At 62.5% G+C, this 57,671-nt stretch carries 44 protein-coding genes and 1 tRNA gene (2 of these 45 running past the window's edge); 24 read left to right on the forward strand and 21 right to left on the reverse strand.

Going from position 1 to position 57,671, the window contains the following annotated elements:
* Positions 1 to 790: the 3' end of a hypothetical protein gene (locus ABGT79_RS02255; protein ID WP_346664822.1), read on the forward strand. Its footprint begins 1,331 nt before the window's first position; the window shows 790 of its 2,121 coding nt (coding positions 1,332–2,121); the start codon falls outside the window, past its left edge; it ends in the stop codon at positions 788 to 790.
* Positions 783 to 4,199 (forward strand): helicase-related protein, encoded by a 3,417-nt coding sequence (locus ABGT79_RS02260; protein WP_346664823.1) that lies wholly within the window; start codon positions 783 to 785, stop codon positions 4,197 to 4,199. The genes ABGT79_RS02255 and ABGT79_RS02260 overlap by 8 nt, the downstream gene beginning before the upstream one ends.
* A 933-nt stretch (positions 4,200 to 5,132) precedes the next feature.
* Here ABGT79_RS02260 and ABGT79_RS02265 read toward each other — a convergent pair.
* On the reverse strand, positions 5,133 to 6,605 hold the full coding sequence (locus ABGT79_RS02265; RefSeq protein ID WP_294486298.1) for a DnaA ATPase domain-containing protein: 1,473 nt from the start codon (positions 6,603 to 6,605) through the stop codon (positions 5,133 to 5,135).
* Positions 6,606 to 6,855: 250 nt separating this feature from the next.
* Positions 6,856 to 6,981 (reverse strand): hypothetical protein, encoded by a 126-nt coding sequence (locus tag ABGT79_RS02270; protein WP_346664824.1) that lies wholly within the window; start codon positions 6,979 to 6,981, stop codon positions 6,856 to 6,858.
* Between the two features lie 1,328 nt (positions 6,982 to 8,309).
* Here ABGT79_RS02270 and ABGT79_RS02275 point away from each other — a divergent pair.
* Genes ABGT79_RS02275 through ABGT79_RS02295 form a run of 5 tightly spaced genes read left to right on the forward strand, consistent with a single transcriptional unit; the run spans position 8,310 to position 11,554 of the window.
* Complete coding sequence (locus ABGT79_RS02275; protein WP_346664825.1) at positions 8,310 to 8,987, forward strand: DUF134 domain-containing protein; 678 nt, start codon at positions 8,310 to 8,312, stop codon at positions 8,985 to 8,987.
* A 10-nt stretch (positions 8,988 to 8,997) separates the two neighbouring features.
* Positions 8,998 to 9,897 carry a 4Fe-4S binding protein gene (locus tag ABGT79_RS02280; protein WP_346664826.1) on the forward strand — a complete coding sequence of 300 codons (900 nt, stop codon included), beginning with the start codon at positions 8,998 to 9,000 and terminating at the stop codon, positions 9,895 to 9,897.
* Positions 9,890 to 10,762, forward strand: coding sequence for an ATP-binding protein (locus ABGT79_RS02285; RefSeq protein WP_346664827.1), 873 nt, complete (start codon positions 9,890 to 9,892; stop codon positions 10,760 to 10,762). Before ABGT79_RS02280 ends, ABGT79_RS02285 begins: the two co-directional genes overlap by 8 nt.
* Positions 10,763 to 10,796: 34 nt before the next feature.
* The gene (locus ABGT79_RS02290; protein ID WP_346664828.1) at positions 10,797 to 11,177 is read left to right on the forward strand and encodes a NifB/NifX family molybdenum-iron cluster-binding protein; all 381 of its coding nucleotides are present in this window, start codon (positions 10,797 to 10,799) and stop codon (positions 11,175 to 11,177) included.
* Positions 11,178 to 11,188: 11 nt separating this feature from the next.
* The gene (locus ABGT79_RS02295) at positions 11,189 to 11,554 is read left to right on the forward strand and encodes a hypothetical protein (protein ID WP_346664829.1); all 366 of its coding nucleotides are present in this window, start codon (positions 11,189 to 11,191) and stop codon (positions 11,552 to 11,554) included.
* 100 nt (positions 11,555 to 11,654) lie between these two features.
* Here ABGT79_RS02295 and ABGT79_RS02300 read toward each other — a convergent pair whose 3' ends face one another.
* Positions 11,655 to 11,867 carry a hypothetical protein gene (locus ABGT79_RS02300; protein ID WP_346664830.1) on the reverse strand — a complete coding sequence of 71 codons (213 nt, stop codon included), beginning with the start codon at positions 11,865 to 11,867 and terminating at the stop codon, positions 11,655 to 11,657.
* An 842-nt stretch (positions 11,868 to 12,709) separates the two neighbouring features.
* On the opposite strand from ABGT79_RS02300, the gene ABGT79_RS02305 reads away from it, so the two are divergent.
* The 5 genes from ABGT79_RS02305 (at position 12,710) to ABGT79_RS02325 (ending at position 18,408) form a co-directional block, all read left to right on the forward strand.
* Complete coding sequence (locus tag ABGT79_RS02305; RefSeq protein WP_294485178.1) at positions 12,710 to 12,943, forward strand: FeoA family protein; 234 nt, start codon at positions 12,710 to 12,712, stop codon at positions 12,941 to 12,943.
* An 8-nt stretch (positions 12,944 to 12,951) separates the two neighbouring features.
* Positions 12,952 to 15,267, forward strand: a complete 2,316-nt coding sequence (feoB, locus tag ABGT79_RS02310; protein WP_346664831.1) for a ferrous iron transport protein B — start codon at positions 12,952 to 12,954, stop codon at positions 15,265 to 15,267.
* A 544-nt stretch (positions 15,268 to 15,811) separates the two neighbouring features.
* Positions 15,812 to 17,056, forward strand: coding sequence for an MFS transporter (locus tag ABGT79_RS02315; protein WP_346664832.1), 1,245 nt, complete (start codon positions 15,812 to 15,814; stop codon positions 17,054 to 17,056).
* Between the two features lie 45 nt (positions 17,057 to 17,101).
* Entirely contained in the window at positions 17,102 to 18,079 is a 978-nt protein-coding gene (locus ABGT79_RS02320) for an AEC family transporter (RefSeq protein ID WP_346664833.1), read from the forward strand.
* A 119-nt stretch (positions 18,080 to 18,198) separates the two neighbouring features.
* Positions 18,199 to 18,408 (forward strand): serine acetyltransferase, encoded by a 210-nt coding sequence (locus tag ABGT79_RS02325; RefSeq protein ID WP_294485185.1) that lies wholly within the window; start codon positions 18,199 to 18,201, stop codon positions 18,406 to 18,408.
* Between the two features lie 215 nt (positions 18,409 to 18,623).
* Here ABGT79_RS02325 and ABGT79_RS02330 read toward each other — a convergent pair whose 3' ends face one another.
* Entirely contained in the window at positions 18,624 to 18,977 is a 354-nt protein-coding gene (locus tag ABGT79_RS02330) for a hypothetical protein (RefSeq protein ID WP_346664834.1), read from the reverse strand.
* Between ABGT79_RS02330 and ABGT79_RS02335 the strand changes: the two genes are divergently transcribed.
* Together ABGT79_RS02335 and ABGT79_RS02340 are read left to right on the forward strand one after the other, a co-directional pair.
* Positions 18,970 to 20,310: a radical SAM protein gene (locus ABGT79_RS02335; protein ID WP_346664835.1), complete on the forward strand. Its 1,341-nt coding sequence runs from the start codon at positions 18,970 to 18,972 to the stop codon at positions 20,308 to 20,310. The genes ABGT79_RS02330 and ABGT79_RS02335 overlap by 8 nt on opposite strands.
* A gap of 111 nt (positions 20,311 to 20,421) precedes the next feature.
* Complete coding sequence (locus ABGT79_RS02340) at positions 20,422 to 23,769, forward strand: autotransporter outer membrane beta-barrel domain-containing protein (protein WP_346664836.1); 3,348 nt, start codon at positions 20,422 to 20,424, stop codon at positions 23,767 to 23,769.
* A 664-nt stretch (positions 23,770 to 24,433) separates the two neighbouring features.
* On the opposite strand, the gene miaA is transcribed toward ABGT79_RS02340, so the two are convergent.
* The 6 genes from miaA to ABGT79_RS02370 all read right to left on the reverse strand — a co-directional run bounded on the left by miaA (position 24,434) and on the right by ABGT79_RS02370 (position 30,181).
* Positions 24,434 to 25,369, reverse strand: a complete 936-nt coding sequence (gene miaA / locus ABGT79_RS02345; RefSeq protein WP_346664837.1) for a tRNA (adenosine(37)-N6)-dimethylallyltransferase MiaA — start codon at positions 25,367 to 25,369, stop codon at positions 24,434 to 24,436.
* Complete coding sequence (gene coaD / locus ABGT79_RS02350) at positions 25,366 to 25,941, reverse strand: pantetheine-phosphate adenylyltransferase (protein WP_346664838.1); 576 nt, start codon at positions 25,939 to 25,941, stop codon at positions 25,366 to 25,368. Before coaD ends, miaA begins: the two co-directional genes overlap by 4 nt.
* Positions 25,923 to 26,483 (reverse strand): 16S rRNA (guanine(966)-N(2))-methyltransferase RsmD, encoded by a 561-nt coding sequence (rsmD, locus tag ABGT79_RS02355; protein WP_346664839.1) that lies wholly within the window; start codon positions 26,481 to 26,483, stop codon positions 25,923 to 25,925. The genes coaD and rsmD overlap by 19 nt, the downstream gene beginning before the upstream one ends.
* 184 nt (positions 26,484 to 26,667) lie before the next feature.
* Positions 26,668 to 28,281: an MBL fold metallo-hydrolase gene (locus ABGT79_RS02360; protein ID WP_346664840.1), complete on the reverse strand. Its 1,614-nt coding sequence runs from the start codon at positions 28,279 to 28,281 to the stop codon at positions 26,668 to 26,670.
* Between the two features lie 433 nt (positions 28,282 to 28,714).
* A complete protein-coding gene (locus ABGT79_RS02365; protein ID WP_346664841.1) occupies positions 28,715 to 29,563 on the reverse strand; it encodes a hypothetical protein in 849 nt (282 codons plus the stop codon).
* A gap of 15 nt (positions 29,564 to 29,578) precedes the next feature.
* Positions 29,579 to 30,181 carry an SLC13 family permease gene (locus tag ABGT79_RS02370; RefSeq protein ID WP_346664842.1) on the reverse strand — a complete coding sequence of 201 codons (603 nt, stop codon included), beginning with the start codon at positions 30,179 to 30,181 and terminating at the stop codon, positions 29,579 to 29,581.
* Between the two features lie 389 nt (positions 30,182 to 30,570).
* Between ABGT79_RS02370 and ABGT79_RS02375 the strand changes: the two genes are divergently transcribed.
* From ABGT79_RS02375 to ABGT79_RS02410, 8 genes are all read left to right on the forward strand, one after another.
* Complete coding sequence (locus ABGT79_RS02375) at positions 30,571 to 31,230, forward strand: TIGR00730 family Rossman fold protein (protein ID WP_346664843.1); 660 nt, start codon at positions 30,571 to 30,573, stop codon at positions 31,228 to 31,230.
* A 3-nt stretch (positions 31,231 to 31,233) separates the two neighbouring features.
* On the forward strand, positions 31,234 to 31,767 hold the full coding sequence (locus tag ABGT79_RS02380) for a nucleoside deaminase (RefSeq protein ID WP_346664844.1): 534 nt from the start codon (positions 31,234 to 31,236) through the stop codon (positions 31,765 to 31,767).
* Positions 31,768 to 31,935: 168 nt separating this feature from the next.
* Positions 31,936 to 32,232, forward strand: coding sequence for a hypothetical protein (locus ABGT79_RS02385; protein ID WP_346664845.1), 297 nt, complete (start codon positions 31,936 to 31,938; stop codon positions 32,230 to 32,232).
* Positions 32,233 to 32,283: 51 nt separating this feature from the next.
* Complete coding sequence (locus tag ABGT79_RS02390; protein ID WP_346664846.1) at positions 32,284 to 33,087, forward strand: class I SAM-dependent methyltransferase; 804 nt, start codon at positions 32,284 to 32,286, stop codon at positions 33,085 to 33,087.
* 769 nt (positions 33,088 to 33,856) lie between these two features.
* On the forward strand, positions 33,857 to 34,435 hold the full coding sequence (locus tag ABGT79_RS02395) for a hypothetical protein (protein ID WP_346664847.1): 579 nt from the start codon (positions 33,857 to 33,859) through the stop codon (positions 34,433 to 34,435).
* On the forward strand, positions 34,435 to 35,094 hold the full coding sequence (locus ABGT79_RS02400; protein ID WP_346664848.1) for an HAD family phosphatase: 660 nt from the start codon (positions 34,435 to 34,437) through the stop codon (positions 35,092 to 35,094). The genes ABGT79_RS02395 and ABGT79_RS02400 overlap by 1 nt, the downstream gene beginning before the upstream one ends.
* The gene (gene nudC / locus ABGT79_RS02405) at positions 35,091 to 35,984 is read left to right on the forward strand and encodes an NAD(+) diphosphatase (RefSeq protein ID WP_346664849.1); all 894 of its coding nucleotides are present in this window, start codon (positions 35,091 to 35,093) and stop codon (positions 35,982 to 35,984) included. The genes ABGT79_RS02400 and nudC overlap by 4 nt, the downstream gene beginning before the upstream one ends.
* Before the next feature lie 449 nt (positions 35,985 to 36,433).
* Positions 36,434 to 36,509, forward strand: a tRNA-Phe gene (locus tag ABGT79_RS02410).
* A gap of 702 nt (positions 36,510 to 37,211) precedes the next feature.
* Here ABGT79_RS02410 and ABGT79_RS02415 read toward each other — a convergent pair.
* From ABGT79_RS02415 to ABGT79_RS02465, 11 genes are all read right to left on the reverse strand, one after another.
* Positions 37,212 to 37,700, reverse strand: coding sequence for a hypothetical protein (locus ABGT79_RS02415; RefSeq protein ID WP_346664850.1), 489 nt, complete (start codon positions 37,698 to 37,700; stop codon positions 37,212 to 37,214).
* 3 nt (positions 37,701 to 37,703) lie between these two features.
* Positions 37,704 to 39,551, reverse strand: a complete 1,848-nt coding sequence (locus ABGT79_RS02420; RefSeq protein WP_346664851.1) for an SUMF1/EgtB/PvdO family nonheme iron enzyme — start codon at positions 39,549 to 39,551, stop codon at positions 37,704 to 37,706.
* A gap of 18 nt (positions 39,552 to 39,569) precedes the next feature.
* Positions 39,570 to 40,796 (reverse strand): FtsX-like permease family protein, encoded by a 1,227-nt coding sequence (locus tag ABGT79_RS02425; RefSeq protein WP_346664852.1) that lies wholly within the window; start codon positions 40,794 to 40,796, stop codon positions 39,570 to 39,572.
* Positions 40,796 to 41,527: an ATP-binding cassette domain-containing protein gene (locus ABGT79_RS02430; RefSeq protein ID WP_346664853.1), complete on the reverse strand. Its 732-nt coding sequence runs from the start codon at positions 41,525 to 41,527 to the stop codon at positions 40,796 to 40,798. The genes ABGT79_RS02425 and ABGT79_RS02430 overlap by 1 nt, the downstream gene beginning before the upstream one ends.
* Positions 41,527 to 43,518: a vWA domain-containing protein gene (locus ABGT79_RS02435; RefSeq protein WP_294485236.1), complete on the reverse strand. Its 1,992-nt coding sequence runs from the start codon at positions 43,516 to 43,518 to the stop codon at positions 41,527 to 41,529. The genes ABGT79_RS02430 and ABGT79_RS02435 overlap by 1 nt, the downstream gene beginning before the upstream one ends.
* A gap of 7 nt (positions 43,519 to 43,525) precedes the next feature.
* Positions 43,526 to 44,866: a hypothetical protein gene (locus ABGT79_RS02440; RefSeq protein WP_346664854.1), complete on the reverse strand. Its 1,341-nt coding sequence runs from the start codon at positions 44,864 to 44,866 to the stop codon at positions 43,526 to 43,528.
* Between the two features lie 23 nt (positions 44,867 to 44,889).
* Positions 44,890 to 47,571 (reverse strand): virulence factor SrfC family protein, encoded by a 2,682-nt coding sequence (locus ABGT79_RS02445; protein ID WP_346664855.1) that lies wholly within the window; start codon positions 47,569 to 47,571, stop codon positions 44,890 to 44,892.
* Between the two features lie 39 nt (positions 47,572 to 47,610).
* Positions 47,611 to 50,883, reverse strand: coding sequence for a virulence factor SrfB (locus ABGT79_RS02450; protein WP_346664856.1), 3,273 nt, complete (start codon positions 50,881 to 50,883; stop codon positions 47,611 to 47,613).
* A 15-nt stretch (positions 50,884 to 50,898) separates the two neighbouring features.
* Complete coding sequence (locus ABGT79_RS02455; RefSeq protein ID WP_346664857.1) at positions 50,899 to 53,109, reverse strand: hypothetical protein; 2,211 nt, start codon at positions 53,107 to 53,109, stop codon at positions 50,899 to 50,901.
* A complete protein-coding gene (locus tag ABGT79_RS02460) occupies positions 53,106 to 54,227 on the reverse strand; it encodes a hypothetical protein (protein ID WP_346664858.1) in 1,122 nt (373 codons plus the stop codon). The genes ABGT79_RS02455 and ABGT79_RS02460 overlap by 4 nt, the downstream gene beginning before the upstream one ends.
* A 125-nt stretch (positions 54,228 to 54,352) precedes the next feature.
* Positions 54,353 to 55,171, reverse strand: coding sequence for a YMGG-like glycine zipper-containing protein (locus ABGT79_RS02465; protein ID WP_294485249.1), 819 nt, complete (start codon positions 55,169 to 55,171; stop codon positions 54,353 to 54,355).
* Between the two features lie 1,288 nt (positions 55,172 to 56,459).
* On the opposite strand from ABGT79_RS02465, the gene ABGT79_RS02470 reads away from it, so the two are divergent.
* Both ABGT79_RS02470 and ABGT79_RS02475 read left to right on the forward strand, forming a co-directional pair.
* On the forward strand, positions 56,460 to 56,828 hold the full coding sequence (locus ABGT79_RS02470) for a helix-turn-helix domain-containing protein (RefSeq protein ID WP_346664859.1): 369 nt from the start codon (positions 56,460 to 56,462) through the stop codon (positions 56,826 to 56,828).
* Positions 56,829 to 56,897: 69 nt separating this feature from the next.
* Positions 56,898 to 57,671, forward strand: the 5' portion of a protein-coding gene (locus ABGT79_RS02475; protein ID WP_346664860.1) for a permease. Its footprint extends 312 nt past the window's final position; the window shows 774 of its 1,086 coding nt (coding positions 1–774); it begins with the start codon at positions 56,898 to 56,900; its stop codon lies off the right edge, out of view.

A 57,671-nucleotide genomic window follows, 5' to 3' on the forward strand; every position in this document is an offset into this window, starting at 1 on the left:
TTTCCGCCTGCACTTTGCCGAACCTGCCGCGGGCCGTCTGGAACACTACGCCGTGCGCTGGGGCGAAGGCGGCCCCGCGCTTCGCTTCGACGCCTCGGGCGCGGGCGAGTCCATGCAGGACGGCCTCTGGCAGCGGCGTCTTGCCTCAGGCCGCGCGCTGGAATTTCAGCACCTTGCCTCGGGCCGCGTGTTTTTCTTCCCCTTCCTCTATGCAGACGCCGTTCTCCGGAGCGATGCGGAATCGCTGCTCGGCATAAGCAGTCTCGACTGGCTGCTCATGCATCAGAGCGCCGAAGAACGCGACGCTGCCGAACCGTGCTTCGCCGCGGCGGCGGAAACGCTGGTCGCACCTGTCGAAATCGAGCGCGACGCCAATCCCGTCATCGCCATGCAGCACTATCTGCGGCTCTTCGGCGGCGCGGAGCGTCTGCTCAGGGACAGAATGGACGTCGTCGCCCGCAGTCGGCATCCTGACGAGAGCCTGAAATTTCTCATTCTGGGCGAACTTTCCGCCTTCGCTCGCCTGCTGCTGCGCGAGTACGCCCGCAGCGGCCGCAACGGCGACGAAGCCTGTCTTTTCAAGCTGGGCGAACTGCGGGCCTCGGCCGCGGCGCTGCGCGAAGCCGCCCGGCGTCTTCACTGTCCCCACGCCCGCGCGCCGCTTGCCGTCGATGCGCTGTTTCATCCCCTGCTCGGCGAGCTCGACGCCGTTCTCTCCGCCGTCGAGCATCCCTCGCCCCTGCTCAGGGACTACCTCGACTTCATCCTTCGCGAGCCCGGCCATGACTGATCTTTCTCCCCTGTTCCGCCCCGCCCCCTCCCCGGATCTCGCAGACAGCTGGCTTCGGCAGCAGCGCGAAGCCCGCGCCGTGCTCCGCCGCTTCGAGCGCGGATTTTCCACCGTGCTGCTTGCCGACGAGGTGGGCATGGGCAAAACCTACGTGGCTCTTGCCGTCATGGCGGGCGTGGCGGCCAAAGGCGGCAAAACGCTGCTCATCGTGCCGGGCAACGCGGTGCTTCTGCAAAAGTGGCTTGAAGAAATAAAAACCTTCAACGCCAGCTATCTCGCCGGGGATCTTCGGCTGCGGCCCCTGCTTGTGCTCGACCGCTTCGAGCTGCTGTTCGGGCTGCACGAATTTCCGCAGCGGCGCATCCGGCGCGTGAACCCGCCCGTGCTGACCTGCTTTCTGCGCGTGTTTCAGGACTGGTACAACGCCAAAGTCCGCCGGGCCAACGCATGGAAAAAGAAATGGCTTGCCGACGACCTTGCCGCGCCGGACAGCCTCGCCTTTCAGACCTTCTGCGCCGAGTTCTCAAAAACGCGCATCCACGCCTTTCTCGACGCGTGGCGCAGCCGTCGCCGCAGAGACTTCACCAAACTCTGCGCAAAAAACGGCCTGCTCGACGCTGCCGCCGCCGAAGCCAGGCAGCAGCCGGACGCGCCCTTTGCCGGTCGGGCCGCGCTCCGGGCCTATGGCATGCTGAGCGCGCTTTTCCGCGAGTTCTGCGCTCAGCAGGACAAGATCTCGCCCAACGTGTTCGTCATGACCATGAGCGCGCTGCGCGCAACGTCGCATCGTCAGGGGAACGGCGCGCAGCTGCTGAAAAAGTATCTGCTGGGCAGAATGCTGTACCATAAACGCGAAGCCGGAGCCGGGCATCTGCGGTCGCTCGCCGACGCCCTCGGCTGGACCCGACCTCAGGACGACGAGGGCGAACTCCGACAGCTCGGCAAAGCGGATCTGCTGGGGCTTCGCAGCGTGTTTGACGCGCAGCTGAAGGAGCAGCGTCTGACGGAGCTCTTTTTCCGCACCCCGCGAGGCGGCGATCTTGCCGCGCTGGAAAGAAAGGCTCAGAACGTCATCGACAGCGTGTTCCGGAAGCGGCTGCACGCGCTTTCCCTCGCGGTGATCGACGAAGTACACAACTGGAAAAGCGGCCGCGCCAACGGCGCAAAGCAGTTTCGCGCGTATGCCGAGGTCTTTTCTCATCGGCTCGTCATGTCGGCCACGCCGTTTCAGCTTCATGAACAGGAGCTGCTCACCCTCTTTGAAACCGTTGCCGGACCTGAGGGCGTTTCTGATCCGTCCCTCGAACTTGTGCGCAGCGCCCTTGCTCCGGACGGCCCGGCTCAGCGCTGCCTGCGCCTCAGCCGCGAATTTTCCGAAGCCTGGAAGGCGCTCTCTCCCGGCGACATGCAGAGCATCGCCGACCTGTGCGGACAAGGACAAGGCGACGCGCTGAAACACGGCCTCACCGCGCTGCAAAACAACGCCCCCCGCGCCGCGCTGCGGAATTTCTGCCTTGCGGCCCTGCGCTACCGCTCGGCCCTCGACGATCTGGAAACGACGCTGCGTCCGGTCATGATGCGCCACGTGCGGGACCGGCGCGTGCGCGCCTTCCACTGCGGCCGTGATTTTCGCGTGTGCGGCCTGCTAGGCGGCAGGCATCACGGACTGTACGCCGTGCCCGGCCTTGACGCAGGCAGCGCGCTCATGAACTTCATCGGCATGCGGGCGCAGCAGCTTCTTTCGCGCGGCCTCGGCGCAAGGGAGCACGTTCACCTGCTCGGCGGCATCAATTCCAGCATCTGCGCCTTTGAGGAAAGCTGGAAGCAGCGCCCTGCCGGCGACGACAACGCCCGGCGATATCTCGACTTTTTTCTGAGTCAGCTGCGGCGTCGTCCGCATCCCAAAGTGATCGCCACGGCCGAACGCGCGCTGAACAACCAGCGCGCAGGCCGCAAAACACTCATTTTCTGCGACCGCCTCGCCACTCAGGAAGAACTGTGCTGTCACCTGCGCCGGACCCTCAAGCGACGTTCGTCCCGGAATCTGTCGGAACTTCTGCGGCGCGACTTTCTTGCCGCGGATTACTATCTTTCCCGCTCCCTCGCCGCAGGTCTGTCTCTGCCCCTGCCGGACGCCGACGAGCTGCGCCGCGTGAAGGATCGGCTCTGGGACATCCAGAAAAGCCTTCCGGCTCTTCGCATGCGCGCGCTCGCCCGCCTGTCGGATCTGTGCCTCACCGAAGCACTGCTGCAACGCGCCGGAGAAGCCGGGGCCGCGCTTCAGCCCTATGCGCGTCTTCTCTGCCATCAGGACGCCCTTGCCTTCTATCTCTCCGGCCGGAGCGCCCGCGCTGCCGCTTTCTCCGACTCGCCGGGCACTCCCGACGCCGACAATCCCGACCTTCTTGACGCGCCCGATGCCGCGCCCGGCGAAGAAGCCCTTCCCCCGAGCCTGAGCGACCGGGAAACTGCCGCGGACGACCTCATCCACGGCATTCTGTACGGAATCAACATCTGGCACGCGCAAAGCAACGACGCCCCGCAGCTGCACGCCGCCCTGCTGCGCCTGCTCGCGCAGGAAGCCCGCGCCCCGCGCGACTCCGAAGCCGAAGAGGCGCGGGACGAGTTCGCCCTGGCCGACCTGCTTCTTCTCGTGCCGCAAGGCCTGCGCAAACTGCTGCTGAACCGCGCCCTGCTCCCGCAGGACGAACAACCCGAAACGCGCTCGCCGGGCGAAGCGCTGACAAGACTCCTGGCCGCCGATACGAGCCCTTCCGGGCCGTGGCAGAGAACGCGGCGATTTCTCGAACTTCTCTGCCGCGAAGAGGGCAGCATACGGCCCGGTCTGGAAGCCTCGCGCCGCCGCAGCCTCTGGAACGGACTCAATCTGCGCCAGACCGACATTGCCGTTCACATCAACGGCGGAACCGACAAGAAACGCCGTACGGCCGTGTGCGCCGCCTTCAATTCGCCCTGCCTGCCGGATATTCTCATCTGCACCTTCATCGGCTCCGAAGGCATCGACCTGCACCGGGAATGCGCCGACATCGTGCATCACGACCTGCCGTGGAACCCCGCCCTCCTGGAACAGCGCACAGGCCGCATCGACAGAATAGGCTCCCTCGCCTCGCGCCTCGGCAACGGCCGGGGCACCCTCGCCGCAGGCATCCCCTTCCTCGCCAACGACTACGACGAATTCCAGTACGCCGTGCTGCTCAATCGCGCCCAAAAACAGGAAATACTCCTCGGCAAACCTGAACTTGCCCCCGCCCCCCTGCCCCCGGACACAGTCTCCCCTCTCCTTCCTCTCCCCTCCCCCATGCTCGAATTTCTGCACGTCAATCTCTCCGTAGAAGAGGAAGAGAAGGACGGGGAGAGAGCGTGCGGGGGAAGGAAGGGAACCTTTTGAAAAAGTTTCCCTTCCTTCCCCCGCGCCCCCATCCTTCCTTTCAAAACTTTTTAATGGGATGAGCGCAGAAAGTCCGCAGGGCTCATCGGCAAAGGCTGGAGGCTGAGGTTGAGCTCTGGGGCAAGGGCATGCCGCAAATTATGATGCGGAAAAAACACAGCGTTCGCCGGGCACGGAGCAGGAACGGTCGTCTGAGGGCAGCATCGGTCGGCAAAGGCCGACGCCGAAAAGACACAATGTCGGTCGGAGAACTTCGGCAAAAGCTTGATGCCCTCAAATTTTGGGGAAACTCAATTTCTTGGGGAACGCAGTGAAGCCGCAGAGACGGAGGCGGTCAGGTTCTGAGGCAGAATCGCCCGGCATGTTCCAGAGTCAAATCCCGGCGCAACGTCCGCCGTGAAGCTCTGACGCCGAGATATGGTGTCGCCGATTCCGCACCGTGTTCTGACGCGGCGTCACTCGTTTCTTCCGATGCGAAAATCTGGAGAAAGGATACTTTTCCGTTATCTTCGGCGCAAAGAACATGCAGAACCCGGCGGCAAATTCCGACGCAAAATCATTCGTCCCATTCCGGCACAGCGCAACCACGGCTTCCCCCCAACTCCGGGGCAGCAACGGCAGTCAAGTTCCGCCGCGGAAAAAAACGCGGAATCGGTCGCAACGATTGAGGGCAGCATCGTTCGCTACTTCCGCCCCGATGAACCGGTGGAGAGTCTGACCTCATGAATGTTTTGGAACCAGAGAAGCGCCGATGCCGCCGTCAGGGGCTGACAGAAGTCCAACGCCAAGAGGATGTCCCCTCCGAGTGTTGCTTACTCCGCCTCGTCCGCACTCTTCGTCGACGCCATGCCGGCGCCGGCATGGGCCTGTCGCACTTCGACGAAAATCGGGCAAAAAAAAGCCCCGCTCGGGGCAGGGCAAGGATGAAAAGCTCTAGGCCAGCATGGCCGAACGTTCAATCATGGAAACCGTGTGCTCAATCTGGCCGCCGAGAGAAGAATGACGGCTCATTTCGCGCTCCACGGCGGTGATTCCCTTGATGACCGTGGAATGCTTGCGGTTGAAACGCTCGCCTATCTGCTCCAGCGTGAGATCGGTGTGCTTGCGCAGCAGGAAAAACGCCGTGTTGCGCGCCAGAACAAGATTCTGACGGCGAGACTTGGAACTCAGCTGCGCGGGCGTCAGATCGAAACTGCGGCAGATGAGCTCCACCACGTCTTCCAGACTCAGGCTGGGACTCGTGCGCGCCACGTTGCGGATGACGTCGATGGCCATCTCTTCCGTGACCGTGTGCCCCGTGAACTGCGACTGAAGCATGAGATTGTGCAGGCAGCTCTCCAGCAGACGCACGTCGCCGGTGATGCGGTCGGCCAGAAGATCGGCCACAGCCGAAGGCAGCACCATGCACTGACGGCGCGCCTTTTCCTGAAGAATGTGCAGACGCGTGTCGCGGTTCGGCCGCTCCATGCTCGCCACAAAGCCCGAACAGAACCGGGACACCAGCTGCGAATCCACGCCCGCAAGATCGCGCGGAGCAAACGAACTCGTGAGCACCACGCGGCCGCCGTGATCCTGAAGATTCTTAATCGTGGAAAGCAGTTCTTCCTGCGTGCGATCCTTGCCGCGCAGAAAATGCACGTCTTCCAGAAGCAGCATGTCCAGCTGACGGAAACGTTCCTTGAACTGATCGATGGTCTTGTACTTCATGGCCTGCACGAACTGCGAGGTGAATTCCTCGGCCGTGAGATACTCCATGCGCACCTGACGCTTGTCGGCTTCCAGACTGAGCGCGCGTCCCACCGCCTGCGTGAGATGCGTCTTGCCGAGCCCCGCTCCCGCACACAGAAACACCATGTCCACCGGAGCGCTCGCTTCCAGAATGTTGCTCGCCGCCGCATAGGCTATCTGATTGCACGGACCGACCACAAAATCTTCAAAGGAGTGCTTCCACCCCTTCATCATGGCCGGATTGAAGGTGCGCACCCGAGGCAGCGGCATGGGCAGATCAAGCTGCTTGTCGGCCATGAGCACGGTCGGCGCCGTGGACGGAATGGAAGCCGCCAGCTGCTCAAGACTCGTCGGACGCGGCAACTCCGCCTTCTTGCGCGACGAAGACGCCCGCACCGTCACCTTCACGCGGCTGCCGAGCTGCGAAGACGCCACTTCCGCAATGGCCTGAGAAAACTGATCGCGCACCTGAGCCGCCATAAAATCATTCATGGCGGTCAGGCGAACTTCCCATTCGCAGGCTCCGACAGGTTCAATAAGAAGCCCCTGGCCGCCGGAACGGTCAGTGCGCGACAATTTGACCACATCACCCTTGAGAGGCTCAAGAAAAACCTTGAACTTCCCCTCGGGGAGTCTGCTGCGAAGTTCGTTAAGTATAGAAGACCAGATTTCTTTCATAACAGAGAATCTTTACAGAAGGGCAAAGGAAAATACCATCGGCATGAATCAAAAATCCGCACTATGCCGCAAGTGCGTTTTCCACAACGTCTCGAACTAATAAATCATTATCATAGTTGAAAAAATTTTCAACTCCTCCATTATTGGGCTTTTTATATTAATCCCTTGATAACACTTGAAATTTCTCCGATAACAAAAAAATTCCACAAAGTTTTCCACTTTTTCTTCCACAACTTGCCTTTCATTTTTCTCAAATTTTCTCAATTTTTCTCCATTTTTCATGTTTTTCCTTTGTTTCTCCCCGCCCTCCGAGCTCCCCTGCTCCGCAAAGAAAATCACCCCGCTCATTCTTTTTTTGTTCTTCTTTTTCCCCCACGCCCGCAGCCGCCCATAAAAAATTTCTCAACTCCCCTCACTTCCTGACTTTTTTCTCAAAGTCACAAATTGTCGACATTGGATATCCCCATCCCTGCCTCGCCGAATGCGGCCGTCACGCCCCAAACGCCGCCGCTTCGCACCCCGACAGCCAATATCGCACCCCCAAAAATCCCGGATAATCCCGCCCTGCACAAATCACCAAAACACAGGAAAGACAGAGGAGAGAAAGGCAGAAAAGGCAAAAAGGCAGAAAAGACATCGGGGGAGATAATCTCCCCCGAACCCCCATAATTTGCGGGGCGAACCCTGTCGGGTCCGTCCCGCAGCTTTTTGGGGGAACGGCGAAGCCTCCTCCGTCGTCTTCCTATCGGGCTCCACATCGTCTGTCTGCTTTTCCCCAAGCGTTAAGAGAACACTTTTCGGTTTACTTTCGTGACACTTGGTGTCATCCCCCAAAAATCTGGAAATCCCTTCCTTACTCACGACTGTCCGGCGAAGGCCGGACAGGAGTCGGCCACCGCAGGTGAGTCCGTGAGGACACACCTGCACTGAGTACGCAGCCCGAACAGCGTCCGCCAAGCCCCCCCCCTCGCAGTCCCAGTCTTTCCAAACTTCCGCCTCCCGAAGAACACACAGGCCCGTTTGGGCAAGACATGCTGTACGAACTGCCTTGCTTGCACGACGGCGGCTGCGCTTAACGCCGGAACTGAATTCCGGCTGCGCGCCTGCCGTCGGCCGTGCTCCTGACGTCGCCCGGGGCCCCCAGAGCGTCGAAAAACGGCCTTCCGACTGCACTCCCCCCCCTCCCCCTTGGCCTCGGGCATAATCTTCCCGTTCATCCTGTCCTGCCGAACCGGCGAAGCCGGGAGGCAGAAACAGGGGGGTGCGGGGGGAATTATTTCTGACCTTGCAGGCCTCCCGAAGAACACACAGGCCCGTTTGCGCAAGACACGCTGTACGAACTGCCTTGCTTGCACGACGGCGGCTGCGCTTAACGCCGGAACTGAATTCCGGCTGCGCGCCTGCCGTCGGCCGTGCTCCTGACGTCGCCCGGGGCCCCAGAGCGTCGAAAAACGGCCTTCCGACTGCACTCCCCCCCTCCCCCTTGGCCTCGGGCATAATCTTCCCGTTCATCCTGTCCTGCCGAACCGGCGAAGCCGGGAGGCAGAAACAGGGGGGTGCGGGGGGAATTATTTCCCCCGCATGCCTTTCCTGTCTTAAAGAATTTCGGCAGAAAACGGCGGGGAGGGGTTGACGCGGGGATTTTTCTGGTTATGCTCATTTGTGCAAAATAAACATTGATTTTCAGGTTCGGAAGGAAGGAAGATGCCGCGTCCCAGACAATGTCGATATGTAAGTTCTGCGCCGTCGGTGACGTATTTCAAGCCGCGCGGGATACCGCTGCGCGAGCTTCAGGAAGCGTGTTTGAGCGTGGACGAGCTGGAGGCGTTGCGTCTGGCGGATGCGGAGGGGCTCACGGCGCAGGAAGCGTCGCAGCACATGCGGGTATCGCGTCACACGTTCGGGCGAACGCTGGCGTCGGCGCGGCGCACGGTAGCGCTGGCGCTCACGCAGGGGATGGCGTTGCGCATTGAAGGCGGCACGTACGCCGTGGCTTCCGATTTCTGTTCCGGGCACAAGGAGCACACCATGCAGAAGATTGCAGTTTCGAGTGAAGGACCCGCGCTTGACGACATGGTAGATCCGCGTTTCGGCCGGGCCGGCGGATTTGTCGTTGTCACGCTTCCGGAGAAGAGCGTGGAATACATCGACAACGGAGCCTCGCAGACCATGAGCATGGGCGCGGGCATAGAGACGGCCGAGCGCATGGCGCGCGCTGGCGTGGACGTGGTCATCAGCGGTTATGTGGGGCCAAAGGCCTTTGAAGCGCTGAAGGCGGCGGGCATCAAAATTTGTCAGGACGTGGAAAACGTGAGCGTGCGCGAGGCGGTGGAACGCTTTGAAAGCGGCTCCCTTCCCTTTGCCGAAGCCTCGAACAAGTAGCGGAGGAATCATGCGGGTAGTCATTGCCAGCGGCAAGGGCGGCGCGGGAAAGACCTGCGTGACGGCCTCGCTTGCCGACGTGTGGCGCGGGCCGCTCGTGGCCGTGGACACCGACGCCGAGGCGCCGAATCTGCATCTTTTTCTTCCGCCGCGGATTACGGAAACGACGACGGCATACCTCGACGTGCCGAACATGGATCCGGAAAAGTGCATTCACTGCGAGAAGTGCCGGAACATCTGCACGTACAAGGCCATTGCGTCGTTTGCAGGGCGGATCACTCTTTTTCCCGACATGTGCCACGGCTGCGGCGGATGCTTTGCCGTATGTCCTTCGGGCGCGCTCATTCACGGAAAGCGCGAGCTCGGCGTGCTTGAGAGCGGCGACGTGCTGAACGGTTCGGTAAGATATCTTGCGGGCCGCACGCGCATCGGGGAATCCATGACGCCGCCGCTGCTGCGTCAGGAGCTGCGCCGGCTCTCCGCCATGCTCGACGAATGTTCCGCCGACGCCCTCATCGATTCCCCTCCCGGGGTGAGCTGTCCGGCCGTGACCGTGGCCCGCGAGGCCGACGTGATTCTGCTGGTGGCGGATCCCACGCCGTTCGGCTTTCACGATTTCAAGCTGGCGCATCAGGCGTTTCTGCCCATGGAGCTGCCCGTGGCGGCGGTGATCAACCGTGCCGGGGCGGAAGGCAACGCCGAGGGCGACGAAGCCGTGCGCGCCTACTGCCGCGAACACGACGTGCCCGTGCTTGCCGAGCTTCCCTTTGAACGCGAAGCCGCCGAACAGTACGCGTCGGGTCGTCTTCTGGCGGAACTCTCTCCCGCCTGGCGCAAACGCTTTGAACATTTGAGGGACGCGCTTATCGAATTCGGCGCGAAGCGGGCCCGGGAGGCGCATCATGCGTGAAATCGTCGTCATCAGCGGCAAGGGCGGCACGGGAAAAACCACCGTGAGCGCAGCATTTGCGCATCTGGCCGAAAACAAGGTGATATGCGATCTGGACGTCGATGCTCCCGATCTGCATATTCTGCTTGATCCCAGCCCGCGGGAAACTCACGCCTTCGTCTCCGGCCACAAGGCCGTCATCCGGCGCGACGCCTGCCTTGCCTGCGGCAAATGCGCCGGTCTGTGCGCCTTCGACGCCATTGCCCTGCGCAAGGACGGCTATGCCGTCGATCCGCTGCGCTGCGAAGGCTGCGGCGTGTGTGCGCACCTGTGCCCGGCCGAGGCCATTGATCTGGAAGAGCCCCACTGCGGCGACTGGTACAAAAGCGACACCCGTTTCGGCCCCATGGTTCACGCGCTGCTCTTCCCCGGTCAGGAGAACTCCGGCAAGCTCGTGAGCCTGCTCAAGGCCGAAGCCCGCGCCCTCGCCCGCGAACAGAACCTCGATACCATTCTCTGCGACGGCTCGCCCGGCGTGGGCTGCCCTGTCATATCCTCGCTGTCGGGCGCAAGTCTGACCGTGGGCGTGGTGGAACCCACGCCTTCCGGACGTCACGACTTTCTGCGCGTGGCGGATCTGTGCCGTCATTTCCGCGTGCCGGTGGCCGTGATCATCAACAAGGCGGATCTCAATCCGGAAGAGGCCGACGCCATCGCCAGAGAATGCGAACAGCGCGGCGACGTCCTTCTCGGACGCCTCCCCTTCGATCCCGTGGTCACGCGGGCCATGGTGGCCCGCAAGGCGCTCACGGAATTCGACAATCCTGTGGGAAACAGACTGAAGGACATGTGGTCGGCCCTTCAGAAGCTGAACGTGCGCCGCTGAAAGGCGCCTCTACGACCGTTTTCAGGAGTCTTACATGAGCACTGTTGTTGCCGTTCCTTCCGCCATGCCCGGCGGCCTCGACGCCCAGATGGGCATGCACTTCGGCCATTGCGACATCTACACCATCGTGGAAATCGAGGACAACAAGATCAAGTCCGTCTCCACGCTGGAAAACGTGCCCCATCAGCAGGGCGGCTGCCTCGCTCCCGTGCAGCACCTCGCCTCGCACAACGTCAACGTGCTGCTCGCGGGCGGCATGGGCATGCGTCCGCTCATGGGCTTCCAGCAGGTGGGCGTGCAGGTGTTCTTTGCCGGCAATCAGCTCACCGTGGGCAGCGCCGTCAACGCCTACATCGCCGGACAGCTCCAGCCCTTCAGCCTTGAATTCACCTGCGGCGGCGGTCACGCCCACTGATGCCCTGCACCATGGATATCCTCGTCGTCTCGCCCCGCGCCGAACTCTGGCAGAGCCTCCGGCCGCAGTTTGAAAAACACGACGCCGTCCTGAGCCTCGCCTGCAACATGGACGACGCCCTCAACTCCTTGAACCGGCGCCGGCCCGCCCTCGTCGTGCTCGACATCAACGCCGACAACGCCGCCCTGCGCCACGCCGTGTTCCAGGTGCTCTCCGTCAACGCCATGATCCATACCGCCGCCGTCACCAGCATGACCCCCGAATCCTTCCACGACGCCATGGAAGGCCTCGGCATGCTCGCCGGCCTCCCCTCCACCCCCACCCCCGCCGACATCGACGCCCTCATGGACGCCCTCGCCAAAGTGGAAGCAAAGTAGGGAGAGGGAGAGAGAGAAGAGATGGCGGGGGAAGGGGGACACCCTTTTGAAAAAGGGCTGTTCCCCTTCCCCCGCGCCCCCATCCCCCTTCCTAAAACTTTTATTTTTTGGGGGACGGGCGCGGAAGGAACGTGCGGCAAGGAATGCGCCGCGGCGCGTGGATGTTCTGGATTTCCTTCATCCGCTTTCCCTTGACGCAGGTCTTTGCGTTCCGTGCGCCGCCCTCTCGTACCCGTACCTGCCCGGTCAGGATTTTTTTGCTCTGCCCGCCGAAATTTCGGCTTCGGAAATTTCCCCGCTCGTCGGCTTCCACCGAGCTCCGGCGTTTTCCCGCACTGCTCCGCGGTTTTGCGCATTCCCCCACCGACAGGCAGAGGAAGAAAGAGAGGTGGTAAAGTTTGCGGGGAAAGAGGGACACCCTTTTGAAAAAGGGCTGTCCCCCTTCCCCCGCGCCCCCATTCCCCTTCCTAAAACTTTTATTTTTTGGGGGACGGGCGCGGAAGGAACGTGCGGCAAGGAATGCGCCGCGGCGCGTGGATGTTCTGGATTTCCTTCATCCGCTTTTCCTTGACGCAGGTCTTTGCGTTCCGTGCGCCGCCCTCTTTCGTTTCGATGGTTTCTCTTTGGCCGCGATCCCCGCAGGCTGTCCGACGCATCCGCGTCCCATAGTATCCCCGCCCGCGAGCGGGAAGCTTCCCAAGGTGCGGCTTTCCCTCGTCGCCTTTTTCCCTTCATTGTTGCCCTCCTGTGCCTCCGTCGCCGGTTCATTCCCGGCCTCTCCCCCTCTCGACTCCCGTCGCCGTTCCGCCTCCGTCCACGCCGGTGTCTCATCCCTCCGCTTCGCCCCCTCTCTTTTTCTTTCGCCTCCTCCCCCCCCGAAATTTTCGCCGCCCCGCTTTTCCGCCTCCCGGCTTTGTCCCCTGCCGCAGCGTTTTTTCGCCCGGAACCCCGTCTGCTGTGATTTTAAGTTGACAATGGTTTTCAATTTCACTATCTCTGTTCCATCCGCCATGAGAAAAAACTCTCAGGCGCTCCGGCAGATAGCCGCCCCTCCGGCGGACTCTCCATTTACGGCCTTTTTGATTTCGGATTTCCACAATCATTTTTTTTGAACTTTTATTGAAAAAAGAATTTCATTTTATTCAGGAGGACGCCATGTCACAGATGAATCTCCGTCAGCTCGCCCCGGGGCAGAAGGCGAGCATAGTCAAGATCACCGCTCACGGAGAACTCGGACGCCGCATCCGCGACATGGGACTCGTGCCCGGCATGTCCGTGCAGGTGGTGGGCAAGGCTCCCCTGCGCGATCCTGTGGCGCTGCGCATTGAAGGTTCCACCATCGCCCTGCGCAACAGCGAGGCCGACTTCGTTTCCGTGGAGGTCAAATGAGCTGTCCCATGTGTGAAAAGAAAGGCGTTCCCGGCGCATCCGCCCTTACCGAAGAAGAAAAGAAGAACGGCGTGCGCATTGCGCTGGCGGGCAATCCCAACTGCGGCAAGACCACGGCCTTCAACGCCTGGACGGGCGCGCATCAGCACGTGGGCAACTATCCCGGCGTGACCGTGGAGAAGAAGGAAGGCTGGACCCGCTGCGGCGAGCAAAAAGTGCTGCTGGTCGATCTGCCGGGCGCGTATTCGCTCACGCCCTATTCCATGGAAGAGCGCGTGGTGCGCGACGTGCTCGCCCCCGAAAACGCCGCCGAACGCCCCCGCGCGGTGATCGACGTCATCGACTCCGCCACGCTTGAGCGCGGCCTCATGCTCGCCGTGCAGATACGCGAACTCGGTCAGCCCGTGGTGCTCGCCTGCAACATGATGGACGAAGCGAAACGCGCGGGCATATCCATTGATCTGGAAAAGCTTTCCGCGCGCTTCGGCGTGCGGGCCGTGCCCACGGTGGCGCGCTCCGGCGATGGCCTCGACAAGGCGCTCGCGCTGGCGCTGGAAGAAGCGCAGAAGCCCTGCGAGCCGCTCGTGCTCGCCTACGGCCCGGACGTGGACCCCGCGCTTCAGCGCATGAGCGCTCTCATCAGCGAAAAGAAGCTGCTTGTCGAACGCTATCCCGCGCGCTGGACCGCGATCAAGATTCTGGAAAACGACGAGGTGGTGCTTGATCAGATACGCGGGGCCGACCCCGACGCCGCCCGCGATCTGGAAGCGCAGCGCGACGCGCTCGCCGCACACCTTTCCTCAACGCACGACACCACGCCCGACGCCGTGATTGCCGACTACCGCTTCGGCTTCATCAACAGCGTGCTCAAAGACGGCGTGCTTCGCAAGGACAACGCCAAAGACCGCCTTGCCTTCACCGACAAGCTCGACAAAGTGCTCACCAACACCATTTTCGGCCCGGTCATCATGCTGGCGGTGGTGTATTTCATGTTCTGGACCACGTTCATCGTGGGCGCGTATCCGCAGGGCTGGGTGGAAGACTTCTTCGGCTGGCTCGGCGAACTCATGACCGGCGTGCTTCCGGAAGGTCTCGTGCAGTCGCTGGTGGTGGACGGCATCATCAGCGGCGTGGGCGGCGTGCTCAGCTTCGTGCCGCTCATTCTCATCATGTTTCTCATCGTGTCTTTCCTTGAAGACAGCGGCTACATGGCGCGCATGGCCTACATGCTCGACCGCGTCATGCGGGCCTTCGGACTGCACGGCTCTTCGGTGATGCCCTTCATCATTGCAGGCGGCATTGCGGGCGGCTGCGCCATTCCCGGCGTGATGGCCACCCGCACCATGCGCAGCGAAAAGGAACGCATGGCCACCATGATGACCCTGCCCCTCATGACCTGCGGCGCGAAAATTCCAGTGTTTCTCATGCTCACGGCCGCGTTTTTTGCGGAAAATCAGGCGGGCATCATGTTTGCCGTCACGCTGTGCGGCTGGGCCGTGGCGCTGCTGGTGTCGCTTTTCCTGAGAAAAACCGTGTTCCGCGGGGAATCCACGCCCTTCGTCATGGAACTGCCCCCCTACCGTCTGCCCACGCTGCGCAGCATTCTTACCCACACCTGGGAACGCGGCTGGATGTACATCAAAAAGGCGGGAACCGTCATTCTGGCCATCTCCGTGATTCTCTGGGCCGCGCTCACCTTCCCGGCGCTCAGCGAAAAGCAGTCAGCGCCCTTTGAAGAAAAAATCGCCGCGCTCGAAGCTCAGATAGCGCCCCTCGACGAGCAGATCGCCGCGCTGAAGCAGCAGCTTGAAGGCGCGCCCGCCGATTCCGCCATGAGCCGGGCCCTTGCCGACGCCGTAGAGCAGAAAGAGTCCCTTGAAGAACAGAAGTCCGAAACCGAAAACGCGCTGGCTTCCGAAACCGTGCGCAACACCTGGGGCGGCCGCATCGGCCAGCTCGTGGAACCCGTGTTCCGGCCCCTCGGCTTCGACTGGCGCACCGACGTGGCCCTCATTTCCGGCGTGGCCGCCAAGGAAGCCATTCTCTCCACCATGGGCACGGCCTACTCCATCGGCGAAACCGATCCCGACGAGCCCGATTCCCTTTCCGCCCGTCTGGCCGCCGATCCCGGCTGGTCCAAGACCGTGGCCCTTGCGCTCATGCTCTTCGTGCTCATCTACTCGCCCTGCTTCGTCACCCTCGTGGTGCTCAAGAATGAGGCGGGCGGCTGGAGATGGCTGTTCTTCAGCATGGCGTTCAACACCGGCGTGGCCTACCTCGTGGCCTGGGCAGGCACCCTGGTCGGACGCATGATCTGGGGCTGACGCTCCCTTTCCGCAACGCAACTACTTGAAAACGCGCCCCCGCGGCGCGCCCCGAACCTCGGAGGACCCGCTCCTCCGAGGTTTTCTGCATCCTGCGTCAATCCCCCGCGCTCAAATTTCCGTGCCCCCCTCGCTCAATCCCCTGCGCTCAATCCCTCGCGCCGAAATTACCCGAACCTCAATTGCCGCGCAAAACTCGTTCTGCTCCGCCATCCGCCCTCCGCCGAAACGCCCTGTGCCTGAATCCGCGCCGCGCCTTCCGCATAGTCCCCGGTTCCCGGGGCATTCCCGAATCCCTCCGCCTTCCGAACCCGCGCGCCGAACGCGTTCCGCACGCCTTATCCCCGGGCGACAGCCGGGTCAGCCGCGCCGCTCCCGGCACTCCACTCCCGCCCTCTTCCGTCCGAGCCGCTTCCGCCTCCGCATCCATCACCGCCCCGGAAGCCCCCCCCATCTTTCCCTTTTGCGCAAATTTCGTTAGATTTTTTGCACCCCAATTAAAAAATCCCGCTTCCTAAATGCCCGCATCGTCCAAGAGGTCTTTATGCGCAACATCTATCAGCTCTTCCCCGCCCTCGCGCACAGAGCTTTTTTCTTCTTCATCATCGGCCAGACCATATCCATGCTCGGCCTCTGGATGCAGCGCCTCGCCATGAGCTGGCTCGTCTTCCGGCTCACGCAGTCCGCGTTCCTGCTCAGCATCGTCGAATTCGTCAGCCTCGCCCCCATTCTCGTGCTCGGCCTCGTGGCCGGCGCGTTTCTGGAACATCACGACCTGCGAAAGGCCCTCATCGTCACCCAGGCCCTCAGCATGATCGAGGCCGCCATTCTCACCTTCTGCACCTTCTCGGGCATCGTCAACTATCCGCTGCTCGTCGCCCTCAGCCTCTGCCTCGGCGTCATCGGTTCCTTCGACATGACCGCAAGACAGTCGTCCGTCTCGCTCATGGTAACCGATCAGACCGCCGTCAAAAGCGCCATCGCCCTCAATTCCATGGCCTTCAACATCAGCAAGCTCGTAGGCCCCTCCCTCGCAGGCTTCGTCATCTATCTCTTCGGCGAGGGCGTCTGCTTCCTCGTTTCCTCCTTCACCTATCTGCCCCTCATCTTCCTGCTCGCCTTCCGCGTCCGCCTGCGCGAACGCGTCGGCTCACACGCCGGCAAAAACATGTTCGGCGAAATCGTCGAGGGCCTCAGACACGTGCAGAGCGAATATTTCCTCAATCACATCTTCCGCCTGCTCTTCGTGTTCAGCATCTTCTGCATGTGCTACAGCGTGCTCTTTCCCATGTTCTCCACCGTCGTGCTCGGCGGCGGCTCGCAAACCCTCGGATGGCTCTTCGGCGCCGTGGGCGCAGGCGCGTTCACCGGCGGCATCATCGTGTCCATCTACGTCGTGCCGAGACACATTCCCGGCACCCTCGCCCGCACCGCCGCCGTCACCGCCGTCGCCCTCGCCGTCTTCAGCTTCTCCGAAACCCTCTGGCTCTCCCTCATCGCCGCCTTCTTCATCGGCTTCGGCATCACCACCACCAACGTCAGCGTAAACACCCTCTGCCAGATCACCAGCTCCGACGACTGCCGCAGTCGCGTGCTCAGCATCTACATCATGTTAACTTCAGGTCTCGGACCCGCCGGCGAGCTCGCCTTCGGAGCCATGGCCGACGGCGTGGGCGCGCCCGTCACCATGCTCTTCTGCGCCATCGTCATCGGCGCGGCCGTGATTCTGTTCCTGCGACATCTGCGCGCCGTCAGACACAGCCTCGCGCAAACCCTCGCCCACATGTAACCTCTTCCCGGCCGCCCCGCGGCCAGCCTCAAGGATCAGCTTCCCATGAACGGCATTTTTTCCGCCCTCGTCACCGTTTTCGGCATCATGCTGCTCGGCCTCTTTGCCGAACGTCGCCGCATTCTCGCGCCCACCATGGCGCTCTGCCTCAATCAGTTCGTGTACTGGATCGGTCTGCCCGCCCTCATCTTCACCCAGATGTGCTCCATTCCCATGAGCGGAGAAGCCTCCACCTTCATCTGGTCCTTCCTCGCCGCCTCCTTTGTCTGCTATCTGCTCGCCTATCTCTTCTTCTCGGGCTTCTGGCGCTCCCACAGGCCCGAAACCACCATACGCACCCTTGCCGCCGTGTTCCCCAACGCGGCCTTCTTCGGCCTGCCCTTCATCTTCATGGTCTTCCCCGACAACGAACCCGCCGCCACCGCCGGCATGCTCGGAGCGCTGCTCTACACCGGCGTCTTCCTCGTGGCCGACGGCACCCTCGACATCCTTGCCTCATCCGGCGGCAACGACCGCCGCGGCCTCGGAAAGAAACTCCTCGGCGAAGTCATCCACAACCCCATGATCGTGGCCGCCGTTCTCGGCGCGTGCGTCGGATTTTCCGGTCTGCCCCTGCCCAAAGCCATCCTGAACATCACCCAGATGCTCGGCTCCACCGCCTCCCCCTGCGCCCTGTTCGGCATGGGCATGGTGCTCTCCGCCCAGCTCTCCGGTTCCTACGGCGCCGGCGACAACGCCGAATCCTTCAGCAAAAAGAACCTCGCCCTGATCTGCGCGGCCAAGCTCCTGCTTCAGCCGCTCTTCACCTGCCTCGTGCTGATTGTCGCCGGCTGCTCTCCCATCGCCGTGGCCGTGGGCACCTTCACCGCAGGCATGCCCACCGGAACCATGGTGTACATTCTCGGCGAACGCTATCACGCCTGCCCCACCGAATCGTCCATGACGGTCATCGCCACCACCATTCTTTCGCTGGTCTCGCTGCCGCTCGTCATGCTCGCCATGCAGTTCGCAGGACTCGTCTGACGCCCGCCGCCCTTGCTTAACAGGGGCGAGAAGGTTATCATGCTCTCCGCCAGTTTCCGCGCACCCTGCTCAATGCGGCGGAATCGTTGCCGTTTTTCAGCAGGAAGAAGGAGGTCTTCATGCCGGATCAATACCTGCCGCCCATACTTCCCTGCTCCACCTGCGGGAGCCGGGAACAAAAACTGGAATCGTGCCTGCCCGCCGGCCGACGCCATGAACTGTGGCGGGTCGTGTGCCCGTGCGGCTGCGCGCTGACGCAGTGGGCCGTGTCGCAGGGAGCCGCCATCCGCCTCTGGAACCGCTTCCTCGGCGAGGAACACGGCAACTGAGCCCCGCGCCCGGACGATTTCGACGCCGCTTCCCGCCAACGCGCATCCCGCGAGTGCGGCGAACCGAAGCCGAATCGAACGAACCTGAGCCGGAGCGCGTCCGCTCCCGCCGGAGCGAGCCGAAGCCGACTCAGGCCATCCGCGCCCCGGGCGGGCAATCCAAAGCCGGGCGTTCCGCAAGGCCCCGGTCAGGCATCTCCCGCAGGCCCGACGAGTTAGCCTGCGGAGCAACCCGGCAGCTTTCCACAGGTCCGGCGGATCAGCCCGGTGCGTTCCGCAAAAGTGGTGGCCCGCGGCCCGGCGAACCCGCAGATGAACTCCGGCATGCCGACCGGCCCGGAGCGTTGACCGGACTGTTGCAGGCCCGCCGCGCTCCTGCGTTTTCCCTGCAAGGCGAACAGCGCAGGCCCCCGCCTTCCGCCGCCCGCAAGGCAGCGGCAGACGCGGACGCCTTCCATCGCCGGGGGCGCGCAAACATTTCCAGTTCCGGCCGGATGCCGGATTTTCCGTCGCCGATACGGCGTCACCATTTCACAGGCCGCTGCGCCGCAAAGAATCATCATGGCCACATCTCATCCCCGTCCCCGCATGCTCCTGGCCGACGACAAAGGCCAGATATACGACGATCCCGATCTTCTCATGCTCTGCCGCAAGGGCAACGAATGGACGCTGCCGCGCCCCGACGAACTCATGCCCCTGCCTCCCGAAAGCGAGCTCTTTCTGCTGCCCGGCCGTCACGCCGCCGGTCTTGATCCCGAAACCGGCGACACCGTGGAAGTCGAAGAACTCGCCGTGGCCGCCTTCATCGCGCCCGCGCACACCCTCACTGGGCACCCCGTGTACGTCACCGACGACGACGCCCCCACCCTGCCCCTCTTCGCCTACGCCGCCGTGGGCATGATAGGCGACCGCTTCTACGTGTGCGCCAAAAAGGTCGATGAAGACCCGCGCCAGATCTTTACCGGCATCCCGCAGAAGAAGATCAACAAGGCGGCAAAGGAACTCATGGCGAAGTATCCGCACAACCGCTTCATTCAGCACCTCATGCAGAACTGCGTGCTGAAATACGGCTGCCCCGCGGCCAAGAATCTCGCCATCGGCCGCTACGAAGCGCCCATTCCCACCTCGCGCGTGTGCAACGCCCGCTGCGTGGGCTGCATTTCGCACAAGAATGAGGATTCCACCATCTGCGCCACCCCGCAGGACCGCCTCACCTTCACCCCCACGGCCGACGAAATCCTTGAAATGATGTTCCATCACATGAAAAACGAGGAACATCCCATCTTCTCCTTCGGCCAGGGCTGCGAAGGCGAACCCCTCACCGAGGCCCCGCTGCTGCTCGAAGTGGTGAAGAGGTTCCGCGCCGAAGGCGGTCACGGCACCATCAATCTGAATTCCAACGCCTCCATGCCCGACGAAGTCGCCAGGCTCGCCGACGCCGGACTCACCTCCCTGCGCGTGAGCATGAACAGCGCCCGCGACGAGGTGTATCTGCGCTACTATCGGCCGCGCAGCTTCTCCTTCGCCGATGTGCGCCGCTCCATCACCGAAGCGTCGAGCCGCGGCGTGTTCGTGTCGCTGAACCTGCTCTACTTCCCGGGCATCACCGACTGCGAAGAGGAAATCGAGGCTCTTGTGGAACTCATCAACACCTGCGGCGTGAGCTTCATTCAGCTGCGCAATCTGAACATTGATCCGGAAGTGTACATGAAACTCATGGAAGGCATCACCTTCGGACCCTCCGTGGGACTCGTGAACTTCCGCAAAAGGCTCAAAAAGTATTGCCCGGGCCTGAAGTTCGGCTACTTCAACCCCTACATGGGCGACGAGGCTTCCCACAGCGAAAACGACGGGGAAGACGCTCACGGCGAAAGCGACGACATCTCCCACGACGAACACTGACATACAGGCGGGACTCCATACCGGGGCCCCGCCTTTTTTGAATTCTCCTTCCGAAACCATGCGGCATGGCCTTTTCCGCATGCGTTCAACTTTCAACGTTTTTCTTCTCCCATGATAGCTTCTCTTCTTTCCCTTTTCGGCAGATTGTCCTCGCGCCTTGCCCTGGCCTCGGCCCTCGCCATGGCGTGCGGCCTCTCGTCTCTCTTCCCTTCCGGCCCCGCGCAGGCTTACGAGTCGCGCTATGTTTACAAAGCCGACGGCTCGCCCCTGTTTGAGCTGCGCTTCTTCGACCAGGGAGAGCAGTACTATACGCCGGACGAAGACGACGACTACATATCCGCCTGGACGCTGTCCGAGGAGCAAAAGAACGGCACCGTCGAAGCCGCCCGCCTCTGGGCCGATATGCTCGGCACGTCAAGCCGCAACACCTCGCCCCTCTTCATCGACATCGGCACTGCCGACTACGAGAACGCCACCGGCTACTCCTCTCCCAACTTATCCGATCTTCCCGTCGTTCCCACCGGGATGCAGGGCGCCATCATAAACGGCACGGACATGGAGCAGCCGGCGGTCATCGAGATCGGCACTCTGAATTTCGCCATTTCCGATCACCTTTCGCCGACCCCATTAACAGGAAAGTTTGATTTCACAGCTACTCTGTACCATGAACTGGGTCACGCTCTCGGCATTGACAGTCAGCACCGGACTAATGAATACGGCGTCACGGAACAGATTTCCGTATGGGACTCGCACCTCGTGGACCAGTACGGCAACAGGCTCCAGCCGGGCATGCGCATTGTTTCAGAAAGCGAAGCCAGCAGCGTGGAAGGGCCGAAGTTCGTCGTGGGCGAGTTAACAAACAGCGGTGTACATTTCTACGGCAAGCACGTTTCCGAAGTGCTCGGCGAAGGCAACGGCCTGCCTGTCGAAGGCTATGAGTACGGCGTTCCCGATCTTGCGCACATCGAGCTTGAACACAGCCTCATGAGCCATCAGTACTACCGCAACTACACCACCTTCATGGAAGCGGAACTGGCCGCGCTTCAGGACCTGGGCTACGAGTTCGACCGCAAAAACTACTACGGTTTCTCCGTGTACGCTGATGGCCAGACCATGGTGAACAAAAACGGCTACTTTGCCAGAAACGCCGAAGGTACCGCCTACCTCTACGGCGTGCCGAACACGGCCACGCTCGGCGTGGGCCTGCACGTTTACGGCAAGAACAACACCATTACTCAGGCCGCCGACCTTCTCGCCTGCGGCACGGCGGGCACCGGCATTCGCGTGGACGGCAGCGCCAACAACCTCACCATAGCCCCCGGCGTGCGCATTGCGGCCGACGGCTCCTGGGGCACGGGCCTTCTTGTGGCCTACGGCAAAAATCATACCGTCATAAGCCGAGGCGATATTACCGCCCTCGGCAAGGGGGGCATTGCCGCCCGCTTCGACTTCGGCAACAACTTGCTCGGCAACGACATAGAATACCGCGGCTCGTGGATATGGACCTACCAGGACGGCGATGCCATCTTCGAAATCCCTCTCGACGCCTACGAAGGCAAGGACGCCAGCGGATTTGACCTGAACATCGACGGCCCGCTTGTTTCCCGTTTCGACGTGAGCGGCCTTCTTGCCGGAACGGACGCCTCCATCTTCATTTCCAAAAACGCGCTGGTCAAAGACATCAACGTTCTTTCCGGCGCGCAGCTCATCGGCGACATCGTTTCCGAATGGAATCCGAACAACGAATACCTCCTGTACCCGGGCGACAGAAAAGATCTTTACACTGCCCTCAACTTCGGCCATGCCGCCAATGCGGACGGAACCGCAGGCGCTCCCGACAGCAGCTTCGATATGACGCTCTTCGGCTCCGTCAACGGCGCAAGAAGCATCAACATGAACCTCGACGCCGGACGCCTTGCCGTCACCGGCACGGTGAACGCTTACTCTCTGAAGAACTCCGGCCGCCTCGCTCTGTACGGCATGGATGAATCCGGCAAGTCCGCTCACCTGACCTCCAGCTTCGTGAACGGCGAAAACGCCGTGCTCGAAACCCTCGTTTCCGCCTCCGGCAAGGTGAACGGCATTGAAGCGAGTTCCGCCGAGCTGGCCGGTACCTGGGCCCTGCGCCCCCTGCCGGAATTCTACGCCGCAGGCTCCGTCATACGCCCGGAATCTCCCGTGGAGGCCGAACAAGTTTCCGGCAACTTCAATGACGTTGTGGTGGAAAATACTTCCCCCACGCTTGATTTCTCCCTGAGTTTCGACCCCGAATTCACCATGACCGCCACCCGCGGCCGCGACGCCTACAGTCGCTATGCTGAGAACGCGGGCGCGCGCTCCCTCGGCGGCGCGCTCTGGGGCATTTCCGGCGTGGCCGAAGGCGACATGCAAAACCTTCTCGCCGCGCTGGACTGGTCTGCACCGGACGGCTCCGGCGTGACCCGCGGCCTGAACGCCCTCGGCCCGGAAGCCTTCGACAACGCCGCCCGCGCTTCCCTGAACCAGATGAGCGAGTTCAGCTCGCTGCTCTTCCGGCACATGACCACCGCCGAAACCGCCCGCCGTGCAGGCATCCTGCCGGACTCTCCCGACGCGGAACACTGGACGCTCTGGGCCGCGCCCTACGGCTCCGGCTCCTGGCAGAGCGGCCGCAGCGGACTTTCGAACTGGAACAGCACCGGTGCGGGCCTCATGGCGGGACTCGATCGCAGGCTTGATTCCGGCCTCACCCTGGGCGGACACATTGCAGCGGGCGCGCGCCGCACCTTTACCGGCGGCAGCCACAGCGCCACGGCCGAAACCCGCGATTTTCTCATCGGCGTGCAGGGCCTCTACGCCCCTGATTCCTGGAATGGCTTCTACCTCACCGCTCAGGCCCGCGCGGGCGTGGAAGACGGCGACATGAAGCGAAACGTCCTCATCGGTCCCTACGCCGCCCACAACGAAAGCGACTGGACCGGCTTTGCCTTCGGCTCCCTCATCGGCGCAGGCAAGGACTGGACGTGGAACACAGACGCGGGCACCTTCGCCGCAGGCCCCCTCGCCTTCCTCGAATGGAACGCCTTGCGCCGCCCCGGCATTTCGGAACGCGGTTCCTCCGCCTCGCTCCTGCACCTTGAAAGCGACTCCTTCCACTCCGTGCCCCTCACCCTGGGCGCACACATGGTATGGAACACCGCCACCGCCAACGGCTCCACCCTCGGCCTCGACCTCATGGCAGGCTGGAAGCACGAACTTGCAGACGATTCCTTCGCCTCCCGCGCTTCCTTCCGGGATTACGGCTCCTTCGCCTTCGCGTCCGATACCTCCCTCACCGGCCGCGACGCCATGGTGCTCCAGTCAAGCCTCACCCTTACCGCCAGGGATAATTTCTCCCTCCAGATGAACCTCGGCGGCGAACTCTTCCGCCCCCACGCCTCCGCCGTCAACGCAGGCCTCACCTTGGGATGGAAGTTTTAAAGGAAGATGGATGATGGGAGAGAATGCGGGGGAAGGGAGGGAAAATTTTGAAAATTTTTCCCTCCCTTCCCCCGCGCCCCCATCCCTCCTTTCAAAACTTTTTAATTTTTAAGGGGATGAGACAACGTAGTGAAAGGAAAGCGGAAATGAGAGAAACGAAAAGGGTGAAAAATCATTGAAATGAGGCGCGGTCATTATCGGCACGCGCGTCCCCCCTCCCCCCAACATCTGGAAATCCTTTCGGCATAGACGTATTCGGCTGGGTGTGGCTCACATTCCCCCGAGCGTTGAGAGAGCTTTTTCCGTTTTACCTTTGGGCACTGCCCTCAGTGTTCCCCAAAAAAATCTGGAAATCCCATCCTTGCTCACGCCTGTCCGGCGCAGGCCGGACAGGCGTCGGCCACCGCAGGTGGGCGCAGCAGCGCACACCTGCACTGAGTACGCAGCCCGAACAGAGCCTGCCAAGCACTTCCGAGCCTCGCAGTCTTTGCCTCTCCGAATTCTCGCCCGGCGAATACAACTCGTCCTGCATCCACGCTCCCGCCCCGCCGAGGGCGAAGCCTGAGGCGGAATCAGGGGGGCGCGGGGGGAATTATTTCCCCCGCCGGGGTCCGGGGCAGCGCCCCGGAGGCTCTTGCCGATCCCGTCCTTTCCTGCCTTTCTCTCAGATATTGAGGAAGTTTTTGACGACGGGGGTGAGGTCTTCGTTTTGGGAGGGGCGGAACCAGAGGATGCGTTTATCGGCGCGGAACCAGGTCCATTGGCGTTTTGCGTAGGCGCGGGTATTGCGTGTCCAGAGTTCGACGCACTGGTCGAGGGAGAGGGAGCCGGAGAGGCAGGCGGCGGTTTCGGCGCAGCCTATGCCGGTCCAGCCGGGAGCGGAGGTATCGGGGCAGGCCTTGAGGGCGGACTCGGCCTCTTCGAGGGCTCCGTTACGGATCATGATTTTGATGCGTTTTTCGAGGAAGGGGGTAAGTTCGGGCAGGGGGAGGCCTATGCCCAGGCGAAGGGTCTGCCATTTGGCGGGGGGAGGGGTTTGGGCGTGCCACCAGGAAAAGGTTTTTCCGGTGCTTTCCCAGACTTCGAGGGCGCGGACGTTGCGCTGGCTGTCGTTGGGGTGGATTTTTGCGGCGTAGTCGGGATCTATGGACGCGAGGCGCGCGTGGAGGGCCGGGGCGCCCAGGGTTTCGCATTCCCGGGTGAGGCGTTTCGTCACTTCCGGGTCTGCGGCGGGAATGGCGGCTATGCCGTCGAGCAGGGCGCGCAGGTAGAAGCCCGTGCCGCCCACAAGGATGGGGAGGCGTCCTTCGGCGAGGGTTTCGCGGATGGCGGCGTCGGCGAGATCGGCCCACTGTCCGGCGGAGATTTTTTTCGTGGTTTCCAGCCAGCCGTAGAGCTTATGAGGGCAGACCTGTTTTTCCTCTTCCGAGGGCTGGGCCGTGATGATGGGAAAATCGCGGTACACCTGACGGGAATCGGCATTGATGACGGCGGAGGGAAGTCCGCAGCGTTCGAGCATGGCGGCAATGTGCAGGGCGGCGGCGGTTTTGCCGGAGCCCGTGGGGCCGGCCAGACAGAGAATGCGGGGCGCAGGAGTCATGCGCGATTGTCTCCGGAGCATTCAAAGAGGTCGTCGTCTTCGGGATCGGGACCGGTGCAGGGCGCGGACGCGGGCCAGGATTCGGGCAGGCCGTAGGCGCGGCGCAGGCGCGGAATGACGGTGGGCGGCACGAGGCAGCGCACGTCGCCGCCGAGGGAGGCCACGTTGCGGATATTAGTGGAGCTTATGTACATCCAGCGCAGATCGGACATGAGGAATATGGTCTGCACGTCGTGCTGCAGCTTACGGTTCATGAGGGCCATCTGGAATTCGTAATCGAAGTCGGAAACGGCGCGCAGGCCGCGCAGAATGGCCTTGGCTCCCACGCTGGCGGCGAAGTCCACGAGCAGACCGGCGAAGGGCATGACCTTCACGCCGGGGATGCCGGCAAAGACTTCCTTCACGATGTCCACGCGCTCTTCGAGGGTGAAGAGCGGATGCTTGCCGCAATCCTTGGCCACGGCGACGATGACGGTATCGAAGAGTTCGAGGCCGCGGCGTATGATGCATTCATGTCCGTTCGTGAGCGGATCAAAGGTGCCGGGATAAATGGCTATACGTTCTTCACCCATACCAGAATCCTTGTGTTGCCGTACAAGCGTTCGGCCTCAAGGCGCAGATTGTACTGCGCGTCGGCCCTGAGGGGGAGACCTTTTTCGACTTCGGCGACGAGGAAGCCGTCGTCGGCGAGCCAACCCTGACGGATGATGTTCTTGAGAGCGGGCTTGAAGAGATCGGCGCCGTAGGGCGGATCGATGCAGATGAGCTGACAGGGTTCCGCAGGACGGCGGGCGGTCACGCGCAAAGCGTCGTCTTCATGGATGGCGCAACGGTCGGCGAGGCCGAGGTTGGCGGCGTTTTTCCGCAGGCATTCGGCGGCCCTGTGATCTTTTTCAATGAAGTCGGCAAAGCGCGCGCCGCGGCTGAGCGCCTCGAAGCCGAGGCTGCCGCTGCCCGCGAACACGTCGAGCACGCGCACCGCGCCCCACACGACGCCGCGGGCTTCGAGCATGGAAAACAGGGATTCGCGCACTCTTCCCATGGCGGGTCTGTAGCCCGGTCCGGTAACGGTGTGAAGGGTGCGTCCGCGACAGGCGCCGGCAATGATTCGCATGAAAGGTTTCCTGAGTAAGGCGAGCCTGAGGCGCGCCGCCGGAAGGCTCCGGGATGAAGGTTTTGACAACGAAGCGCAAAAAGCTCCCGCGACGGCGTTTCGGGGCCGCGGGAGCTGCAAAGGTAACGCTTGCGCGCCGCTCTGACAAGAGGGCTCCGCACGGGTTCGGAGCCCGGAACCGGAATCAGAGCTGGGAGAGGAAGAGCACGAGATCGCGTTCGATTTCCACGAGGCGGTCGCGCAGTTCGGTCTGCTCTTCCCAGGGAATTTCGTCCACGTGGGCGAGGCGTTCGCGCACCTGGGCGACGCGCTGTTCGAGCTCTCCGGCCAGGAAGTTCCAGTCCACGCGGGGCTTGGCGCGCGAGGGGCTCGGCATGTGGATTTCGGTGCGCACCGCGCCCTCGATGGTGGCTTCCTCAAGGTATTCGGGAATGCGCGCCGTGATGCCGAAGCGATCCTTGATGAGTCCGGCAAGGATTTCCTGGGCCTTGGGTTCGCCGTGAACCAGCGCAATGTTCATGCCCGGACGAGCCATGCTTCCTATCCATTCGAGGAGCTGGCTTTGTCCGGCGTGGGCGGAGAATCCGTTGATGGTGAATATTCTTGCGGCCACGGCCACGTCTTCGCCGAAGAGGCGCAGCGATTTTGCGCCGTCCACGAGCTTTCTTCCGGGGGTGCCCATGGCCTGATAGCCCACGAACACGATGCTGACGCCTTCCTTCCACAGGTTGTGCTTGAGGTGATGGCGTATGCGGCCCGCGTTGCACATGCCGCTTGCGGAAAGAATGATGGCCGGGCCTTCCATGGTGTTGAGCTTCTGGGATTCCTGCGCGCTCTGGGTGAAACGCACGAGGCCGTCGGGAGTGGCCTTGAAGTCTTCGACGGTGAACTCGGGAGTGCGCAGATGATCGGCGTACTTCATGAACACCTGCGTGGCCTTGGACGCCAGCGGACTGTCCACGAAGATGGGCATGGGTTCGGGCAGACGGTTCTGCTTTTTCAGGATGAGCAGGCTGTAGAGGATTTCCTGCGTGCGTTCCACGGCAAAGGCCGGAATGATGACCTTTTCGTGATGGCTGAAGCTGTAATTGACGGCTTCGGCGAGTTCTTCGAGGGTGTCGTCTTCGCCCTTGTGATCGCGGTCGCCGTAGGTGGATTCCACAAAGAGCCAGTCGGGGGTGTCGGGCTTTTCGGCGTCGGGCAGGAGCAGGGCTCCGGGTCGTCCGAGGTCGCCGGAAAAGACGATGCGGGTGGATTTGCCCTCTTCCTCGACGGTGAGTTCCAGAAAGGCCGCGCCGAGGATGTGGCCCGCGTGGCGGAAGACGACCTTCACGCCCGGCGCGGGAAGGATGGCGTCGTCGAAGTTCACGGGATGCAGAAGCTTGGCGGTGGCGAGGGCGTCTTCGGTTTCGTAGAGGGGCTCGCCGCCGGCGACTTCGGAAGCGCCGCGCCGCTTGTCGTGACGACTTTTCCATTCATGATCCATTTCCTGAATGTGGGCGCTGTCTTCGAGCATGATGGAGGCGAGCTCGGCCGTGGGCCGCGTGCAGTAGATGCTGCCCTTGAAGCCCTTTTTGACCATGCGGGGCAAAAGACCCGAGTGATCGATGTGGGCGTGGGTGAGCAGAATGAAATCCAGGTTTTCGGGGCGATAGGCGTCCGTCTGAAAGTTTCGCTCTTCAATGGCGGAGTTGCCCTGGAACATGCCGCAGTCCACGGCAAAGCGGGACGAGCCGGTTTCTATGACGTAGCAGGAACCGGTAACGGTCTGGGCGGCCCCCAGAAAGGTGATTTTCATAACACGACTCCTGGAATAGGGTTCCGTACAGTGGGAGTATAGAAGCTTTTCGTTGTTTTCGCAAGGAATGGGACGGAGGAAAAGAAAAAAATCGCGGTGTTGCATTAGTTGCGCGCCGTTATGCAGAAGCGGGAAAAGAGGGGGCGCACGGCGACGGGATGACGCGGGGAAGGTGGAACGTCGCAGCGAAATGAAGGCGCGGCAGAGGCAAAGAATCTGGGGCGGCGGGGAACAGGATTCCGCGCCCTTCCCGGCGATGACGGCGGCGCTGACGGCAACGCTGATTTCGGCGCATCGTTCTGCGCTGACTGCGGGGCAGTTTTCGGCCCGGCGGGGTCGGCGCGACTTCGGCAGGCGGGCTCGCCTCCGGGTTCAGGAGCATGCTTTCCGGTCGGCGGGCGCCCCCCCGGTCGGCGAGAGCCTCGGCCTCGCCTCAGAAGAAGACGGCGGAGAGCGTCAGCACCGAGGCGCACATGATGAGCCAGGAAAGCGCCATGATTGCGGGAGCCGTTTTCAGGATGTCCCGGCTGGTAGTCCATTCATTGCCGTGCAGCAGCGCGGCGCTGGAGCTGGCGGCCGGGGTGAGGAAGGCCAGATGCACGCTCATGACCACCATGACCACCGCGGGAACAGGATTGGTGCCGTTGTTGGAGCAGTAGCTGAAAATGACGGGCATGAGCATGGCGCCCACGGCGCCGTTGTTGATGAACTGGCAGAGGCAGAGGGCGAGCGCGCCCATGCAGATCACGAAAAACATGGGGGAGCCGGAGCCGAAGACGGGCTGGAGCAGGCTCATGAAAAAGGGCGTGATGCCGCTTTCTGGCGCGGCCATGGCGGCGGAAAGAGGCTGCACCAGCGCAAGAATGAAAATGATGCCCCAGGCCACGCCTCCGGCCATGGCGCGGAAGGGAAGAAAGGGCCTGCCGTTTATTCTCATGGCGACCATGACCGCAATGACGAGCATGCAGATTCCCGTATTGCCGATGCCTTTGAGCAGTCTGACGAGAAGCATGTCTTCCGGGAGAAACGCCGGAATGAGCAGCAGCACGACCAGGGCGCACAGAAAGCCGAGAACGGTTTTCTGGCTGCCGGAAAACGTGATTTCGTCGCCGTTGCCGAGGGCTGCGGCGTCGAAATTTTTCAGACCGGAAACATCCGGCCGCAGAACGCAGCGGCCGAAGAGCAGAAACAGCAGGGAACACAGCAGGCAGATGACGAGCGACGTCGCCATGTATCCGGCGTAGGCGATGTGGGTTCCGGAAATGCTTTCGTAGGTGCCCATGACCGTGAGGGCCAGCTACTTGAAGGGAATGAGCGACATGCCGACCAGCGCGGCGTACACCACGCCGAAGACCATCATTTTGGGGTAGGCGTCGCCTTTGCGATAGCCGCACACGTCGCAGATGCCGTACAGGATGCTCCAGCCGATGAGAATGGCGGGCGAGGCGCTGGTGAGTCCGCCGAGCAGCATGACGGACAGAAAAAACAGATAGGTGAACAGCCAGGGTCTTCCGGCCGCGAATTTCCGGGTAATCACCCACAGGGAGATCTGTTTGGAGAGTCCGTAGTGATTGATGGCGGCGCAGAACACGAAGATGAAAAACATCATGACCACGGTGGGACTGCCGAAGCTCTGGGCGAGCACCTGCTGCGGGGGAAGACCGCCGATGAGCGCGAGCGCCAGCATGCCGGCGATGCTGGGCCAGATGATTTCGATGAATATCCAGCCGTACAGCACGCCGAGGAAAATGCTGATGAGCGCCATGCCCTGCGCCATGAGCGGAGGATACGGGGGCAGCAGCCTCACGCCGAACATGACGGCAAGGCAGACGAGGGAATGGAACAGATAGGAAAAATTCGCTTTTCCGAATCCCGCAGACGTGGAATGAGGTTGGGACATGGAAGCTCCCGAACGTAACAAGACTTGAAGGCGAAAGGCGAGCGCGCCGTTGCGGGCGAGGCTGCGGCGCTTTTCGGCGTGCGCAGCCTGTTGCGGCGCGTTCAGGCGGGGGGGCGGGCCTTTTGGTTCCGCTCTTCCATCCTTCATGGATACGACGAACGCCCGGCCTTTTCAAGACGACCTGCCGCAAAAGAGCCGTCCGCAGGCGCGGCCGCACGAAAGGGGCGCGGGAGACGCTTTTTTCTTCTGCGCTTCCCCGCCCCTCTTGCCTCCCGCCTCCCCGCAGGATATGAAAAAAACGTCGGCGCAGGCGGACGAAGCCACGTCTTGCACCCCGCCTTTCCGCAGGCTATGATGAAGATTCCAAAGGCTTTTTACAGGAGCAGATCATGAGCGCATCGTCGCAGCAATATATTATTGATACGCTGTCCGCGCAGGAATCCTGGCGGCTTTTCCGCATTCTCGCCGAAATCGTGGACGGTTTTGAAGACCTGAGCGGGCTGCCGCCCTGCGTGTCCATTTTCGGCTCGGCGCGCCCCGGCGAAGATTCCCCCGTGTACGAGGAAACCCGTCGCGTGGCAAAGACGCTCGGCGAAGCGGGCTACGGCATCATCACGGGCGGCGGCCCCGGACTCATGGCCGCAGGCAACCGCGGAGCCTTCGAAGCCGGCGCGCCTTCCGTGGGACTGCACATCCACCTGCCCATGGAACAGGAGCCCAACAAGTACCTGACCGTGCGCAGCGATTATCGGTATTTTTTCATCCGCAAGCTGATGTTCGTGAAGTACTCCATTGCCTACGTGGTCATGCCCGGCGGCATGGGCACCATCGACGAGCTTTCCGAAGCCTTTGTGCTGGCGCAGACGCACCGCATCAAGCCGTTCCCCATCATTCTGTACAGCCATGCCTTCTGGGACGGCCTGCTGGAATGGATTCGCGGCCGCATGATTAAAGACGGCTACCTGCGCGAGGAGGAACTCGATCTCGTCACCGTGTGCGACACGCCTGAAGAAGTGCTTGCCACCATCCGCCGCCGCGTGGTGCTCTAGCGCATGGATCTTTGCAACATCTGCCCGGAAGAGGACCGCTGGCGGGCCTTCGCCTCGTGGGGCCCGGAACCTTCGCCGCCGGCAGGCACAAGCTGGCGCGCGCTCATGCTGCGGGCGCTGCGTCTCGCGGGCCGGGCGGCCAGACTCGGCGAGGTTCCCGTGGGGGCCCTCGTCGTGGATGCCGAAGGCAATGTGCTCTCCTGCGCGCACAACGAAACCGAATCCCTGCGCGATCCCACGGCGCACGCCGAAGTGCTCGCCCTGCGCCGGGCCGCCGCAGCCGCAGGCAATCACCGCCTCGGCGGAAGCGTTCTCGTCGTCACGCTGGAACCCTGCCTCATGTGTACGGGGGCCCTGCGCGAGGCGCGCGTGTCCGGCGTGGTGTTCGGCGCGTCCGACGCCCGGGCCGGGGCCGTGTGCTCCTGCCTCGAAGGCCTCGACTACGCCCGTACCGGCTCCGCGCCCTGGAGCTACGGCGGCGTCGAAGCCGAAGCCTGTGCAAGACTGCTCAGGGCCTTCTTCCGCGCAAGACGCTGACAATAGAAGCGTCGGCCCAAAGCGGCGTCATATTTCGGCGGTTGCGCCGCGTTTCCCGGCGCTGCGCACCGCTTTTGACAGGCTGCCGCCCCGTGCGGCAAAATTCATGAGCGCGCCCTGCCCCCCACGGCGCGCCGCAAGGGAAAACAAGCATCGGAGAGACATCCCATGAACAATACGGTTGACGAACTGACGGTGGATTACGAAGAAGACGGCATTCTCAAGATCAAGGAAATCGACAAGGAAATCCTTTCCAAGGGAGCCTGGGCCACGGTGCTGTTCCGCTACCGCGAGTGGCAGGAAAACGACACCTACGGCCCCGATCGCTACGTCATACGCCGTTATAGGAAGTCCGGCGGCGAATACCGCCAGCAGTCGAAGTTTACCATTTCCAGCAACGATCAGGCCCGCCGCATCGTGGACGCCCTGAGCCGCTGGATGTCCGACGAAAACGGGGAGAAATAAGCCTCCCCTCTGGCGGCCCGATCCCATTCCGGGCCGCCGCAAGGAGTTTTCATGGCCGAATGTCGACGCCGTTTCCTTTCCGAAGCCCGTCAAAAGGTGCTTCACCAGCTCATTTCCGGATGGAAGCGCCGCGGCTCCTCCCTGCTTCAGGTGGGGCTCAACGCCGGCTTTTCCCCGGAATTCTTCTGGGAGGCGGGATTCGACGTGACCGCCCTCGACCGTTCCCCCGCCTGCCTTTCCGCCGCCAGGGCGCAAACCGGCGACCGCGTGGAATACGTGTGCGGCAGCGCTGAACGCCTGCCCTTCGACGACGGCTTCTTCGACTACGCCGTGCTCGTTCACCACGGCCTCTCCCCCACCCCCTCAGGAGAAGCCGTGCTCCGCGAAGCCCTGCGCGTCGCCGCCCGCGGCATCATCATCATGGAGTGGAACCGCTTCTCCCTCGCCGGCGTTCCGAAAAGCGCCCTCGAACACTGGGAATCCCCCGCTGCCACGGACGACGACGCCTGCGCCGTCTGCGGCGCCCCCCCCAGAGGCTCCAAACCCTGGGACCTCTACGCCATGGTCCGCCGCGCCTGCCCCGGCCGCTGCGTCAGCCTCGTCTCCGCCCTCCCCCTCTGGGAAGCCTCCTGGCCCGACGGCTCCTCCGGCCTGCTCGCCTCGCTCCGACACGCCGCATCACCCCTCAACCTCGCTCCCCTCCCCCACCCCTTCGGAGCCCTCCTCGGCATGAAGGTCGACTGGGCCCCCGTCCCCCTCACTCCCATCGGCATGCTCAAATCCGCCGCCGCCTCCCTCTGCGCTCCCCCCAAACCCTCCCGTGAACAGGTCATGGGCCGCAACCCCCTGCCGTGAAAGGCAGGAAAGACAGAAAAGGCAGGAAAGGCATGCGGGGGAAATAATTCCCCCCGCACCCCCCTGTTTCTGCCTCGCAGCTAACGCTGCTTCGGCAGGACAGGGTGAACGGGAAGATTATGCGAGGAGCTGTGGGCGAAGGGGGGATTGCAAGAAGGGCCGCTTTTCAACGCTCTGGGGAACGCGACCTGTCTTCAGACGGTCGCGCCGACGACGGCAAACAGCCGGAATTCACTTCCGGCGTTAAATGCAGCCGCAGTCGTGCAAGTGAGGCAGCTCGTACAGCGTGTCTTGCGCAAACGGGCGATGGCGTTACTCATGCTCCCGGCAAGATGTCGTCAGGCGCCCAACCAACAGGCACAAGCAGGCGGGATTCACTCCCACCGTTAAACGTAATGCCCGTCGTACAAGTCGTGCAGGCCGTACAGCATGTCTTGCGTAAACGGGATGCAGCGAACGCCGGGCGCTCGAATGAATGAAAACGCGTCTTCGCGCCTCGACCCAAAAATGACGCAGCGCCACGCTCTCCCTTCCCATCTTCCTCCCTTTTTTGCCTTCCCCCTTTCCTCTTTTTTTCCTCTCCCTCCTGCGCTCTCCCCTTAAAAATTAAAAAGTTTTGAAAGGAGAGATGGGGGCGCGGGGGAAGAGAGGGAAAATTTTGAAAAATTTTCCCTCTCTTCCCCCGCATTTTCTCCCCTCATCCTGCGCAGTTGCTTGACATGAACATGGGGGGACGTACATGATAGGCGGACAGGCAAGGAGGCTTGTCATGACGACGGTACTTTACCGCAAGGGCGATCTGGAATTTTGTTTCAGCGACAAGTTTGAAGGAAAGTTTCTGGTATCGCTGCTGGAGAACATGAAGGAAAAGCTTCTCAATGAGGAGTGGGACGACTACGACGAGTTTCATCACTGTTGCAAGATCATCCACGATTTCAGCGAGACGCCCGGGCTGGTGATGGATTTTCACACGTTGCGGCGCGGCGACGAGCAGCTCGGCATGGTGATGTTGACGCACGGCGCGATAGATCCGGACATTTATGCATGTTCGGGGTTGTCCATTTCCGATCCTCCGGCTCAGGTGGCGCTGCTGAGCTACTTTCACATTGCTCCGGCGGGGCGCGGGAACGGAACGTTCTGGCTGCGTGATCTCATCATGCCGTTCTATGCCGATCAGGGCTACACGGCGGTGTATTTGAAGACCAGTCATCCGAAGGCGTTTCCGCTGTACGACAGGCTCGGCGCGGTCATCGGCAACTACACGTTTCCCAGCGACAACGGCGAGCACATGCGTGTAGGCCGTATTTATCGACTTCCGCTTGTGGAGCGTCCGCTGCCCGAGGCCTGATGATGCCCAGCATAGTTTTCGACATGGACGGGGTTCTTGTGGACTCCGAGCGTCTGGTTTTGCGCTCTTGGGAATGCGTGGGGCGCGATCTGGGGCTTGAAGGTCTGCACGACTTGTTTTTCCGCTGCATCGGAACCACGCACGCCAGCACGCAGAAGCTGTTTGCGGCGGTGTACGGCGACGCGCTTGACTATCAGGCGTTTCGCGCGCGCACGCGGGTGTACTACATGGAGTTCACGAAAAACGGCGTGCCGCTCAAGCCCGGGGTGATGGAGCTGCTTTCGTGGCTCAAGGAACGGGGCTGGCGCACGGGGCTTGCGAGTTCCTCCCGGGAAGCCAACGTACGGCACAACATGGAAGTCACGGGCATGGGGCCGTATTTCGACACGCTGGTGTGCGGCGACATGCTCACGGCGAGCAAGCCTGCGCCGGACATTTATCTGAGGGCGTGCGCGGAGCTCGGCGTGGAGCCTTCGCAGTCCTACGCGGTGGAAGATTCTCGCAACGGCATTCTGTCCGCCAGTTCGGCGGGCATGAAGGCGCTTCTTGTGCCGGACATGGTTCCGCCGGACGATCTCATGAAAAGTCGCGCTTCGGGCGTGTTTCCCGATCTTTTCGCCGTCCGGGACTACCTGTCTCAGGAGACGGGCGAGGCATGATTCAGGATATTGCGCCCTGGCGCTTCGGCAACGAATTTCTTTCGGCAGCGCCTTCCGACGACGACAACGTGCTTGACGTGACGGCGGAAGGCCTTTTGCTGCGCAAGAACGGGCTGCGCGTACCCACGGTGCGCGAATGGCGGGCCATGAACGAGGGCGCAGGCCTTGTGTACGCCTTCCGTCTGACGCGCCGCGAAGAATCGGAACGGAGCGATGCGCCCATGACGGAGCGCGCCTGCGCCGAGGGCCGGGAAGCACGCTTTTTTCTTGCGCTGCGGCAAGGGGACGACGCGCCCGCCGAGCCTTCTCTCTGGCAGCGCACGCCGCCTTCCGAACTGCGGTCACAGGCCGCGCCTCTGCCTCTTGCGGCGGCCACGGCGCAGCACCTTGCGCACTGGTACGCCACGCATCGCTTCTGCGGGCGCTGCGGCGGGCCCGTGCGTCTTTCGTCCAAGGAACGGGCGCTGGAGTGCCCCGCCTGCGGCGAAGTGATCTATCCGGTGATTGCTCCCTGCATTCTGGCGGCGGTCACGAACGGCGACAAGCTGCTTCTTACCCGCTACGCGCGGCCCGGAGCCACGCGCCTGGTGCTCGTGGCGGGATTCGTGGAAATAGGCGAAACCGCCGAGCAGGCCGCCGCGCGCGAAGTGATGGAGGAAACGGGACTTCGCATCAGAAATCTGCGCTACGCGGGCAGTCAGCCGTGGGGATTCTCCGGCACGATGGCCGTGGGATTCTTTGCGGAGCTCGACGGCCCGGAAGATATCCGCCTCGATGCCTCGGAACTGGCCGAGGCCCGCTGGGTGAAACGGGCCGACATTCCGTCCTGCCCCGACGACTCTTCGCTTACCATGAACATGATCTCGCGCTTTGCCAGAGGCAAAGTGTGAGCCTACGCGCGGTGCCCCCTCCCCCCCCCCAAAAAAAAGCGAAGCCTGAGAGACTTTCGCCGCGGCGGCTCCTGCGCGGAATCCGAAGCAACGGAACATCGGCGGCCCGGACGCAGCGCCTGAGCGGCTCAAGACCGAGGCGGCCTTTCAGCTGCGAGCTCATCGCAAAAAACGAGACGTCCCAAGTGAACTTCCGGGCGACTTCGGCGCGGAGCCTGAGCGATGCGGGCCGTGTGAAGCCTCCTTCGACGCGCCGGGAGCTCCCCAAAACGGCGCCCCGGTCGCATGATGTGAGGCTTTCCATCCGAAATTCCCTGTTGACGCCGCGAGGACCGGGGCCGATTCTCCTGAATTTCAGGAGAAATTCGCGAAAATCGAAAAAAATTGCGAAAATGGCCCATTTTCCCCTTGCCAAACGCCGAGCCTTCCTATACAAAATCTTTCGTCGCGCCGAGGTAGCTCAGTTGGTAGAGCAGGGGACTGAAAATCCCCGTGTGGGCAGTTCGATTCTGTCCCTCGGCACCATATTTCGAGCCCGGAACGTTGTTCCGGGCTTTTTCTTTTTCCGCAGGGAGCGCACGGAAACGATGTTCCGAAGCTCGCCCCAGGGCGGCACTGCCGGAACGACTTTGCCTGTCCGCAGAAGGTCAAATTTTCCCCCGAACGTCTCTGCCCCCTGCGCCCGAGCTCAAGAACTCTTCGGAGACGCACACACGTCTGCATCTTCGTCCGGCAGCGCGCAAAAAAGCGGCGTCGCCGCCCGCCCGAATCTTCCGTCTGAGCGCCCGCCTGCCCCGGACTGCCCTCCACGCGAGCCATGGCGTCATGGCTGCGCCGCCTCACGCGCGCCCGCTCCTGCCGCAATCCCGCCCCGATGGCAGCCTCTCCCGCCGTCTTCCTGCGCTCCCCTGCGTTCAGGCCGGGCGTCCCCCCCGCTGCGGCTCTCGGCGAATCCCGGCGGCCCTCAGCCCTGCGCCCTGCCCCTCGGCCCTCCTTCCACACGCTTGTTGCCCGCGCTTCCCGCCTCGCTCTTTTTCCCCGCTTCTTCCCCTTTGTGCGATTCCCTCCGCCCTCGTCACGCCCTTCCCTCTTCGCTGCACGCCTCCTCCACGCGCCGCGCCCCGCTTCCGGCGCGCTCCGCCGACCAGACGCCGAGAGGCTGCGACGGCCAAAGCCGCCGCAGCCTCTCTCAGGCAAAAAGGAAGAAAAGAATGATGCGGGAAGCGCTCAGAAGCGCGTTTCCGGCCAGGTGTTGCGCACGCGCTCGGAAACCGAGAAATAGCGATGCCACACGAACGCGACGATCGCCATGCCGACGAGAGTTCCCCAAAGCGAAGGGGAGGAATAGACCGCGCGCAGCACCTGCAGAAGCGATGCTCCCGGCACGGACAGCGTCAGCACGGCCGAGTACGCAAACGGCAGGCACGCGCTGAACACGGGCGTGAGAGCGATCATGGTCTTGATGCTCGACACGGCTCCCGGTTTCAGCCTGACCAGACGATACAGCGCCGCCGCGTAGGTGAGATACCACGCAAAGGTGAGCAGCGCGGCGACAAGCTCGCAGCGCCACAGCACGGGATGCATCGCCGACGAGAGATCCATCAGGCTTCGCAGCAGCGTGAACGCTATGCCCAGGGCCGTGAGCACGACATAGACCAGCAGCCATCCGCCGATGCCGCGTTTCGGCTCCCGTCCGACTCCCTCCTCGTTGTCCATGAGCTATCTCCCCTTCTTTTTGTTCATTTCCTTGCCGAGCTTGTCCAGCAGCGAAAGCATTTCCTTGGAAGGTATGATCTTGTTCCACACCATCTTGTTGGTGAGGCGGCTCGTGCCCTGCGATCTGGCGAATTCCACGTGCTCGGCAAAGGCCGCGAGATTGTTGCGGAAGTTGGTGTTGAGGCGGTCGTCGCCCACGTATTCCTTGCGCAGCTGAAGAATCTTGTTTTCCACGTCCTTGCGCGGATAGGCCGCAATTTCCTTCACGCTGAGCCGGTAGAAGTTGGTGGAGACTTCCAGATTCTTGTAGTGTTCGAGAATCTGTTCGCGCATCTGCCGTTCCTTGTCCGCGGGCAGATTGGGAATCTTCCGCTTCACGTCCCGAAGCGTGAAGTCGAGCTGATAGCAGCGGAACGCAATGTTCGACAGCGAGTCGGCCTTGTACACGGCCGAACGCAGCGAGTTCAGCAGATTGGCGTCTCTTTCTCGCGCCAGCGAGGCGTTCACGTCCTTGAGCAGGTCGCGGAACTGATCCAGATTGCTCTTCACGAACGGCGACGACGTGGCCGCGTAGATCTTTTCCAGTTCCTTGAGCGGATCGCCGTCCAGCTTGACGGTGACCAGTCTGTCCCCGCGGGAAGCCGGTTTGGCGGCGCTTTTCGCCTCGTCTGCGGCGGGCGCGGCGTCGGACGCAGCCTGCGCAACTTCGGCCGCGGGCGCTTCGGCCGCCTTTTCCGCGGATGCGGCGCTGCCGCTCAGGCGCTCATCTTCCTTGCTGATGGCCTCGGCGCGGCCCATGCCCGGAATGTTGATGGACGCAAGCACCACTCTCGCACCCAGCGAGCGCGTGCTGTAGGGCTGAAACCTGCCGTCGCGCTCCTTCTGGAACATGCGCACTTCCACGCGCTTGCCGGGATAGACGTCCTTTTCGTCGCCGGAGAGGAAGCTGCCGCCCTTGGCCAGCAAGCCGCCTTCCGCGCCGTGCAGGCGACGGATGTGCCCGCCCCCTTCCAGGCTGTCGGAAATGGTGAAGCGGAATCCGCTCTGCACAAGTTCGGCCACGTTGCCCGCCATGTCGTAAATGCCCAGCGCGTTTGCCATGCGCGAGCCCACGGGCAGGGGGTTCTCGTAGCGCGAGCCGAACACCGCGTAGTCCTCCACGGTTTTGCCGTCGCCGAGCATGAAGTCGTTGTCCACTTCCATTTCCGGCGGCAGATTGCCGCCGCGCGCGGCGAATTCCCATTCCGTTTCCGTGGGCAGGCGGAAGAAGCCCGGCACGCCGTCGATGGCGGGCACGTCGCCCGCGTGTTCGGAGAGCAGCCATTCGTTGTAGCGGCGCAGAAATTCCTGAAGATCGTACCAGGAAATGTCGCTCTTCGGCAGATCGCCCTTTTCCGTGACCGCAGCGCCGTCCATGACCGCGGCCCACTGCGCGTTGGTGATTTCGTACTTGCCGATGAAGTAGTAGCAGTAGGCGTCCTTTTCGTCGGCGGGAAGTCTGCCGACCCAGGACGCGGGTAGATTTTCCTGCCGGAACGGCGCGCTCACGTGCGCGGTGCGGCGCTTTTCGTAGAAGCCACGGTTTTCGTCGGTGGAGCTCAGGCCCATGTTGAAGGACTTGTCGCCGAGAAGGCCGTTCACGGGAATGGCCACGGGCCGCAGCACCATTTTCATGCCGCAGGGCATGGGCAGTTCCAGATCGTCGGGCGCGGGCCGGGGATTGCAGAGGGCCGCAGGATCCGCCGCCTGAGCGGCTTCCTTCCTGGCGGACTTGAGCGCGGCTTCGCCCACGGAGGGCAACAGAAGAAGCCCCGCAGCAAGCATGGAAACAATGACCGTTCTTTTCAGCATGACATACCCCCGAACTCTCTACAACTCTCTGATGACCGCCGACGGCTCAATGGCCGAGGCCCGCACGGCGGCGTGCAGCGAAGCCAGCACGGCCAGAAGCTGCACGCAAAGAAACGTGAACGCGAAAAACGCGGGCGAAACCGTGCAGATGGCTTCTCCCCCGGTCTGCGCGGAAAACATCATGTCCACGGCATGCGCCGCCGCGCCGTAAAAGGCGAAGGCCAGCACACTGCCCGCGGCTCCGGTGGCCATGGCCTGCGCCACGGGATACGCCAGCAGCGACGAGCGCGTGAAGCCGATGAGCCGCAGCATGCCCATGAGCTTCCACTTGCGGCGCACGGCCGCCTGCGCCGTGCTCGCCATGAACGCAAAAAAGCCCGCGCAGGCGACAAGCGCAATGAGCATGATGACCGACGAGAGCGTGGAATCGATGCTCCTGATGTTGGCGATGTCGCGCGAGCGCGTCTTGACGCTCACATGCTGCGCTTCAAACCAGTCTTCGAGGGGTTCCACGTCGTCGAGCGAGCGGGCGTAGGCGCGGAACGAGGCAAAGTGCCGCGACTCTGCCGGCGGCAGATCGCCTTCAAAGCCCAGAAGATCGGAACTCACGCCGTCGCGGAAATCCTGCACGGCGGTGAGGGTGTTCATGTCCACGAAGGCGGTGTCCATGCCCGTGGCCGAGGGCGGAAGCACGCCCGTCACCACGAATTCCAGCGCGCGGCGCTGGAACCGCCCCGACGAAAGCCGCCGCCCGAGCGACGCCGAAACCTTGTCTCCGGGCGCGACCTTGAGCCTGTCGGCAACGCTGGACGAAAGCACGATTTCAAAGCGCTCCGGCGTGGATTTCGGCGAAGAGGCGCCGTAGTCCTCAAGCACGGGATCGCCCGGGGCCGAGGCTTCTAGCGTGACGGTCTGCCGCCGCTCGCCCGCCGAGAGCTGCAGTTCGGAAGCCACGTCGCGGGTGCGGCCGATGCAGAAGCGGCAGCCGGGCTGTTCGGAAACTTTGCGGATGAAGTCTTCCTCGAAGCCTGCGCCGCTCCCCCCGGAAGGAATGAGCACCAGCACGGCGGGATCGCGCATGAGATTTTCCCTGAGGCGCTCGATGACGCCCATGTGCACCCCGTGCAGGACGAGCAGCGGCGCAAGCATGCTGGCCAGGGCGAGCACGCCGCAGAAGGAGAGGCTGCGTTCGTGCAGCCAGTCGCGCAGGGCAAGACGCAGGGACAAAAACAGCAGACGGAACATCAGCGACCTCCGGCCTGATCGTCCAGAAAGGCGCTCAGGTGATCGCCTTCGCTGCGCACGACCACGGGCACTTCGCGGAAGGCGAACTCATGCACGAGGGACACGTCGTGCGACACCATGACCACCGACGAGCCGCTTTCCCGCACCACGTCGAGAAACAGTTTCATGACCGTGCGGGAGAGTCCGGGATCCAGGGCGGCGGTAGGTTCGTCGGCAAGCAGAAGGCGCGGCTGCGGCGCCAGCGCCCGGGCGATGGCCGCGCGCTGCCTCTCGCCTATGGACAGCGACGCAGGCTCCGCGCGGCGCAGCCGGGCGATGCCGAGGCGTTCCATGAGCGCGTCGGCGCGCTTTGCGGCCTGCGCGGGCTCCATGCCTGCGGCAAGCGCCGTGAGCTTCACGTTTTCCTCCACGGTCAGGAAGGGAAAGAGGCCGCCCGTCTGGAGCACGTAGCCCAGGTGACGGCGGCGCAGATCCGTGAGCGCGTCGGTTCTGCCCCGGCTCCACAGCCCGGCGACGTCCGCCTCTTTGCCGTCGAAGGAAAAGACGAAGGTTCCCGCCTCGTCGGGACGCAGCACCATGCCCAGAAGATCGAGCGTGGTGCTCTTGCCGCAGCCGCTCGGCCCGGTGATGGCGATGCTCTCCCCTTCCTGCACGGAAAAACGGCGGATATGGAGGCGGTAGCCCGCCCCCATGTCGCGCTGTTTGGTCACGTTTTCAAGATGCGCTATCATTACGGCAGCATGTCCAGCGGCACGCGGTACACCCATTCGTTGGTGTTGGGGGAACCGAAGCCCTCCCAGTGGGTGTTGTCGCGGTCGTATTCCTCATAGCGGCGCACGAGCCCCTTGAGGCGACGGATGAACTCCTGCTGCTGGCCGGTGCTCATGTCGGTCCAGTCCTCCTGACGCAGGCGCAGCACCTGACTCTTGTAGGGCAGACCGTCCAGCACTTCGAGCAGCACGCCCTTCTGGGCGAGGTTCGCTTCCGGATCCTTGTTGAAGCTCGACGGGTCGCGGCTCATCTGCGCGGCCGCCGATATGAGCTGTTCATAGAAGTTGAAGTGTTCGCTGTCCTGCAAAAACGCCTCTTCGGCCGTGGAAATGATGAGCTTGAGCTGCTTGCGCAGCTGGCTGAGCTGCAGCTTGGTGAGCAGCACCGCCGGATACACCGCAGGCACGGGCGCGCCGTTGGGATTCTCTTCCAGCGACGTGAGGTCGGAATCGGCAATCCAGGCGCTCACCACCTGCGGAGCCGTGGTGCCGCGGTTGTCGCCCACGAACTGAAGCTGCATGGCGTAGCCGATGGCCTCGGCCGTGCGGCGGGCCCGCTCTTCCGGCGAGGCGGACTTGGGCAGATCCTGCGTCTTGGGCTTGTTCAGCATGCCGCCCTTGAGCTGCTGTTCGGCAATGTTGCAGTAGGTTTCGGCAATGAGCTTGCCCACGGCCTGGAACTGACGCGCGCCTTCCGCGGGCGTGGGCGCGTTGATGGGAATGTAGCTCGAACGGTTGTTGCTCAGCATGGAAAGCGCGCGGTAGCTCTCTTCCGCGTAGGAATGATCCTTCTTGCCTGCGGGCGTCTTCACGTGAACGGCCGTGAGGAATATCTTGTTCGTGCGCAGGTAGTCGGCCATGCCTTCCGGCGACATGCCGGTCTTCGACGTGGGATCGCTCCCCGCAAGAGGCCCGGCGTCGGTGATGAGCAGCATGGTCTTGGCGTCCACGCGGTTCCAGCTCAAGGAATCCACGGCCTCCTTCACGCCGGCGAGGGAGTCTTCGTCGAAGGCGTGGGTGGACGCCTGACACTCCTCCACCTGATCGAGCATGCGCTCCAGCGACGAGCGCTCCTCCACCGTGGCGAAATCGCTCACGATGCGCGTGTTGTACTCGGTGGCCGGGCGCTTTTCCACGTTGCTGCGGAACGCTACCACGGCAATGGCCACCTTGTCCTTGGCGGGCGACTTCTGGAGTCTGTCGTACACCGTGCGAATGATTTCGCGGGTCTGATCGATGTAGGGCTTCATGGACTTCGTGGTGTCGATGATGAACACGATGCCCGTGGTCATGCCGTCGGAACCCTTGGCCTTTTCCTTGTCGGCGTCCTTTTCGGGATCCTTCTGCACGCCGGGATCGATGCAGGCCACCTGAAGAAGCTGCGTGCCGCTGTCCTTGAACTGATCGTCCGTGGAGAGCACGGGCAGAAGATAGAAGTTCTTCTGCGACACCTGTCCGTCCTTTTCCATGGGCTCGGCGGCAATGACCGGCAGATCCGCGGGCTTGCGCGCGCCGGGCGTGTTGAAGAGCTCCACGTACTGCGCCACGGTGTCCTTGATGCTGTCGGCCGTGCACAGATCCACGATGGCGTCGTGACTGCGGAAGAACAGCACCGGCTGACGTCCCATCTGATCGGTGAACACCATGGTGATGGCCTGCGGCCATTCGGTGGTTTCGGAGATCTTGAGCCAGCCGTCCGAACCGGTGGAGGACACGCCTACGCGCAGCATGTCGTTCTGCCGGGCGTACACGTAATAGGAAGTGAAGGTGCGCGGATTGCCCACCACCTTGGAGGCCGAGGCGTCGCTGTAGAGCTTTGCCCCGGGATGCGACACCACGCGCTGAAACACCGTGGTTTTGCCTTCCTGCACGAGAGGCTGCTCGGCCTGCGCAAGGCAGGGCGCGAAAAGCGTCAGCGCGCACAACATGGATGCTGCAATAACATGCTTCATGGGAAACCTACTTCATGTCCTTGAGCCAGGCGGCCGCCTCGGCGTTGCCTTCGGCCGCGGCCTTTTCCGTCCAGGCCTTGAGAGAGGCGCGGGCCTTTTCCCCGTCGGGCGACTTGCCGTAATAGTACCAGGCTTCCGCGCCGTCCTTGCTGATGCTGCCCCACGCCGGACGCGAGGGATCCACGCATTCGGCGTAGCGCTGCGCGGCCTGCGCATTGTCTTCGCCCGCAGCGTAGTAGTACAGGCGGAAAATGGCGTCCTGCTGTTCCGGCGTGTCGGCGTCGAGTTCGCTCGCAAGCTTCATGGCCGCCTCGGGATTGCGTTCCCCGACAAAGAACGAGGCCACGCGTCCCCTGGCGTCGGCGCGCATGGCCGCCTCTTCCGCGGCCTTCTTCTCCGCGGCAGCCTTTTCGGCCGCAGCCTTGTCCGCAGCCGCCTTTTCCGCCGCGGCTTTTTCAGCAGCGGCTTTTTCAGCAGCGGCTTTTTCAGCAGCGGCTTTTTCAGCAGCAGCTTTTTCAGCAGCAGCTTTTTCAGCAGCAGCCTTTTCAGCCGCCGCCTTTTCCGCTTCGGCCTTCGCCGCTTCCTCGGCCGCCTGCTTTTCCGCAGCGGCCTTCTTTTCGGCTTCGGCCTTCGCGGCTTCTTCCGCGGCCTTCTTCTCGGCCTCGGCCTTTTCCTGCGCCGCCTTGTCCTGCTCGGCCTGCTCGGCGGAAGGCTCGCTGCCGCCCTGCGTCATGAAATACGCGCCGCCGGCCGCAAGAAGCGCCACCACCACGGCCGCCGCAATGAGCGGCGCGCGGCTCTTGCCCTGCGGGGCCGCAGGCGCGCTGCCGCCCGCGTCAAGCGAGGGCAGCTCCTCGGAAGATCCGGCTTCCGCCGCGCCTGCGGCCTTCGCCGCCTCTTCCTCAGCTCTGCGCCGTTCCGCCTCTTCGCGTTCCTTTCGGCGCGCGGCCTCCTCTTCTTCGCGAAGACGGGCTTCCTCAAGGCGGTAATCCTTGATGGTGCTCGTGCCTTCCAGCCCGGACCAGCTCACATCGTAGGCGGGCATGTCGTCGGTTTCCGCCTTCACGCGGCCGTCCGCGCCCATGAGGCAGACGCGATACACGCCGTCGTCCATGCTGTCCACGTAGGCGGGCTGGAGCTCAAACGACACGCTCTCGCCCTGCACTTCGGGCTTCACTTCCAGAGCCAGCGCTTCCGGCGCGCCGCTCCAGTTTCTGTTTCCGCTCGCGCACAGATACTCGCACGAGTTCCCCGGAAAATGCCCCAGCGCAATGCTGTCGCCCTCTTCGTAAAAGGCGGCGTCGCCTGCTTCCCGCGTCAGCGTTACCCGGGCATAGCCCTGATTCATTCCGTCCTGTGTAAATTCCGCTCTCATGCGCTTGCCTGTTCCCCGTTAATCTGATTGATGATCCTGCCGAGCTTCGCGTTTTCCTCAAGATTGATCTTGAGCCCGTCGGTAAAGGTGACGTTGTCCACCAGCATGCCGTAAAACGTGGTGAGCCAGTCCTTGTACCACTGCTTCACGAAAGGCTTGAACGTTTCCGGCAGCACGGGATATCCCGTGATCTGCGGCTTGTCGCGGAACACCGTGACGTTCTGACCCCGATAGTTCACCACGCGCTGCGATTCGTTGCTTTCCGCGGGCTTCTTGCCCATCCAGCTCACGAAGTCGTTGAGCACGCCTATGGCGTAACTCGCCTGCTTGCGGATCTTGCTTTCCTTGGGCACGTCCACGGGCTGGGCGATTTCCCGGAACTTGTTCTCCAGACGCCCTTCGATGTTCAGACGGGCCACGGCCGCGTCGAATTCGTCAAGCACCGCAAGAAAGATGGTCTTCGGGAACAGGTAGTAGCTCGTGCATTCCGTGGTGTCGGCAAGCGAGCGCATGCGCATGCTCCACGCCTCGATGATGCGCTCGGCGTAGAACGAAAGCTCGTCCTTGTCCGCGGGCGAGGGTTCCTTTTTGCCGGGCGCGGCAGGCGCGGGCTCGTCGAAGAAGTCCAGAGGATCGACGTCCGACATGTCGAGCGTATCGGTCTCCGGCGCGCTTTCCGCCTCCTCCGGCATGCTGAACGACGACTCCCGATACTCGTCGAAGCTGCGTTCCGCCTCGCTGTACAGATAGTAGAGCTGCTCGGGAGAAATCTTGAAGTTGTTCAGCAGTTCGGGGAAGCGTTCCTGGAAGTTCGGATTCATGAACAGCTTGCCGAAGCGGCCGAACAGCGCCATCTTCTTCTTGAGCTCCTCCTCCTGATTGCCGGAATGATAGAACGGCGCAAGCGTGGCGTAGAGCGTCTGTCTTGCGGCATAGAGGGCGTTGGATATCTGACCGAGCTTGAGATTGGGATCGCACAGCGGCTGGAGGCAGCGCTTGATGTGCTCGATGCCGCCGTCGTTGGGATTCATGATTTCGTCGAAGGCCGTGGCCGGCGAGCGGAAATGACGCTGCACCAGCGCCGATTCGATGAACGCCTTGCGCAGCTCGTCGCGATACTGTTCCTTGTCCTCGCGCACGCCCGTTTCCCGGCCCTCGGCGTTGTAGGTCATCATGTTGTCCCAACGGATGTTCACGTTGCGCAGCATGTACAGATTGTTGAAGGGCTGATTCGGCGTCCATTCCTCCACCCAGCGGGTGTTCTGACTGTACGCTCCGGAGAAGTGGCCGAGAAACACGCCCTTCACCACGTCGTCCCAGCGGGTTTCAAACTTGGCGCCGCTCTTCTCCTCGAAGTGATGATCCGACTTCGTGAGAATGTAGAACAGCGCGGTCTTGGCGTGAACGCGGTCTTCCGGGGTCTTGCCGTGAGTGGCGGTGATCCATTCCTCCACGGCGGCGGGCAGGCCGGGCGTGTTGTCGGTGGTGGCCACGCACAGAAGCAGACTCGTCAGCTCGCGCTCGGCGTTGTAGCGCTGGAACAGGTACGCCACCTTGCCGCGGCGGAAGAACTGTTCCACCGCGCTGTCGGCGCGGCCCTTGTGCAGGTAGTCGCGGATGTCCGAACATTCCAGACGCGCCTTGTAGCCCGGGAAGTCCAGAAGATCGGTGTGATCGAAGTAGTCGGCGGGCTTGTGGGTCATCACGAGGGTGAGCTCGGCAATGACCGCCGAGGCGTTCTTGCGCGAAACCGCGGCCTTGCGGCCTTCGGGGGTGCACATCTGCACTTCGCCGCTCACGTGGGAGAGCGAGAAGTCCGTGCGGCCGAGGGTGTCCACGTCGATGATGCTCGCCTCGCGGGGCACGAGCGCGTCCATGGAGCAGAACGCCTCCTCGGCGTTGCCGAGACGCGCCAGATCCGAAGAGAGCGCCTGGAACATGTCGTTGAATTCCGGAATACCGTCCCAGATGATGCCGAAAAGCTTCACGCGGTCGTCGAGGGAAAGGCGCGGGGCAAGCGCAATGGCGTCGCGCCAGTACACTTCTTCGAGCGCGGCCGCGCGGCTCATGCCGCCGAAGGAATTGCTCACGTATTCGCGCAGCTCCTCCATGACGTCGAGCGTGATGTGCGCGCACGGCTGCCCGGCGCGTTCCTTGAGGGACGACACCGCGGCCTGAATGGCGGTCTTGTCCACCTTTTCCTTGTGGTCGCAGTCGCAGAAGTAGGAGTTGGCGAAAATCTTGACGAGCTCGGTTTCGGAGAGCAGGCGCACGTGCACCGGATACCCCGCCGGCATGTTGGCCGGGGGCGTCATGGTGAAGCGCGTGACGAGACCCGTGGATTCCTTGTTTCCGCCGGGGTTCAGATCCCGGAGGAAGTCGTAGGTCTGATCGCCGAAGGCGCAGCGCACTTCCTTGTTTTCATCGCGGGCGAGCGACGAGAGCAGGTAGGACTTGCCCGCCTGACTCGGTCCGAACACGCCCGCGCACATCTTGCGTTCCGCGGCGCGACCGAGCTTGCGCAGCAGCCTTGCCTGCTGGCGCAGCTTGGCGAGCACGTCTTCCCTGGACTTGCCGCACGAACGCACCCGCTCCTCGTTGCGCGCTATCCACTGCTGGGCCTGTTCCGCCGCGTCGGTAAGGCGTCTGGCCTCGGCAACAATCGTATCCTTATCCATAAAAAGGCTTCCTTTTCAAATGTGCTTTCGATAGGGGCATCAGAACAGAATGCCGGTGTCCATCCAGCAGCCTTCCTCGTCCTTCTTGCCCAGCGTGCGCAGAAGAATCCGCACCGGACGCCCGGGAACGCGGACCAGTTCCATCTGTCCGCCGTTCATGCGGCGTTCCTGCACGGCTTCGGGATCGCTGTAGTCGATCTGCGGTTCGTCCAGCTTGGCCTTGATGTCGCGGCCGGTTTCGGGAATGTCGTCGAGTCCCTCGTCCTGCTCGGGAATGACGAACTGCACCTTCACCTCGTAGGGCGTGTGTCCCTGCGCCGCGTGACGGGCCTCCTCGTCGGCGAATTCCATGCGCCAGCAGCGCGTGGCCGTCCAGCGCGGCACCTCGAGCTGACGGAAGCCTATGGTGATGGGCGCGCTGAATTCCACCACCTTGGTGTATTTGTCCTCGCCCTTGGCCTTGTCGGGATGCAGGTTCGGGAACCACACCTTTTCGCGCGAGAGCGAGCCCTGCACGTCGAGTTCGCCGATGTACTGCGCGGTGCTCTTGAGCTCCAGACGGCTCGAATCGAACACGAAGCCTTCGATGCTGTTTTCCGCAAGCGCGCAGAGAATGGCGCCCGTGACCACCGTGGTCTTCGGATCGGTGATGCGGCCCGTGTTGTTGGCAAAGGGATACCACGGTCCCACGCGGTAGGTGTGCATGGGAATCACGCGGTCGGGGGCCACCGGAAGCATGGCGAACACCTGACGCACCACCGCGTTCCAGCACGAGGGGCGGCCGGTCAGCAGCAGCGCGTCGCAGTCGTAGGCGCTTATGACCTCGCCCATGCCGTTGAGCACGGCGCTCACGCTGCCGCTCACGGCCTTGTCCACTTCGGAGCAGCGCACGTTGAGTTCCATGTCCATCACGTCGATGGCGATGCCGCAGCGGGTCTGAAGCGTTTCGTTGAAGAAGTCCACCACGGACTGCTGAGGCTGCGCCGCGCCGATGCCCGAACCTGCGCCGTCCTTGCCCCGGAACAGCGACCGCACCGACACGTTGATTTCGCCCGACACGTCGTGCAGATCCTTCTTCTCGTACTCGGCGAGGATTTCGTAGGCGATGGGCAGCGCCACCTGACGCAGGAACTGAATGCGGTTGTTCTGCACGCGGGTGTTGTCGCTCTTCTTGCCGAACATGTCGCGGATGGCCATGTCGGCGGCGCTCTTTTCCACGCCGCGCTTCACGAGGCCTTCCATGATGGCCCGGCACACGATGTCGGAAACCACGGTCTTGAGCACGTCGTCGCCGCCGAAGTTGAAGCCGTCGCGCATTTCCTGCTTGGGCCAGATGCGGTTCGTCGAAGACTTGTCGTTGGCGAGCACGTAGGTGGTCACGGAAAGATCCGTGGTGCCGCCGCCGATGTCGATGGTGGCCACGCGCAGGGTGGGCTTCACTTCGGTCTGGGCGGGGGCGAATTCCTGGGGAACCGTGCGCAGACGGCCCATGCTCTCGAAGAACAGATGCGCGTCGCCCTGATAGTTGCGGTTGATTTCGTTGTACAGGTACACGAGCTGCGTGCAGGTGGCCTCGTCCCAGCGGCAGCGGATTTCGGGATTCATGCGGAAGTCGCGCGTGCCGCCGTCGGCGGCGCGAAGGCGTCCGCCCTTGCCGGAGGGCGGTTCCGCGTAGAAGATCTTCTTCCAGCCGAGGGCCTCCCAGAGAATGTTCACGGCCGCGTAGGCCCAGCGGCGGTAGATGCGCTGTTCGGCAAAGGGCATGCCCGGCGGCACCGTGAAGATGATGCTGCGCAGACGGCGAGGCATGTCGGGATACGGACGGCGATAGCGCTGGGCCGGCGAGTTGATGGTGACGAGCGCCTGCTGAATGAGTTCCATGAACAGGAACATCATCATGGAGGAGCGGGAGAAGCGCGGCTGGTTGGCGGGCAGCGCGTCCTGATTGCGGCAGCCGGGGAGCGTGGCGTTGAACAGGTTGGCGAGGTAGCTCTTGGCGGCCGGAGCCTCGCCGGTAGGATTGAGCTCACGCACGCAGCTCACGGGCGTGCCTTCGTTGTTCAGGTAGCGGCAGATGGAATTCGAGGAGACGAGTTCCTCCCTGTCGGTGACGTTGGCCCGGTTGAAGTACCAGAGATTGCTCGACTTGTCCTGATCCCAGAGGTAGCGCTTGGGGCTGGTCATGCCCGAGGTGCCTTCGGCGTTGGAGGAAAGACCGGCCAGACGGCTGGCTTCCGGGCCGGTGCGCACGGGCGAAACCCAGGTGAAGGCGTTGCTCCGGCGGCCGGAACGCTTGCTGAAGGCCATGGAGCCGAAATCGGCCTTGGAAAATTCCACGCGCGTTTCAAAGGGTTCGGCGTAGAAGTTTTCGGGATGGCTCAGGTCGCGCAGCTGCAGGCGGTAGCTGTCGTTGAGATCGGTGATCTTGCTCGGCTGATTCTCCACCAGAATGCCGGTGCTGCGGGAATTGCCGATGTCGAGAATGAGATCCACGTCGATGGTGTCGGTGGACTGCGAATCCGACGCCTTGTCCTGCGTGCCGGAAAGGTTGACGATGCGCACGTTCAGATGGCCGATGGCCGCCTGAAGAAACTGCAGATACACGAGATAGGACGCCAGATAGTCCAGATGGTTTTCCTTCTCGCCGATGCAGCGGGGGCGTTCGTTCCTGTGGGCCCTGTCGAGGAAGTAGTCCTCCCAGAGCGAATGGAGCCAGCCGTCCACCCAGCCCTCGGTGAGGAACCAGGAATTGTCGCGTTCCCGGTCGGCGAGGGAGCACACGGCGCGGGCGGTGACGTCGTCGGGCGAGAGCGCGGCGTGACGGCCGTTCTGCGGCTCTTCCACCTGCATGTCGAAGGCCAGCACCACGCGCCAGTTGAATATTTCAGGATCGGCGGCCGAGGGCACGCGGGTCACGTAGGCGCGGGCCCAGTTGGTGGGGCCGGAGCGGAAGCGCGGCAGGCCGTCGTCGTGAACGTCGCCGGAATGCCGGAAGAACGGCACGGGCAGCCACTTGCCGAGCCACGGCCCGAAATGCTTTTCGGCCTGCACGGTGTAGTAGTCCTCGCCGAGGTACTCGCCCCGTCCGTCGGGATTGAGCAGGTAGCCTTCTTCGGGATCTTCCATGAGCTCGCACAGCTGCACGCTTTCCCCGTCTTTCTGTGCGCCGCCGTCGGGCAGGGAGACTTCCTGCTCCACAAAGGTTTTCTTTATTTTGCGCGCCTTTTCGGGCGGCAGCTCGAAATCGAGAAACTGCGGCAGCCCGTAAGGGATGAGACTTACCGTGTCCTTATATTCCGGCATTTGATGCATGACCAGGATCTCCTTCTACTTCAGGCGGATAAACGACGCGCCGTACCAGCTGATGCCGCCATTCTTGCCGTTGCAGAGTGCCTGACCGCCCTGGTCGTAGCACTCGATGTAACTCTTGTGATAGCCGGATCTGTTGTCCTTCGCGCGAAAATCGGACGTATTGATGCGCAGCACGCCCTTCTTGTAGGTGGCGTGGGCGGAAGCGTCGTAGCGGCGGCCCGAGAGCTCGCGCACCGCGGCCGTGCCCTTGCCGTTCTTGTCGAAGCGGAACTCCACCACCACGGGCTGATTGTCGGTCACGCGGGCAAGCCCGGTGTTGCAGCGCCAGTGCCCTTCAAGGAAGGACATGGTGTCGTCCTTGGGCGGCAGCGAAAGCGCGCTGCCCCGCGAAGACGAGGACGAGGCCGACTTCGACGACGACGCCTTCGACGCGGCGCTGCGGCTCTCCACCGCCGCGGACATCTTGCTCGACGCGGCCGCGCTGTTGTCCGAAAGCTGGGCCAGCATGCCGGCGATGTCCACGTTGCCGCCCGCCGCCTGACCGGAATCCGCCTGCGCCGAAGAGGCGGCCTTGTCCGCAGAGGCTGCGCCCGGAGTTTCGGGAGCCACGGGCAGCAGCTCTTCCATGTTCAGCTGCCGTTCCTGCTGATCCAGAGAATCCTTGGACACGAGCTGTCCGTCTTCCACGCGCGTCCAGCCGTTGGACACGTCGCACATGAGCTCGGACGACGCGCCCTTGCGGCATTCCATGAACGTGGGATAGTAGCCCTGACCGCTGCCGTTGTCGTAGGCGTCGGTCTTCACGCGCAGGGAGCCGTCGGGCATGCTGCCGGCCTCGGCGTCGGCCTTGAAGTCCTTGCCGGAGCCGTCGCGGATCACCGAGTAGCCGCGGCCGTTCTTGTCGAAATGAAATTCGAGCGCCACGCTCTGACCGTCGCTCTTGCGGGCCAGATCGCGACTGAAGCGCCAGTCGCCTTCCAGCGCGGACACCGGGTCGGAACCGGAAGTCGCGCGGGCCTTTTCGGCCTGCTCCATGACCACGGGCGGAAGTTCCGCGCCGCCGGAGGAAAGCTCGGCGTACTGCTGCGCGCCTGCGCCGGAAGAAGCGCTCTGACCGGCGCTCTGACGGGCCGCGCTCTTCTTTGCGCCGCCGGCCGAGGCCGCCTTGTCCGCGCGGCTTGAAGAGGCCTTCTTCGAGGGCTCGCCCATCAGGCGTTCGCCTTCCCAGGCGGAAAAGCCGTCCGTGCCGCGGCACAGCGCCGCGCCGTCGCTGTTTTCGCATTCCATGAATTCGGGATAGTACACCTGCGAGGACTCGGGATTCGTGTAGGGCGTGGTCTGAATCTTGAGCACGCCGTCGCTCATCGAAGCCGCAGCCTCGGCCGTGTGCCGCACGTTCTTGTCATCGGTGAACGCGGCAACGCCGCGTCCGTTTCCGTCAAAGGAAAAATCCGCGCGCAGTCTGCCGCCGTCCGGCCGCACGAACATGCGGTCGAAACTCCAGTCGCCCGCAAGGAACGACGCATCTTCCGCGCCTTCGGGAATGACCAGCGGCTCGCCCTTCACGTCGCTGCGCTTGTCGCCGGGGCGAAGTCCGGTCACGGCGTCGAGCGCGGCCTGATTCGCCGCATCTTCGGCGGCAGCCTGAGCGCCTTCCGCACTCTTCGCGTCGGCCTCGTCGGCCGCATTCTTCGCATCGGAGCCGTCACTTGCGTCGTCCTTTTCGGAAGGCAGCACCAGAGGCTCGCCTTCTTCGGCCTGCGCCGCATCATTCGCGGAGCTCTGCGCCTTTTGCGCCGCACTCTGCGCCTTTTCGGCAGCCTGCGCCGCTTCTTCCGCGGCCTTCTTTGCCGCATCGGCACGGCCGGACTCTCCGGCCTTCTTCGCCGCGTCCGCCGCCTTCTGCGCGTCTTCGGCCGAGCTTCCGGCCTCGTCGGCCGCCTGCCTTGCCGCTTCCGCCGCCCGGCGAGCCACGTCGCTCTGCTTTTCCTCAGCGCTCTTCTGCGCTTCCTCCGCAGCCTTGTTCGCCGCTTCCGCGGCCTGCTGCGCCGCTTCCGCAGACTTCAGCGCCTCGGACACCTCGCCGCCCGCGTCGGATTCCTGCGCGGCCTGCTCCTGCGCCCCGCCCTTCGAGGCCAGACGCAGACTGTTGGCAAACACCGGAGCAGGCATGATCAGCGACGCGGCCACGACGGCGCAGCCTATGGACTTCCACAACGCGCTCATTGCGCACCTCCTCCGACATTGATTTCAATATGCCAGGACTCGCCGTTGCTGTTGGTGCCGGTGCAGGACTTCTCGCCCTTCACGCACACCAGAGAAAACGGATGATAATTGTTGCCGTTCGGGCACACCATCTCGCTCATCTCGAACACCACCGTGTTGCCCGGGCCGTGCTTGGCCGCCACCGTGCCTTCGCAGGTCTGCGAGGGTTCGATCACGTAGCTCGTGCCCCTGCCGTCCTCGCCGGGAAAGTTCAGACGCAGATTCACGTTCTCGTTGTTCTCGTTGGCCAGCACGCCGTCGGCCTTCATGTCGCCCTTCAAAAACGCAAACGACGTGTCGGGCGCAGGCTCGTCCTTCTGATTCATGAAGAACCACGCCGCAGCCGCAATCAGCAGCACCACAATCGCCGCCACAATGGGAAGCAGCTTCGACGACTTCTTTTCCGGCTCCTTCTTCACTTGCGGGGCAGGCGCAGGCTCCGGCTTCGGCGCAGGTTCCGGTTTCGGCTCGGGCGCGGGCTGCGGAGCAGGTTCCGGCGCGGGCTTCTCCTCCTCAGGCACGGCAAAGGGCATGGCCGCCGGCGTCGGCGTGGGCGCGGGCTGCGTCTGCGCCTTGTCTTCGGCTATGGTCTTCTCTATCTGCTTGATGAGCTTTCTGCCTTCCTCAACCACGCTGCTGTCGCCTTCGGAAAATCCCCAGCCCACCAGAACCGGCTTTCCGTTCACCGCGTACAGGTATTCGATTCCCGGCACAAGCACCGCTTTTTCCAGAATGTCCGCATAGTTGCGGTACGTCTGACTCCGGGTTTCCGAACGCAGTCCCTCCGCGTAGCCGTGCAGAGACTCAAACATTTCCCGGAACCTTTGCAGCACCTGCTGCCGCTCCTCGCGGGGAAGCTCCATCACGCGCACGGCCTTGCCTTCGTCGTCGGCATACCAGTCAATGGTGCGTCCGCCGTCCACAGGCTCGGCAAACAGCGACAGGTAATCCTCGCCAAGCTTGCCGTCGAGCTCCAGAATGCTCCGAATCTGATGCAGCATCCTGTAAATATCGTTGCCGCCCACCTGCGCTACGGTCAGGCCGCTCCTCTCCGTTGTCGTGATGTAATTGTTTCCCATGACTCAATCCTTAATGATGCGGGCCTGGCAGACGACCCTTTCTGCAATACGCCCAAAGTCCCGTCCGGTGTTCCGGACGGGACCATAACGCCGCGCCTTTCGGCTTTCGGTTCCCGGAATCTCGATCAGGCGAGCTTGCCAGCCACGCCGAAAAGCTGATCCACGGACGCCATCGCATCCTGATATTCCTTTTCGGTCTGGCCCTTGGCCTTGTTCACGCGGTTGGCGTCGTTCTGCACCTTGGTCTTCTGGCTGTTCGTCGCGGAACGGATCTTCTGCAGATCCTTCTTGGCCTGGCGCTGCTTGGCCTTGGCCAGCATCTGATCTTCCTGTTCCTGCTGCTTGATGAACGATTCACCGTCGGCAAGACGTTCGTCCATTCTGGTCTGGCTGCCGGCCCAGTAGGTATTGATGTTCTCAATGCCGGCCTGGATTTCCTTCATGCGGGCAAGGAAGTCTTCCTTGGAAATCTTCTTCGCCTTGGCCGCCTTGCGCAGAGCCACAATCTGATCGCTGTAGCACTTGTAGGCTCTTTCCACGGACGCGCGTTCAATATCCCAGTCTCTGGCGTTCTCGCCGAGTATCTTCTGGTATTCCGCCAGACGTTCGTTTCTGTCGCTGATCTTGCTCAGGCGGGCCTGGAAAAAGCCCACCATGCCGCCGGCCACGGCTCCGGCCGCCGCACCAACCGCAGCGCCCTTCCAGTCGCCCTTGGCAATGCCGCCGATCACCGCGCCGCCGAGCGCGCCGAGCACAGCGCCCGTGGCCGCGCCCTTCACTTCCTGAGTGTTGTCCTGATCCTTGCACAGCTTGGCTATGGGATCATAGCATTCGGGATAGTACTGCGCCTGAAAGACGGGAGCCGTCTGTTTGGGACCGCAGCCGACCAGAGAAAAGGTCAGCGCTACAGACACGGCCCACACCAGGGCTTTGGACATTTTCATAAAAACCTCCTCCAAAAACAATCATTTAAACGCAAGAGCCCTGTCCCCCTGCGGAACAGAGCCCTACCGAACAAGCAGATCGCGCAGCGAGTCCTGCAGACAGTTTAACAACAATTCGTGGAGTTTTTTATAAGAAATCATATAATTTACCAATTTAATTATCTTAATGAAATATAAAAACATCTGATCCCTGCGAAATCCGCAAGTTTTCGGACCAACTGTTTTTTTATAATCACTACGAACAGAGCCGGTCAAGAGGCAACTGGACTTTTTTTTCGGTATGCGACGTCGAACTGCATCCGATTCCTCCTGTTTTCTCCAAAGTATCAGAGATTATTCTCATGTATTGATCCTCAATGCAGACGAGAGCCTGCCACACTTCTGTCCGAATTTGGCCGGAGTCTTTTGCCCTTGCTTCATCAACATCTCGATATAACAGTAAAAAAGAAACGCCGCACCGTTTTTTCCAGCAACGGGGGAAAAACGCGTCCTGCAGCACCGAACGCATTTGATCCTGCAATTGTCTGCAACGATGCCTCAGAAAGAACGGCGGCGTCTTCTGTTTGCCTCGCCTGTCCGGGCGACCTCCGCAAGACGCCGACAAGACATCCGGCCGTGCAGCAACGGCCGGTCTTGCCCGTTTCTGCCTCCCGCGCGAATTATGGCGTCATCGCCGCGCAAGGCGCTCCCTCCGCCCCTGCGCCGCCTCACACGCGCCCCGCTCCTGCCGCACACGCGGCTTCGTCTGACCCCGACGATTCCAGACGTGTGGAAAGACTCCCGCTCCACGCACGCTCGGCTTCGTGGGGAGGGCAATGGCTATGCCGGTACGCAGTAGCCCCGCTCCCCCGCACGGCTTCGTCCGCGAACTCTTCAACCTGCGCCTTTTCCAAGGCCCGGAAAGCCTCTGCCGACCGTGCTCCCGCCCCCTCAAAAAAAACGCCCCGTTCCCAGACTCGGGCATTTCTGCCGCTCCGCGCCTCCGTCAGGTGCAGGAAAGATCGTGAGGGCTTTTCCGAAAGCGGCAGAGACCGCCCTCCTTCCACGAATGTTTTCCGCAGGGCGGGGCACTCCTCATGTGGGCCGCTCGCCCGCACCGTAGAAGATGTTTTTCCGCATGCGCAGGACGGACAGCTCATCGAACGCCGTTTGATCCGTTGTTTGCCAAGAGCACGGAGCTACAGCTCCGTCCGCTCACAGGACGAACCGGTCTTCCCCGAAGGCGCAACACCTCATTCCGCGACATTCCCATTTTTTCTTCCCCCCTGCTCTTGACATATTTCAATTCATGTTGAACTATTCCCCCATGGAAAGCAAAAGTGCCAGCAAAATCTTTGAAGCCCTCTCGTCGGACGTGCGTCTCGACGTGTTCCGGCTTCTTGTAAAAAACGCGCCCGACGGTCTCGTGGCCGGCGACATTTCGCGGCTTCTGGACATTCCCGCCACCAACCTGTCCTTCCATCTCAAGGCGCTGGTGCAGAGCGGGCTCGTCACCGTGGAACGCGAAGGCCGCTACATGCGCTACAAGGCATCCATCCCGCTCATGCTGGACATCATTGCCTACCTCACTTCGGAATGCTGTTCCGACAATCCGGAGTGCTGCCGCAAGTTCCGCAGGGAAAGTCACATCGATCCCTGCTTTCTGCCCGAACGCTGAGGGTCCGCCCTTCTTTCGCGCAGTATATTTCAACAGTTCAACAACTATCATTTTAAAGGAGCTTTTTCCATGCGCATGACAGACGGCCGCGAGCCTGAACGCGGCACGGACGACAAGGAAGAAAAACGCTGGCTTCTGCGCTACGGCGCGACGATCGTCGTGCTGGCGGCGCTGTGGTGGACGGCCTATTCCTGCATTCAGGGCGCGGCGGCATGGGTCGTGTACGATGCTCTCGGCCTTGCGCGCAAGTCGCACCTCGGCGCGTCGCTGGAGTTCTTCCTTTACGACACGGTGAAGATTCTGCTTCTGCTTATCGCGCTCATCTATGTGATTTCCTGGCTGCGCGCCGCCCTCAACGCCGAGCGCGTGCGCGACTTTCTGGCGGGAAAGAAGCGCGGCATAGGCTACGCGCTCGGCGCCATGTTCGGCGCCGTCACGCCGTTCTGCTCCTGCTCCAGCGTGCCGCTCTTTCTCGGCTTCACCACGGCGGGCATTCCCATAGGCATCACCATGTCGTTTCTCATCACCTCGCCCATCATCAATGAGATCGCCGTGGTGCTGCTCTGGGGACTGCTCGGCTGGAAATTCACCGTGGTGTACGTGGCCGCAGGCCTTGCCGCGGGCATGATCGGAGGGCTCTTCATGGATTCCATCCGGGCCGGGCGCTGGCTCCAGCCCTTCGTGCTCGACGCCATGAAAACGCCCGTCATTCCCCTTTCGGGCGGAAGAAAGCGGCTGACCGTGCGTGCGCGGCATACGTTCGCCCTCAGAGAAATGATCTCCATCTTCCGCCGCGTCTGGAAATGGGTCATCGTGGGCGTGGCGCTCGGCGCTGCCCTGCAC

This window comes from uncultured Mailhella sp. (genome assembly GCF_963931295.1).
Classification (GTDB): Bacteria; Desulfobacterota; Desulfovibrionia; order Desulfovibrionales; family Desulfovibrionaceae; genus Mailhella.

Coding starts and splice junctions, on each gene's coding strand:
- ABGT79_RS02290 (WP_346664828.1), top strand. CDS start 10,797: ATGAGCACTGTTGTTGCCGTTCCTTCCGCCATGCCCGGCGGCCTCGAC.
- ABGT79_RS02465 (WP_294485249.1), bottom strand. CDS start 55,171: ATGAAAATGTCCAAAGCCCTGGTGTGGGCCGTGTCTGTAGCGCTGACC.
- ABGT79_RS02445 (WP_346664855.1), bottom strand. CDS start 47,571: ATGGATAAGGATACGATTGTTGCCGAGGCCAGACGCCTTACCGACGCG.
- ABGT79_RS02315 (WP_346664832.1), top strand. CDS start 15,812: ATGCGCAACATCTATCAGCTCTTCCCCGCCCTCGCGCACAGAGCTTTT.
- ABGT79_RS02275 (WP_346664825.1), top strand. CDS start 8,310: ATGCCGCGTCCCAGACAATGTCGATATGTAAGTTCTGCGCCGTCGGTG.
- ABGT79_RS02430 (WP_346664853.1), bottom strand. CDS start 41,527: ATGATAGCGCATCTTGAAAACGTGACCAAACAGCGCGACATGGGGGCG.
- ABGT79_RS02260 (WP_346664823.1), top strand. CDS start 783: ATGACTGATCTTTCTCCCCTGTTCCGCCCCGCCCCCTCCCCGGATCTC.
- ABGT79_RS02385 (WP_346664845.1), top strand. CDS start 31,936: ATGAACAATACGGTTGACGAACTGACGGTGGATTACGAAGAAGACGGC.
- ABGT79_RS02400 (WP_346664848.1), top strand. CDS start 34,435: ATGATGCCCAGCATAGTTTTCGACATGGACGGGGTTCTTGTGGACTCC.
- ABGT79_RS02390 (WP_346664846.1), top strand. CDS start 32,284: ATGGCCGAATGTCGACGCCGTTTCCTTTCCGAAGCCCGTCAAAAGGTG.
- ABGT79_RS02435 (WP_294485236.1), bottom strand. CDS start 43,518: ATGAAGCATGTTATTGCAGCATCCATGTTGTGCGCGCTGACGCTTTTC.
- ABGT79_RS02375 (WP_346664843.1), top strand. CDS start 30,571: ATGAGCGCATCGTCGCAGCAATATATTATTGATACGCTGTCCGCGCAG.
- rsmD (WP_346664839.1), bottom strand. CDS start 26,483: ATGCGAATCATTGCCGGCGCCTGTCGCGGACGCACCCTTCACACCGTT.
- ABGT79_RS02395 (WP_346664847.1), top strand. CDS start 33,857: ATGACGACGGTACTTTACCGCAAGGGCGATCTGGAATTTTGTTTCAGC.
- ABGT79_RS02280 (WP_346664826.1), top strand. CDS start 8,998: ATGCGGGTAGTCATTGCCAGCGGCAAGGGCGGCGCGGGAAAGACCTGC.
- ABGT79_RS02420 (WP_346664851.1), bottom strand. CDS start 39,551: ATGCTGAAAAGAACGGTCATTGTTTCCATGCTTGCTGCGGGGCTTCTT.
- ABGT79_RS02295 (WP_346664829.1), top strand. CDS start 11,189: ATGGATATCCTCGTCGTCTCGCCCCGCGCCGAACTCTGGCAGAGCCTC.
- ABGT79_RS02320 (WP_346664833.1), top strand. CDS start 17,102: ATGAACGGCATTTTTTCCGCCCTCGTCACCGTTTTCGGCATCATGCTG.
- coaD (WP_346664838.1), bottom strand. CDS start 25,941: ATGGGTGAAGAACGTATAGCCATTTATCCCGGCACCTTTGATCCGCTC.
- ABGT79_RS02335 (WP_346664835.1), top strand. CDS start 18,970: ATGGCCACATCTCATCCCCGTCCCCGCATGCTCCTGGCCGACGACAAA.
- ABGT79_RS02285 (WP_346664827.1), top strand. CDS start 9,890: ATGCGTGAAATCGTCGTCATCAGCGGCAAGGGCGGCACGGGAAAAACC.
- ABGT79_RS02305 (WP_294485178.1), top strand. CDS start 12,710: ATGTCACAGATGAATCTCCGTCAGCTCGCCCCGGGGCAGAAGGCGAGC.
- ABGT79_RS02455 (WP_346664857.1), bottom strand. CDS start 53,109: ATGAGCGCGTTGTGGAAGTCCATAGGCTGCGCCGTCGTGGCCGCGTCG.
- ABGT79_RS02370 (WP_346664842.1), bottom strand. CDS start 30,181: ATGTCCCAACCTCATTCCACGTCTGCGGGATTCGGAAAAGCGAATTTT.
- nudC (WP_346664849.1), top strand. CDS start 35,091: ATGATTCAGGATATTGCGCCCTGGCGCTTCGGCAACGAATTTCTTTCG.
- ABGT79_RS02460 (WP_346664858.1), bottom strand. CDS start 54,227: ATGGGAAACAATTACATCACGACAACGGAGAGGAGCGGCCTGACCGTA.
- ABGT79_RS02470 (WP_346664859.1), top strand. CDS start 56,460: ATGTTGAACTATTCCCCCATGGAAAGCAAAAGTGCCAGCAAAATCTTT.
- miaA (WP_346664837.1), bottom strand. CDS start 25,369: ATGACTCCTGCGCCCCGCATTCTCTGTCTGGCCGGCCCCACGGGCTCC.
- ABGT79_RS02450 (WP_346664856.1), bottom strand. CDS start 50,883: ATGCATCAAATGCCGGAATATAAGGACACGGTAAGTCTCATCCCTTAC.
- ABGT79_RS02425 (WP_346664852.1), bottom strand. CDS start 40,796: ATGTTCCGTCTGCTGTTTTTGTCCCTGCGTCTTGCCCTGCGCGACTGG.
- ABGT79_RS02325 (WP_294485185.1), top strand. CDS start 18,199: ATGCCGGATCAATACCTGCCGCCCATACTTCCCTGCTCCACCTGCGGG.
- ABGT79_RS02340 (WP_346664836.1), top strand. CDS start 20,422: ATGATAGCTTCTCTTCTTTCCCTTTTCGGCAGATTGTCCTCGCGCCTT.
- ABGT79_RS02265 (WP_294486298.1), bottom strand. CDS start 6,605: ATGAAAGAAATCTGGTCTTCTATACTTAACGAACTTCGCAGCAGACTC.
- ABGT79_RS02365 (WP_346664841.1), bottom strand. CDS start 29,563: ATGGGCACCTACGAAAGCATTTCCGGAACCCACATCGCCTACGCCGGA.
- ABGT79_RS02360 (WP_346664840.1), bottom strand. CDS start 28,281: ATGAAAATCACCTTTCTGGGGGCCGCCCAGACCGTTACCGGTTCCTGC.
- ABGT79_RS02440 (WP_346664854.1), bottom strand. CDS start 44,866: ATGAATCAGGGCTATGCCCGGGTAACGCTGACGCGGGAAGCAGGCGAC.
- ABGT79_RS02380 (WP_346664844.1), top strand. CDS start 31,234: ATGGATCTTTGCAACATCTGCCCGGAAGAGGACCGCTGGCGGGCCTTC.
- ABGT79_RS02415 (WP_346664850.1), bottom strand. CDS start 37,700: ATGGACAACGAGGAGGGAGTCGGACGGGAGCCGAAACGCGGCATCGGC.
- feoB (WP_346664831.1), top strand. CDS start 12,952: ATGTGTGAAAAGAAAGGCGTTCCCGGCGCATCCGCCCTTACCGAAGAA.